Below are 56365 nucleotides of genomic sequence, written 5' to 3'. Positions count from 1 at the left end.
CCAGCGGCAGCATCGGCATGGACGCCGTGGCCAAGGCGGCGCCGGATGGGCACAGCCTGGGCTTTTCGGCGATCAGCCCGCTGGTGCTGAACCCGCACCTGGGCAAGTCGCCGTTCGACCCGGCCAAGGACATCGTGCCGGTGGTCAGCGTGATCGCCTCGCCGGTGCTGCTGCTGGGCACGTCGGCGCTCTCGGCCAAGGATTTCAAGGCGCTGCTGGCGGCGGCCAAGGCCAAGCCGGGCGCGCTGCGCTGGGCGACCTCGGGCCCGGCGTCGCTGGGGCACATCGTGCTGGAGCAGGTCAAGGCCGGCGCTGGCGTGGACATCACCCACATTCCCTACAAAGGCGGCGGCCAGCAGATCAACGACGCGCTGGCCGGCCAGTTCGAGGTGCTGTCCACCAACGCCAGCCCGGCCGTCATCAGCCAGATCAAGGCCGGCAAGCTGACGCCGTTGGCCGTGGGCTCGCCCGCGCGGCTGGAGCAACTCGCGCCAACGCCGACGCTGGCCGAACTGGGCCTGCCCGCGGCCAACCTGGCGTCGGTGTTCGGGCTGTTCGCGCCCGCCGGCACGCCGGCCGCGGTGGTCGAGCGCCTGAACACCGAGGTCAACCAACTGCTCAAGGACAAGGACGTCCTGCAGAAGATCAACGCCGCCGACAACCTGCCCACTGGCGGCAGCGCGGCGGCCTTTGCCAAGCTCATCGCCAACGAGTCGGCCAACAACGCGCGCATCATCAAGGCCGCAGGGATCACCGCCGGATGAACGCGGGCCAACTGTTCATGACGGCGTCGGTCGCGGCGCTCGCCTTCGGCACGGCCGCCCCCGCGGCGGCCCAGCCAGCCGCAGCGGCCAACCCGATGGCCCAGGCCTTCGCCAGTGGCCGATGCAGCTTTGCGCCGCCGTGGGAGCCGGGCCGCTGGCGCCTGACCACGCCCGCCGACTACGCCGGCGAGACCTGGCAGGCGTTCCGCCAGCAGACCGGCGCTACCCACCCGGGCGACGCGCGTGGCGACTTCAACGGCGACGGCCGGCCGGACAACGCCGTGGTGGCCCTGCGCGACGACGGCAAGTGGATGGTCGGCGTGATCGAGGGCGGCGACACCTGCGAAACCGCCAGCATGGCGGAAGCCGGCCCGAGCGGCTTTGGCCACCCACCGGCGCTGATCACCCTGCCCAAGGCGGCGGCCAGCGTGGCCTGCCAGCAGGCGGGCTTGCGCTACGCCGCCACCTGCGCCGTGGCGGCGGGTGCGCCGGCGGAATGGCGCGCCACGCGGCCGTTCGACGCCATCGTCCAGACCGACGAGCACGGCACCGCTTTCAGCGGCTACCTGCGTCAGCACTGGAAGAACACGACGCGGGCCGACGGCAGCCCACTGATGGTGTACGGCTCGCTGCCGATCGCGGCCGATGTGAGGCCGCCAGGCAAGTGATGGGGCCGGATAGCGCCCAAGGCGCGGCCGGCGCGAGCAGGGCCAGGCAGCGCCGGGTCGTCCAGAATGCTATTAAGTTGGTAGCTTTTTGCGCAGGTGGTTGTAGGGCTAGGGCCGAATTTTGTTGAAAAATTGACCATGGAAGCGCCCACCAGCCTGTTCTCCCAACCCGCCCTCCAGGCCGCGCTGCTGGCCGCGGCAGGCGCGCTGGCGTATTGGCTGAAGGATGTGCCCGGCCTGCTGATCGGCTGGGGCAAGCGCTTTTTCATCAGCACCCTCACCGTCGATTCGCGCGACGAATTCCTCTTCCCGGCGCTGATCGAATACATGGACCGCCACCCGGGTCTGCGCGGGGTCAACCAGTTCACCGCGCGCAGCGTGCGGCGCGGCAGCGAATACCAAAGTCTGCAGGACGACTTGCGCAACGGCCAGCCGCCGCGCGCGTTTCTGAGCCCGGGTGAGGGCGTGCACATCCTGCGCGTGGATGGGCGCTGGCTGTGGTTGAAGCGAGAGCTGCAGGTCGGCCAGACCGTGTTTGAGAAAGTCAGCCTGTCCACCTTTGGCCGCGCACCCGACTTCTTGGAGCGCTTTCTGCAAGCCGCCATCGCCGCCCGCGCCGCGCGCGAGACGGATTCGCTGTCGGTCTACATCCCCAACCCGTTTCATGGCGGCGACTGGATGCGCGCGCGCCTGGGTTCACGCCGACCGCTGGCCTCGGTCGTGCTGAAAGCCGGGCAGGGGGAGGCGCTGCTGGGCGACCTGGAGCGCTTTTTTGCCAGCCGCGAACGCTACGCCCAGCTGGGCATTCCCTGGCGGCGCGGCTACCTGCTGTATGGACCACCGGGCACGGGCAAGACGTCGCTGGTCACCGCGCTGGCGAGCGAGCTGCACCTGAACGTCTGCACCCTCAGCCTGGCCAGCCCCATCGTCACCGACGAGAAGATCCACACCTTGCTGGCCGCCGTACCGCAGCGCTCGCTGCTGTTGATCGAGGACGTGGACGCGTTCTTCCGCGAACGCGACGCGGCGCACGCGCAGGTCAAGCTGTCCTTCAGCGGCTTCCTGAACGCGCTGGACGGTGTCGCCACGCAGGAGGGCACGGTGCTGTTCATGACCACCAACCACGCCGAGCGCCTCGACCCGGCGCTGATCCGCGCCGGCCGCATCGATGAGCAGGTGGAGTTGGGCTTTGCCGACGCGGACCAGCTGCGCCGCCTGTACCTCAAGTTCGACCCCAACCCGGCCGCGGCCGACGCCTTTGTCCGCGCCAACGCGGGTCAGGCGCGCTCGCCGGCGGCGGTGCAGGGGGAGTTGATGGCCAGGTTTGGGGCGGCATCGACATCGGCACCGACAGCGGCCCGATAAGTGGTTCGGCAGAGGCGCGGCCAGTCCGGGGCACGGTACCGTTGCCGCGTCCGCGCTGGACCGCCGGAGGCTAGCGCGAGGCCGCCAGGGTGGGCTGGCCGGCTTGCCCTGCGGCACCGCCAGTTCCACCAGTGCCGCCCGCGCCATCAGCAGCACCGGCAGCTCCGGCACCGTCACGGCTGCGCGTATCCGGCCGCGCCGAACGTGCGGGTGGGACGGGAATGGGCTTCAAGCCGCTGGCGGGGCGCACCTGCATGGGTTTGCCGCCGCTGCAGCGTGCCTGCTGGTACACGGTCCGCCCATGCGCGTCCGGGCAGCGGTAAATCTGTGCGTGGGCGCTGCTGGCACACGCGGCGCCCAGCAGCACGGTGACGATGGGGAACCGCATCCAAGTCTCCTCAAGTTGCGGACCAGTGTAGCGGCGCTGATGGGGTGGGCAGATGGGTGCAGGGCGACGGATTGTTCGGCGCAGACCCTGGCGACGCCTGCCGCCGCGTCGTGCTGAACGTCGGTGCAGCGGCGCACCCGCCGCAGGGCTACCATCGGCCATGCGCAAAACTTTTCCCCTGACCGCAGAAGGCAAGCACCCCGACCGCCTGCTGGACGCCACCAAGCACGAAATCCGCAAGTACCTGAAGCGCGAGCGGCGGCGGGAATTGCCGGCGGGCATGGACTACTGGGCGTTCGACTGCCGCTTTGGCCCCACGCAGGACGACGCGCAGCCGGTGCATGTGGCGGCGATCATCGAGCGCATTGACGAAACGGTGGCGGCCGGCGCGCCGCAGTTCTACGTTGAGATCCTGGCGCGGGCAGCGCAGCGCCAACACCGGCCGCAGGGCGAGCACGGCGGGTATGCCGATCCCGCAGGCGCCGAGACCGACGGCCCGGTGCGCCGCCGGCACCACGAGGCCGAGGACTGAGCGACGTGGGCGGAAGCGGCGCCGCCGGGCCACCTTAGGAAAACGCGTTCTTGAACTTGGCCTTCAGGTCGTCCCAGGCGCTTTCCAGCTTTTCCTTGGTTTCGGCGTGGCGCTGCTCGCGCAGCACGCGATTGGCCTCCTTCGACGCGGCTTCCACGGCGTCGGCGGCCGCGGCCACTTCCACCCGCACTTCTTCAGCCGACCGGCGCAGCACGGTGCCGCCGGATTGGGCGGCAAACGCGTCCAGCGCTTCGGTCGTCGGCTCGTCCACCTCCATCACCAATGCGGTGCCGCCGGGCGGGATGGATTTGCTCATCGCCGCCAGGACGGAGGTGCTGTCGACCGCCTTGTCCATGTCGACCAGCGAGCCGAACAGCGCGCCGCCGGCCCAACCCAGCAGCACGCCCAGCGGGCCGCCCAGCACGCCGATGACCATGCCGATCAGGCTGCCGCCCAGCGTGCCCATGCCGACGACGTTCTGGTTGCCGTCTTTGATGACGAAGCCACCGTCCGTCTTGCGCTCCAGCACGTAGGCCTGACGCAGGTTGAAGTTCCAGTTGCCGGTGGTGATGTCGTTCAGTGCCTTATAGGCTTTGCTGGGTTCGTCCCAGGTGATGAGGTCGATGTTGGTGGCCATGTCCGAATCCTTTCAATGCAAAGAAAGTGTGCGCCCGCTGCGTGCGAACCGCCAGTGCAGGGCGCCTTTGGCTCCGGCAGCACCGTGACACAACTGCGACACGGCCTGGCTATCTTGTCGGCCTTCGGGTTGCGGGCGGCGCGGGTCCAGGCCGCGCCGGTGCGTCGGACAAAGCCGGGCTGTCAGGCGAGGCGATGTCGCCGGGGCTTGATCGCGTCAAAGGCCCGGTCACCCGAAAAGGGTTTCAGCGCGGGTCTGACGATGGGCGCCGTCTGCGAACAACGGTGTTCGCAGGCACCTATTGAGGCATAGCAAAAAACCGGGTGCCGAGAGCGTGGCGCGGCGCGCAACCGATGGAGCACGCTTAGCACTCGCCATCAGCCGTGTTGCCTGGCGCTAGGCCGACGAGCCGCCAGGTTTGCTGGCCTGAGCAGCGGCGGCGCGCAGCTTGTCTTTCTTGCTGGGCCGCTTGCCCTTGATGCCGCCGTTGCCCTGCGCCTCGGTGCGGGCGGGGGCTGTGGCGACTTCGACGCCGGTGGGCTCGAATCCGGCGACGCGTTCCAGCGGGAGGTTCAGCCCTTGCCGTTGGGCGATCAGGCGCCAATGCGCCGCGTTGTTCGGGGTGACCAGGCTGATGGCCTCGCCCGACTGGCCCGCGCGGCCCGTGCGGCCAATGCGGTGCACGTAATCGACGGGCGAGCGCGGCAGGTCGTAGTTGACGACCACCGGCAGCTCGGCAATGTCGATGCCGCGCGCGGCCAGGTCGGTGGTGATCAGCATGTCCCACTGGCCATTCTTGAACTCTGCCAGTGTCTGTTGGCGCGCGCCCTGGCTTAAGCCCCCGTGGAAGGAGGTGGCGTACAGCCCGCGCTGGCGCAGTTTGGCCGCCACGTGCTCGGCCGCGTGCTGCGTGGCGACGAAGACCAGCGCCTGCGTCCAGCCTTGGTCGGCAAACAGGTGGCGCAACAACTCGGTGCGGCGCGCGGTGTCGACCGCGATGGCGCGCTGGGCGATGTCGGGGGTGTGTATGGGCGACTCGGCCACGCTGACGCGCACGGGGTCGTGCAGCAGGCTGGCGGCCAGCGCTTCGACCGCGGGCGGAAAGGTGGCCGAGAAGAACAGGTTCTGCCGCCGCGCGGGCAAGAGCGCCAGCACGCGCGCCAGCTCGTCGGCAAAACCCAGGTCGAGCAGGCGGTCGGCCTCGTCCAGCACCAGCGTCTGCACGGCGTCCAGCTTCACGGCGTTGTGATCTGCCAGGTCGAGCAGCCGCCCGGGCGTGGCGACCAGCACGTCGGTGCCGCCGCGCAAGGCCTGCATCTGCGGGTTGATGGAGACGCCGCCATAGGCCTCAACCACCCTGAGGCGCGGCGTGAGATGGCGGGCCACTTCGCGCACCACGCCGCCTACCTGCACGGCCAGCTCTCTCGTCGGAACGAGCACGAGGGCGCGGGCGTGGTTGCTCTGGCGCTGAGAAGGGTCATCGATCAGGCGCTGCAGCAGCGGAAGCGCAAACGCCGCGGTCTTGCCAGAGCCGGTCTGGGCCGAAGCCAGCAGGTCGGCACCGCGCAGGACCGCCGGGATGGCCGCGGCCTGCACTGGCGTGGGCGTGCCGAAACCGGCGGCGGTGGCGCCTTGGGCGAGAGGGGCGCTCAGGCCGAGCGCATGGAAGTCAGGGGTCATCAGACAGTCAGGGAGAGCGGCGCAGGCGGGACGGCGAAAGCAAGGCCAGGTTGTCGATGACGGCTTCATCCATGTCGCGCCGGCGGCCGAGGAGCCCCTTGGTCAGCAGGCTGGTTTGCAAGGTCTTGAGGTCCTTGATGGAAGGGGCGATTTTGATCTGGGCGATCACGGCGCGGGTGTTGCCGGTGTGGAGCAAGGCGAGGATCTTGCTGGTCCACGGGGAGGGTTTGACCATGGTGCCATTGTCGCCGCCGGAACGGTTCGCTATCGGAGGGGGCCGTGGCAAAAGGCGCGCGCCGGGTATCGGCTCAGACGCTAAAGGGCAGGAGGCCCCATCGTCGCCGGTCTTCGCTATGATGGTTTGCAGCCATCAAAAATGATAGCTGTCTGCGCAGGTGGGACTACGACTGAAGACCTAAGTGATAAGTATTTCAGTCAGACCCCACCAAAGTCTTAAGGGAGACCGACAAATGATTCGACGGAGCTTTGCCGCGCTGAGCGCGGGCCTGACCTTGATGGCACTGACCGGGTGCGCATCGCTGCACACCATGCCGTTCGCCAACGCGACGGAGAAGCTGGAAGACAAGCAGACGGCGATCTACCTGCTGATGGTGACGATGGAGAACCAGTACCGGTCCTACGATCAGCCGACGTTTTTGGGTGTCATCGTCGATCGCCGCGTTGGCGATCAGTGGGAGCGCGAGAGTCACACGATGGACATGAACGGCGTGGTCGTGGTGCCGGGCGCGCCGGTCAACAGCTACGCGGCCCGGCTGGCGCTGGCGCCAGGCGAATACCGTTTGCGCACGCTGTACGGCAACAGCTATTCGCCCCTGGGCAATACCCATTTCTACGCGCCGCTGTACGCGCCGCTGTCGGTGCGCGAATCGCGGGGGGTGGCTTACCTGGGCAATGTTCGCGCCACCTTGCGGCAGGCCAAGGCGGGCGCCCCGGCGCCCACGCAAGAAGCGGCCAGCTTTGACGTGGTGATCACCGACGGCTGGCGCACGGACGAGGCCGCCTTCCGCAACCAGTTCCCTGTCTTGGCCAAGGCGCCGATTCGCAAGGCGGTGCTACCGCCCTACGATCGCGCGCGGGTGGCGCGGGAAGTGGCCCGCGACCCCGGCAAGTAGACGGTTGCGCCGCCCGGCCGCTCAGGCGTGCTTGTCGTCGCGCGTGTGGGGTGGTTGAACCGACCACTCGGGCGGCTCGTCCGTTCCGGCGTCTTCGTCCCGCTCGGCGTCGTCGAACGTGCCATGGACCTTACCGGCCGCGTGGTGCACCGGCGCGTAGACGGCGTACAGACGCATGGGCTCGCTGCCGGTGTTGATCACGTCGTGCCAGGTGCCGGCGGGCACCATGATGCACCAGCCGTCTTCCACGTCCTGCGTGAAGTTCAGGTTGTCCTTGCTTGGGCCCATGGTGCACCGGCCCTGGCCAGCGTCCAGGCGCAGGAACTGGTCGGTGTCGGGGTGCGCTTCCAGGCCAATGGATTGGCCGGGCTCGATCGACATCAGCGTGACCTGCAGGTACTTGCCGCTCCAGGCGACGGTGCGGTAGTTGGCGTTGTCCTTGGTGGCGTTTTCCAGATCAAACGAGTTCGGCTTGGGGCCGACGTCCTGGACGACGGGTTTTTGGCTCATGTCGGGGCTCCATAGTGAAAGGTCAGGCGCCGCAGCGCAGTGGCGCGGCAATGGAAACAACGGGTCATCGTAGCGACTTGGCAGGGCGGCTGGCGCAGAAGGCGCTCTCGGCAGAGCGCAGACGGGGGCGCATCCTGCCCGCCCCGACGCTCGAGTCGCCGCGCTCAGGCGTCGGCCGTCAGCGCCGCCAGCTCTTCCCGGGTGAAACCGGCCATCTGGCGTGCCAGCGTGTTGAACGGGCCGCGCAGGCGCGGCGCGGCGTAGTGCCGGACCAACTGGCGGTAGTGCGCCACCGGTGCCAGACCCTGGCGCGCGCACAGCCAGCCGTACCAGTGGTTGCCGATGGCGACGTGGCCGATTTCGTCGCGCAGGATGATGTCCAGGATGTCGCACGCGGCAAGGGCGTCGGGCGTCCCCACGGCGCGCAGCTTGGCCTGGATCAGAGGCGTGGCATCCAGGCCGCGCGCTTCCAGCGTGCGCGGCACCAGCGCCATGCGCGCGGTGATGTCGCCGCTGGTGCGCTCGCACATCGCCCACAGGCCATCGTGTGCGGGGAAATCGCCGTAGCGGTGGCCATGGTGGCGCTGCAGGTGGTCGTGCAGCAAGCTGAAGTGGTAGGCCTCCTCGATCGCCACGCGCAGCCAGTCGCGGTAGAAATCCTCGGGCATGTCGGCAAAACGCCAGATGGCGTCCAGCGCCAGGTTGATGGCGTTGAACTCGATGTGGCAGATGGCGTGGATCAGCCTCGCGCGCCCTTCCGGCGTGTGCACGCTGCGCTGCGGCACGAGCTTGGGTTCGATCAGCTGCGGTTGTGCAGGTCGGCCTGGCAGCGGCATGGGCACACTCACGGCGGCCTCGGGAGCTATCAAAACCGTAGCTGCCTGCGCTTTCAGGGCGCCGACCAGCGCCAGTTTTTGTTCCAAATCGGCTTCGCAGAGGGCCTCTAGGGCGAGGGGACGCAACTCCATCCCTAGAATTGTAGGGATCGGGACGCGCGGTTCCGACACCGAACCCTCAAGGAGATCGAGCGATGGCGCAGTATGAAATCGATGGCAAGGCGCCGCAGGTTGACCCGACCGCGTGGATCGCCGAGTCGGCCGAGGTAATGGGCGCGGTAACGCTGGGGCCAGACGCGAGCGTGTGGTTCGGCTGCGTGCTGCGCGGCGACACAGAAACCATGACCATCGGCGAGGGCAGCAACATTCAGGACCTGAGCGTGCTGCACGCTGACGTGGGCCAGCCGCTGACGGTGGGCAGGCACGTGACGGTGGGCCACAAGGTGATGCTGCACGGCTGCACGATTGGTGACGAATCGCTGATCGGCATTGGTGCCGTGGTGCTCAATGGCGCGAAAATCGGCAAGAACTGCTTGGTGGGCGCTGGCTCGCTGGTGACCGAGGGCAAGGAATTTCCCGATGGGAGCATGATCGTGGGCAGCCCGGCGCGCGCGATCCGCCAGCTGACACCCGAGCAGATCGAGGGGCTGCGCCAGAGCGCCCAACACTACATCGACAACGCGCGCATGTTCCGCGCCACGCTCAAGAAGCTCTAACTGCGGCCCGCGCAGGCGCCGCCCCATTGATAAGTTGGCCTCAGCGCCCCATATTGGCCCCATGTCCGAACTGCACAAATTCATCTTCGATGGCCTGCCGGTGCGCGGCCAGCTGGTGCGCCTGACCGATGCCTGGCAGGACGTGCTGCGCCGCCGCGCCGCCAACACCCAGACTGGCGCTCACCCGCCTCCCGTGGCCGAACTGCTGGGCGAGATGACCGCCGCGGCCGTGCTGATGCAGGGCAACATCAAGTTCGATGGCGCGCTGATCATGCAGATCATGGGCGACGGCCCGGTCAAACTGGCGGTGGCCGAGGTGCAGAACGACCTGCGTCTGCGCGCCACGGCCTCGGTGATCGGTGCGGTGCCGCCCGGCACGCGGCTGCCCGCCATGGTGAACGCGCGCGGCAACGGGCGCTGCGCCATCACGCTCGACCCGCGCGATCGCCAGCCTGGCCAGCAGCCCTACCAAGGGGTGGTGCCCCTGAACGACGCCGAGGGCGCGCCCCTGGGCGATCTGGCGGCCGTGGTCGAGCACTACATGCGCCAGTCCGAACAACTGGACACCACCCTGGTGCTGGCTGCCGATGAGCAGGTGGCGGCCGGCATCCTGATCCAACGCCTGCCAGGGCAGGGGCAGGACAACCTGACGCAAAGCAACGTGGCGCGCGAGGAGGCTGACGACGACACCGATGACGATTACCAGCGCATCGCCATCCTGACCAAGAGCCTGAAACGCGAGGAACTCCTGGGCCTGGACGCCGACACGATTTTGCGGCGCCTGTTCTGGGAGGAAAAACTGCTGCGCTTCGAGCCGCACGTGGGCGCTTCCGGGCCACGCTTTGCTTGTTCCTGCAGCCGCGACCGCATGGCCGCGATGCTCAAGGGGCTGGGCGAGGAAGAAACGCAGTCGGCCCTGGCCGAAATGGGCCAGATTGAAGTGGGCTGCGACTTCTGCGGGCACCAGGAGCGGTTCGATGCGGTGGACGTGGCCCGGCTGTTCACGCCAGCGGCGCAGCGCTCGCCGCAGCCGAAGTCGGTGCAGTGAAGCCGCCTTCAAGCTGCCGCGTGCCCATGGGGCGCTGAACTTCGACATGCACGAAGGTAACTGGTGAGCGTTGAGTCGACGACATCTGCCGGACCACGACCCGGTAACGCACCTGTGGCGCGCGCTCTGCGCTTCGACGTCATCACACTGTTTCCTGAGCTGTTCGGTTCTTTCACGCAAGCAGGCGTGATCCGCCGGGCGTTCGACAGCGGGCAAGTCGAGCTGCGCCTGTGGAACCCGCGCGACTACGCCGAGGGCAACTACCGGCGTGTGGACGATCGCCCCTTCGGCGGTGGCCCGGGCATGGTGATGATGGCCGAGCCGCTGCTGCGCTGCCTGGAGGCGATTCGCGCCGAGCGCGCCGACGCCGCGGGCGCGGAAGCCCCGCTGGTGCTGTTTTCTCCCATCGGCACGCCGTTGCGCCACACCGCTGTGGCCGACTGGGCTGCCGGACAGGGCGCCATCCTGCTGTGCGGTCGCTACGAGGGGATTGACCAGCGTTTTGTGGATCGCTACGTGACCCAGCAGATCAGCCTCGGCGATTTCGTGCTGTCGGGCGGTGAGATCGCTGCGCTGGCGTTGATCGACGCCGTGGCGCGGCTGCAGCCGGGGGTGCTGAACGACGAAGGCAGTCACCAGGCCGACAGTTTCAACCCGGCGCTGGACGGTTTGCTGGACTGTCCGCACTACACGCGGCCGGAAGTGTGGGCGGGTGAGCGCGTGCCGGCCGAATTGCTGAGCGGCCACCATGCGCAGATCGAGCGTTGGCGGCGTGAGCAAAGCCTGGCGCTCACGGCACAACGCCGGCCGGATCTGCTGGCCAAAGCGCGTGCGGACGGGCGGCTTTCTCGGGCGGACGAGGCGTATCTGCGTCACTTGGAACGCCCCGTTGCGCCCGATTAGGTGGCGGGTGCAGCTTGGGGCGCTATAATGGCGGGCTTTGTCGATCCTCTGCCAGCCGCGGCACGTACAAAAGCTGACGGGTTTTGCCTGCCAGTTGCCGCCCCTAGCGTAGCGTGTGCACGATCGAGATCGGAAACCCATGAACCTGATTGAGACCCTCGAAAAAGAGGAAATCGAGCGCCTCGGCAAGAACATCCCCGAGTTTGCTCCTGGCGACACCGTGATCGTCAGTGTGAACGTCGTTGAAGGCAGCCGCAAGCGCGTGCAGGCCTACGAAGGCGTGGTGATTGCCAAGCGCAACCGCGGCCTGAACAGCGGCTTCACCGTGCGCAAGATCTCCAGCGGCGAAGGCGTGGAGCGGACGTTCCAGACCTACAGCCCGATCATCGCCAAGATCGAAGTCAAGCGCCGTGGCGACGTGCGCCGCGCCAAGCTCTACTACCTGCGCGAGCGCAGCGGCAAGTCGGCCCGTATCAAGGAAAAGCTGCCCAGCCGCGTGGCCAAACAGGTCAGCGACGCCGCGTAATCGGCCGTTGCGATGTGCCAGACGTCGTCTGGCACAGTCAGAAAAAGCCGCCTGCCGTTTCGGCGTCAGGCGGTTTTTTCATGGGCGCTCGTCTGTCTCCGGTGCCCTCGCCGCGCTCGGGTCGTCTGCGCGCCCTTCGGCTGAAAACCGAAGGCCAACGCCCGGCTCGGTGAAGATGTAGCGCGGTGCCGTCGCGTCGTCACCCAGCTTATGGCGCAGCTTGCCAACCAGAATGCGCAGGTAATGTGTGTCGTCTTCGTGCGTCGGGCCCCACATTTCGCGCAGCAACTGGCTTTGCGTTAGCAGCCGGCCTGGCTGACGCACCAGCATCGCCAGCAGAGCGAACTCCTTGCGTGTAAGCGCGATGGCTTGGCCGGCCAGCACGACCTCCCGGGCCGCCAGATCGATGCGGAGATGGCCATCGTCGTAGTTGCGTGACACGTCTTCAGCGGCGGGTGCTTTGGCGCGCAGAAATGCCCGGATGCGCGCCATCAGCTCGCCGATGCCGAAAGGCTTGGTGACATAGTCGTTGGCGCCGGCGTCCAGCAGCGCGACCTTCTCCGTCTCATCCGAGCGCACGGTGAGCACGATCACCGGCACTTCCGACCACTGGCGCAACTCCTTCAGAACACTGTGGCCGTCCTGGTCTGGCAGGCCGAGATCGAGCACCACGATGTCCGCGCCCTGGCTGGCCAGCAGCGTCAGGCCTTCGTTGCCCGTGGCCGCCAGTAAGGTGGCGTAGCCTTGCGAGCGCAGGCTGATGTCGACAAATTTGCGGATCTGCGGCTCGTCGTCGATGACCAGCACGCGGGTGGGGGTGTCGTGAGGGTTGGGGTCGTTCACGGCCTCAGTCTGCCACGGGCGCGGGCTCCCCCGCTGGCAGCGTGATGCGCACCGTGGTGCCCCGGCTGTCTGGGCCGGGTAGCGCCTGCACTTCGCCCATGTGGGCGCCAACGATGGCTTGGACGATGCTCAGGCCCAGTCCGGTGCCGTGCTTGCCTCGATCGCCGCGCTCCATGCTGTAGAACATGTCAAAAATGCGGTGGCGCTCGTCCTCCGGAATGCCAGGCCCCGCATCGGTCACGTCAATGGCTATGTGGTTCTTGTCGACGCGATGCCCTCGTACCCTGATCGGCACCTTTGGTGGCGAGAACTTGGCCGCGTTCTCCATGACGTTGAAGACCGCCTGTTCGATCAGTGCAGGGTGCACGTGAATCAGGCCGATGTCGGGGGTGATCTCCGTTTCGATCTTCAGGCCGGGTTCGTAGCGCTGCAGACGGTGCGCGGCAGAGCCGATCAGTTCGTCCACACCGATCCAGTCGCGCACCAGCGTCAGGCCTTGCTGGCCCAGTCGCGTCATGTCGAGCAGGTTCTGGATGTAGCGGTCAAGCCGCTCGCCCTCGGTATGGATGGTGGCCAGCAGGCTCGTACGATCGTCCGCGCTCATGTCTTGACCGTAGCGTGACAGGCTGTCGGCCGCGCCGATGATCGACGCGAGCGGCGAACGCAGGTCGTGTGACACGGATGCCAGCAGCGCTGAGCGCAGACGCTCGGTTTCGCCGGAGACTCGGGCTTCTTCGAGATCGGCCACCAAGCGAGTGCGCAACGCGGCCTGGCCGATGTCGTCGGCCATGCTTTCGGCCAAGCGGCGCTGCTCAAACGGCAAGCGCGCCAGATCGGCCGCCAAGCGCAAGGCCACCACACCCAGCGGTTTGCCGTCGGACAGCACCGGCAAAAACCACCAGCGGCTGTGCGTCAGCGTGTCGGTGAATCGCCCTGCGGGCTGTCCGTGCTGTTGGCACCAGTCGGCCGCGGCGCGATCCTTGTCGTCGAGTTGGGGCGCACTGTTGCGCGGCCCTTCTTCGGGGCCCAGCTGCATCCACACCTGCGCACCCAGACTGGCTTCCATCACTGACGCGCCTGCGGTGATCACCTGACCCAGATCGGCGGCGGCTGAAAGCTGCCGGGCGAGGCGTTGCATGGCAGTGGCGTGCGTGTTGGCGGCCCGCAGCGACAGCACCTGCGTGCGCAGCCGAGAGGCCAGGCGCCCTGCGATCAGCGCGGCCGCCATGAACAGAGAAACTGTCGCAATGCCGCGTTCTGCGCCAATGCGCAGGGTGAAGCGCGGTTCGATGAACAGGTAGTCGTAGGCCAGAAAGCACAGCACCGCCGTGACGACCGACGCTGCCATGCGCGTGCGCGAGGCGACCAGGAGCACCGCAACCAGGAAGATGGTCGATAAATCCTCCAGCCCGACCCAACGTTCGGCCAATGCGGCTGCCGCTATGGCGCCCACGGTGGTCAGTGTGACCAGAACCGACTCCCGGCGGGTGAGCCCGTCGCCGAAGTAGCGCGAGCGCTGCATCGCCCGACTGCGCGTGAGAGGTGTCCCGACGATCGTGAGTTCGTAGCGGTCACCGCGTGCCAGCAGTTGCTGTGTGAGCGTGCGGTTGAAGATGCGCGCGATGGGCCGCTCACGCGTTCGGCCGATCACGATGGACTTCGCGCTGCGCGCAGCAGCGGCGTCAAGCAACGCTTGTGCTACGTCGTTGTCGTACAGCACGGCGGTATCGCCACCGAGTGCGCGTGCCAGCGCAAAGGCCCTGTCGACTTCGAGTTGCCGGGTCTGCGCGGTCTGCGTGCCGAGCCGCATGGCACCGGACCGCATGGGCGCGCCAGCGCTGGCCGTGGCTGACTGCCCGGTGTCGACCGTGACCACGGTCCACGGTGCGCCACGCCTTTCCGCGATGCGCGCGCCCGCGCGCACCAGGTATTCGGACTGACCCCGTCCGTCGATGGCGATCAGCACGTGGCGTTGCAGCGCGACTGGCTCCAGGCCGCGTGCGATGCGGGTTTCGCGCAAGTCGTTGTCGACATGCTCAGCCACGGTCTGCATGGCCAGTTCACGCAGGGCGGTGAGGTTGGAAGGCGTGAAAAAGGCCTGCAGCGCCTGTGCCGCATGGTCAGGCAGGTAGACCTTGCCCTGGTTGAGCCGCTCAATCAGCTCGCGTGGCGGCAGATCGACCAGGCGCATGTCGCGCAATCGGTCGAACACCGCGTCCGGCACGGTCTCGCTGACCCGCACGCCGGTGATCTGGTGCACGACGTCGTTCAGGCTCTCCAGGTGCTGGATGTTGACGGTGGTGAAGACGTCGATACCGGCGTCGAGCAGCTCCTCCATGTCCTGCCAACGGCGCTCGTGGCGGCTGCCGGGCGCGTTGCGATGAGCCAGCTCATCCACCAGCACGATGGCGGGCTTGCGCTCAAGCAGGCCATCGAGGTCCATTTCCTCGAGAAAACGGCCGCGGTACTCGACCCGCTGACGGGGCAGGCGCGGCAGGCCTTCGGCCATTGCTTCGGTCTCGCTGCGTCCGTGGGTCTCGACGATTCCGGTCACGACGTCAACGCCCTGACGGTGCAACTCGCGCGCGCGCGCCAGCATTGCGTAGGTCTTTCCGACGCCCGGGGCGGCGCCCAGAAAGACCGTCAGTCGACCGCCTTTCTGTCGCTGCAGTTCACCGATGAGGGCGTCAGCCTGAGAATTGTTCTGAGCGGGCATGCAGGGTGAAGAGCGGCTCGAGGGAAGGGCAGTCTGGCACAGCGTGGTTCGCTGCCGTCGATATCGTCATCAAGCGACTACTGGAACGTCAGCGATCCGGTGTGCCGGAAGGCTGCGATTCGCTGGCTGCGTCGAGTGCCAGATTGAGCAATAGGACATTCACACGCGCCTGACCGAGAACGCCCGTCTGACGCGGCTCGGTATGCTCGGCGACCAGGCGCTCGACGTCGCTGGGCAGCAGTCCGCGCGACCGGGCAACGCGGCCCACCTGCACGGCGGCGCCCTCGGGTGTGATGTGCGGGTCAATGCCGCTGCCCGACGAGGTAACGAGTTCGTTCGGTACGGTGGATGGATCGACTTTCTCGCGCTGGGCCACCGCTGCTCGTGTTTCGGCCAGGCGCTGGCGCATCTCCGGGTTGGTTCGGGCCTGGTTGCTGCCACCCAGCGCCATGGGGTTGAAGTCCGCAGCAGAGGGGCGGGGCTGGAAATACCGCTCGTTCGCGAACGGCTGTGCGACCAGGGCCGAGCCGACGACGCGCCCATCATGCTGAATGACACTGCCGTTGGCCGTCGCCGGAAACAGCGCCTGGCCAACGCCGACCCCTGCGAGAGAGTAGAGGAAGCCGAAGCCGGCCAGGGTGACGACGGCCAGGCCAAGCGCGCCACGCAGAGCGCCGTGGTCGTCCAGCGCCGAGCGTGCAGGCGCCGAGGCCGGAGGCGTGATTTCAGTGTGTGCCATGGTCAAACCTCAAAACGTGAACAGGGTGGCAAGAAGCATGTCAATCAGCTTGATGCCAATGAAGGGCAGAATCACGCCCCCCACGCCGTACACCAGCATATTGGTGCGCAGCAGCTCGGTGGCGCTGGCGGGCTTGAAGCGCACGCCGCGCAGGGCCAGCGGGATCAATACCGGAATGATGATCGCGTTGAAAATCAGCGCAGACAGCACCGCGCTGGTGGGACTGGATAGGCGCATCAGGTTGAGTGCCGCCATCTGCGGCACAGATGCAGCGAACAACGCAGGCAGGATGGCGAAGTATTTCGACACGTCGTTGGCCAGCGAGAAGGTGGTCAGCGCGCCCCGCGTGATCAGCTGTTGTTTGCCGATCTCCACCACGGCCAGGAGCTTGGCAGGGTCATTGTCCAGATCGACCATGTTGCCTGCTTCCTTGGCGGCCTGGGTGCCTGAGTTCATGGCCAGACCCACGTCGGCCTGGGCGAGTGCCGGGGCGTCGTTGGTGCCGTCGCCCACCATGGCGACCAAGCGCCCGGCCTGCTGCTCGGCCCGTATCCTCGCCAGCTTGTCCTCGGGGCGGACTTCGGCGATGTAGTCGTCCACGCCGGCGTCGGCCGCGATGCTGGCGGCGGTGAGTTGGTTGTCGCCGGTGATCATCACCGTGCGCACACCCATCTCGCGCAGACGCGCAAAGCGCTCCTTGATGCCGTGCTTGATCACGTCGGAAAGCTCGATCACGCCCAGCACATGACGTCCGTCGCACACCACGAGCGGGGTTGCACCCTTGCGTGCCACGGTCTGCACGCGCGCTTCCAGCTCGGCCGGCACGGCGCCGCCCAAGCTGCGCACATATTGCGCGATGGCGTCGAGGGCCCCTTTGCGAATCGTGCGGCCGCCTTCGAGATCGATGCCTGACATGCGCGTCTGGGCGGTGAACGCCACGAAGCTCGCGTGCTCGGGCTCGACCAGGGTCTCGCCTTGTTCGCGCGCCAGCGCCACGATGGATTTGCCCTCAGGCGTCGGGTCAGCGAGCGAACTCAGCATCGACGCGTTGCGCAACTGGGCGGCGTCGACCCCTGCCATGGGATGGAAGGCGGTTGCCGCGCGGTCTCCGTGCGTGATGGTGCCCGTCTTGTCCAGCAACAGCACGTCCACATCGCCCGCCACTTCGACCGCCTTGCCCGACTTGGCGAGCACGTTCGCTTTCAGCGCTCGGTTCATGCCAGCGATGCCGATGGCGGGCAGCAGGCCGCCAATCGTGGTCGGTATCAGGCATACGAGCAGCGCCACCAGCAGCACCACATCGAACTCTATCTTCACGAAGCTGCCGATGAAAGGCAGCGTGACGACAACGGTCAGAAAGGTGACGGTCATCACCACCAGCAGGATGCCCAGGGCGATTTCGTTGGGTGTTTTCTGGCGGTTGGAGCCTTCCACCAACGCGATCATGCGGTCCAGGAAGCTGTTGCCCGGCTCGGCCGTGATCTGCACCACGATGTGATCGGACAGCACCTTGGTACCGCCGATCACGCCTGAGCGGTCGGTGCCGGCCTCGCGCAACACGGGGGCCGATTCACCGGTGACGGCAGCTTCGTTGATGGTGGCCACACCTTCGACGATTTCACCATCGGCCGGGACCAGTTCGCCCTCGGCCACTTCGACCAGATCACCTGGCCGCAGCGCCGCTGCCGGCACCGTGGTGGTGGCTCCCGACTTGTCGCGCAGGCGCGCCGTCAGGTCCTTGCGGGCCCGGCGCAGCGACGCTGCCTGGCCGCGTCCGCGCGCTTCGGCCACGGCTTCAGCGAAGTTCGCAAACAGCACGGTAGCCAGAAGAATGAGCGTGACGGCCCAGCCGAAGACCGGCTGTGTCCAGCCCGCGATGGTGGCGACGGCAGTCAATACCGTGCCCAGCCAGACCACCGCCATCACGGGGTTGCGGATCATGTGCTGTGGTGCCAGCTTCAGGAACGCGTCCTTCATGGCCGGGCCCCAGGTCTGCGTGGCCAGCGGACCGCTGGCGCTGTGTTCTGAATGAGAAGAGTTACGCATGGAAATTCCTTCGGGCGAAACGGTTTACCGGGCCAGCAGCGTGTTCAGCGTGAGGTGGTCGGCCACAGGGCCGAGCACGAGCACCGGCATGAACTGCAGCAGCGTCAGGATCAACACGATGCCGATCAGCGTGAGGCCGAAGGTCAAGGTCTCCACGGGCAGGGTGCCTGCCGTTTGCGGTGCGCGGTGCTTGGCCGCCAGCATGGCGGCGATGGCCAGCGGAATCACCAGCGAGGGGAAGCGACCGAGCGCCAGCACGATGGCGCAGCTGACGTTCCACCAGACGGTGCTGTCGCTCAGGCCCTCGAAGCCCGAACCGTTGTTGGCGAAAGCCGAGACGTATTCATAGAACACCTGACTGATGGCGTGGAAGCCCGGATTGGTGTTTCCGGTGATGGCGGGAATCGCCAGCGTGACGGCCGTGAAGCCCAGGATCACCAGAGGTTGAAGCAGCACCAGCACTGCCAGCAGACGCACCTCGGGCCCTTCGATCTTGCGACCCAGCAGTTCCGGCGTTCGGCCGGTCATCAGGCCGGCCAGGAACACGCTCAGCATCAGGTAGACGATGAACTGCTGCAGCCCGCAGCCGACGCCGCCCCAGATGGCATTGATGAGCATGTTGACCATCGAGACCATGCCGGTGAGGGGTGCCGACGAGTCCAGCATCAAGTCCACCGAGCCGTTGTTCACCTGGGTGGTCATTGATGCCCAGATGCCCGACGCATCGGGGCCGATCCGCACCTCCTTGCCCTCCATCAGCGCGGGATCGAGCGAAGTGGCTGAGTAGCCTTCCGACCACAGCGCCGCACCCAAGGACGCGATGGACAGCGTCAGCATCACGCCCAGCACCAGTGCACCGAAGCGGCGACGCCCGGTGAACGGCCCGACCATGAACACGATGGCGACCGGCACCAGGCCGATGGCCAGCACCTCCAGCAAGTTCGACAGCGGTGTCGGGTTTTCCAGCGGCACCGTGCTGTTGGGCCCGTACCATCCGCCCCCATTGCTGCCCAGCTGCTTGATGGCGACCATGGGCGCGACCGGGCCCAGCGGGATCTTCTGCTCTTTCATGCCCGTCGATGCGTCAATGGGCGTGGCCACCGGGCCGGCAGCCAGTGTGGCGGGCACGCCCTGCCAGGTCAGCAGGGCCGACCACACGAGGCACAGCGGCAGCATGAAGCGCAGCGTGGCGCGTGTCACGTCCACCCAGTAGTTGCCCACATCGATGCTGGCAGCATCCCGTTCGCCTTGGGCTTCGGTCGTGTGGCGCCCGCCAAACAGGCCGCGCAGGGTCGCCACGGCCATCGCCAGCCCCATCACGGGGGTGATCACCTGCAGGCCGACGATGCCGGTCATCTGCGACAGATAAGACAACTGGGCCTGACCGGAGTAGTGCTGCTGGTTGGTGTTGGTCAGAAAGGACACCATGGTGTGCAGCGCGAGGTCCCACGACATGTTGGGGATGCCGTCGGGGTTGAGCGGCAGCCACGCCTGCGTCATGAAGATCACCCAGACGATGATCGCCAGCACCAGGTTGCTCAGCAGGAAAGCGCCGGCGTACCCGCGCCAGCTCATGCCGGTGTCGGCGCGCGCGCCCAGCAGCCGGTAGATCGGCCGCTCAACCCAGGCGAAGACGCCGTCGCCGGGCAGGCGGTCGCCGCGCATCACCGCTGCCAGGTAGCGCCCCAGCGGCCAGCCCAGCAACAGCAGCAGCGCGAGCAGCAAGACAAGTTCAATCATGGTCAATCACTCCAGGGGGAAAGCGCGGGTCATCAGAAAGCTCCCTGCAGGGCCAGTTCGGCGCGCGTGCCGGCCATGCCGGGAAAAAGGCGCCGCGCGGCCGCATCGGTGGCGTGCACGGTCAGCCGAGCCTCGAAAGGCGCCTTGAAAGCCCACACCACGCCGACCGAGCCGTGCGTGTAGCTGGGCGCATGGGCGCGATCGAGCAGGTAGCGCGCGAGCGTGACTTCTGCGCGCCACTGCTCGTTGAGCGGATGGCGTGCCCCCAGCAGCACGTAGGTGCCGTGGCCACCGCTGGCCATGGCGTTGCTCGAGTGGCCGACGGACAGCCAGGCACGGTCGCGCCAGGACAGCGCCAGATTCACCTCGTTCCAGTTCAGTGCGGCGTTGGCGCGCGGGTATTGATAGCGCAGGCCATACAGGTCCAGCGCCCAGTCGTCGGACAGCTTGCCCGCCCATCCCAGCGCCAGATCGAATTCACTGGCGGCGCCGTTATCGGGCCGGAACTTGACGTTGGAGCCCCACACCGAGGCGTACAGCCCTGACGGAAGCGCGTATTTCACGCCCACCTGCGCAGCGGGTGACTGACGGGTCTGGGACGAGCCGCGCCAGACATAGTCGGTGGTCAAGGTGACGGTGCCCGAAAACTGGGCGGCTGCACTGGTGGGGCAGCTCAGGAAGATCATGCCGCCCGTCGCTGCGGCAAGCGCAGACAGGGGCCGAATCGGTGCGGATCGCATAGCCAATGGAAACAGTCGGATGGCGAAATTGCCGATTCAAAGTATTCGTCCGAGGCCCGTAAACTTTCCATTCGTGAACGGCCGGTGGCCATAAGTTCTGCGTAAATTTTTGGGGCGCGCGGGCGGACTTTTGGGCTGCTGGCGGACGCCAGCAGCGCGCCCTGCAGGGCCAGGCGGGATTGGTCACAATCGTCGGTTCCCTCATGCGCCCATGACCTCGTTCACTCCCCTGTCCAAGCTGCCCAACTTCGATCCCCGCCGCGTGCCCATCACTGGCGTGGATACCCAGCTGCCGGCCATCCCGGCCGAGCGCCTGACACCCGACGCGTTGCGTGCGCGGTTTCAGCAGCCGCCCGCCTGGCAGCCCGAGTTGCGGCAGGAGCCGCGCTTCGCCGACCGGGCGCCAGCGGCAGCCGCCGTGCTGGTCCCACTGGTCGAGCGCGCCGGTGGCCTGTCGGTCTTGCTGACCGAGCGCACGCAGAATCTGTCGACCCATTCCGGCCAAGTTGCCTTTCCCGGCGGCAAGGTCGATCCGGAAGACGTGGACGTGGACGATGCGGCGCTGCGCGAAGCGCAGGAAGAGGTCGATCTGCCGCGCAGTCACGTCGACGTGATCGGCCGACTGCCCGTCTACATCACCGGCACGCAGTTCATCGTCACGCCCGTGGTGGCGTTGGTGCGGCCCGGTTTCGTGCTGCATCCCAACCCCGACGAGGTGGCACACGCCTTTGAGGTGCCGCTGGCGTTCCTGATGAACCCTGCGCACCACCGCCGTCACCGGCTGGAATGGGAGGGCAACGCGCGCGAGTGGTTCTCGATGCCTTACATTGAGCGCGTGCAGGTCGAGCCGCGCGCCGGTGAGTCGCCGCCGACACCCGACACCGAGGTCGAGCGCTTCATTTGGGGCGCCACGGCCGGCATGTTGCGCAACTTCTACAGGTTCCTGGCCGCATAGCGTTCGGTGCGCAGGCCCGCCGCGGGGCTGACTATCATTCCGCCATGGCCTTGTTCGCGATCGTGATGGCACTCCTGCTGGAGCAGGTGCGCCCGCTCGCGCCGGGCAATCCGGCCGCGGCACAGCTGCGGCGCTGGGTGCGCGGCGTCGGCCACGCGGTGGACGCCGGCGGCCGCCAGCACGCTTGGCTGGCCTGGACGCTGGCCGTTATCGTGCCGGCGCTGGCCGTGATGGGTGTGCACTGGCTGTGCCTGTGGCTGGCCGGCTGGCCGCTGGCGCTAGCGTGGAACGTGGCGGTGCTGTACCTGACGCTGGGTTTTCGCCAGTTCAGCCACCATTTCACCGGCATCCGCGACGCGCTGGACGCGGGCGACGAGGAGCGCGCACGCCAGTTGCTCGCGCGCTGGCAGCAGGTCGACGCCAGCGCGCTGCCGCGCAGCGAGATCGTGCGCCATGTCATCGAATATTCCGTGCTGTCGGCGCACCGCCACGTCTTTGGCGTGCTCGCCTGGTATTCGGTGCTGTCGATGCTGGGCCTGGGGCCGGCGGGCGCGGTGTTCTACCGCAACGCCGACTTTGCGGCCGGCTACTGGCGGCGCAAGCTGCAGTCGGCCGACCAGCCGATCAGCGCGGCCCTCGGCACGCTGGCGGCTGCGGCGTGGCGCGCCATCGACTGGCTGCCTGCGCGCATGACGGCGCTGGCCTTCGCCATCGTCGGCAGTTTCGAGGACGCGATCGACGCCTGGCGCCAGTACGCCACGCGCGAAGGCAACGTCAACGACGGCGTGATCCTGGCGGCGACTTCCGGTGCCATCGGCGTGCGGCTGGGCGGCGCTGCCCTGCGGCCGGTGCCGCAGGCGGTGGGCATCGGCCCGCTGCCGTTGCCTGCCGACCTGAACGACGAACTGCCGGGCGAGCCCGCCATCCCTGCGCATTTCACGCAGGTGGTGGGCCTGGTGTGGCGCACCGTGGCGCTGTGGCTGCTGCTGCTGGTGCTGCTGACGCTGGCGCACGTATTGGGTTGAGTGGCAAATCGGCCTGTCGCGCTACAGCCACCTACGCAGCCAGCTATTGAATAGGTAGCGAATGTGACGTGGCGCCACGGCATCCGGACAGGCGGGCGCCAAAACGCCGTGTCCCGGTGAATTCATAGCCAAATTGGCCAGAAGCCGTACAACCACCTGCGCAGCCAGCTCCGAGTTTCATAGCGCTTCTGCCGATGACGCCAGGTGCTCCAGCAACAGGCGCGCGGCCGGCGGCAGCAGCGCTTCGTCGCGGCAGAAGAGGGCAAAGCGCCGCTCGGCCCAGGCGTCGGTCAGCGGCGTGATGGTCAGACCGAACGCGTTGGCGAAAGGCGTCGCCAGTTCGGCCGGCAGCACGGCGATGGCCAGACCGGCGCGCACCACGCGCAGCGCCGCGTCAAACGTGGCGGTCACGCCGCGGTAGCGGATCGGCTGGCCCGCCAGCGCGGCGGCGCGCTGCAGCATCACCTGCACCGCGCTCTCGGGCGGCAGGCTGACGTGCTCGTACGCCAGGGTCTGCGTCAACGCCAGCTGCGGCTCGCCTGCCAGCGGGTGGCCGGCCGGCAGCACCACGGCCAGCCGGTCGCCGCGCCAGGGCCGGGTGTGCAGTCCGCGCAGGTCGGCCGCGTCCCAGCAGACACCGATCGAGGCGCTGCCTTCGCGCACGGCGCGCAGCACTTGCGTGCTGACGCCTTCCTCAATGTCGACGCGAATGGCGTGGTGCCCGGGCGCGGCCAGAAACGCCGCGACGTCGTCGGCCAGCGATTCCGCAATGGCCGACTGCGTGGCCAGCACCCGCACATGGCCGCGCACGCCCGCCGCGTAGCCGGCCATGTCGCGCTCGATCTGCGCGGTGCGGGCGAGCAGGGCGCGCGCGTGTTCCAGCAGCGTGTCGCCGGCGGGTGTGGGCTCCACGCCGCGGCGCCGACGCAGCAGCAGCGGCGTGCCCACGGTGTCCTCCAGTGCTGCCAGCCGCTTGCTGATCGCCGAGCCGACGATGGCCTGCTGCTCGGCCACGCGGGCGATGCTGCGCTGCTCGCAGACGGCAACGAAGAGGCGCAAAGAGGTCAGGTCGAGGTCGCGCATGGTCTTGATGTTCCTGATCGGAACTTTAACGATTCCAAAAGAGATTTGGTGAATCAATTGGGAATACCTAGACTGCCACGCCAGACACATCATCAGGAGACAGCCTTCATGACCCTCGCCACGCCCCCGCGCGCCGTGGTTCGCGAAGTCGGGCTGCGCGACGGCCTGCAGGCCATCGCCCGCACCTTGCCGACCGCGCACAAGCGCCAGTGGCTGCGCGGCGCGCACGCCGCCGGGCTGCGCGAAATCGAGGTTGGCTCCTTCGTGCCCGCCAAGTACCTGCCGCAGCTGGCCGACACGGCCGAACTGGTGGCGTTCGCGAAGACGCTGCCCGGCCTGTTCGTGTCGGTGCTGGTGCCCAACCTGCGGGGGGGCGAGGCGGCGATGGCCAGCGGCGCCGATCTGATGGTGCTGCCGCTGTCGGCCAGCCACGCGCACAGCCTGGCCAACCTGCGCAAGACCCCGGACGAGGTGGTGGCCGAGGCCGCGCGCATCCGCGCCGCGCGCGACGCCGCGGGGGCACACACGCTGCTGGAAGGTGGCGTGGGCACCGCCTTCGGCTGCACGATCCAGGGCGAGGTCTCACCGGCTGAGGTGCTGCGGCTGCTGCAGGCGCTGCTGGACGCAGGCTGCGACCGCGTCAGCCTGGCGGACACCGTGGGTTACGCCGATCCGGCGGCGGTGAGCCGCCTGTTCGAAGCGGCGCGCCGGATCGCCGGCGACCGCCTGTGGTGCGGGCATTTCCACGACACGCGCGGGCTGGGCCTGGCCAACGTGGTGGCCGCGCTGCAGACCGGCGTCACGCGTTTCGACGCCTGCCTGGGCGGCATCGGCGGCTGCCCGCACGCGCCCGGCGCCAGCGGCAACGTCAGCACCGAAGACCTGGCCTTCATGCTGCAAAGCATGGGCATCGACACCGGGCTCGATCTACCGGCGCTGCTGGCGCTGCGGCGCGACCTGGCCGGCTGGCTGGACGGCGAAGCGCTGTACGGCACACTGTGGCGCGCTGGCCTGCCCAAGACCTTGCAGGGCCGCGCCGCCGCTACCGTCTGACCGCCAGGAGCCTCTTGCCATGACCGAATCCGCCCCGCCCAACCGCCGCCTGCCGCTCGCCGGCCTGCGCGTCGTCGAGTTCACGCACATGGTGATGGGCCCGACCTGCGGCATGGTGCTGGCCGACCTGGGGGCCGAGGTGATCAAGGTCGAGCCGATCCAGGGCGACCGCACGCGCCACCTGCTGGGTTCGGGCGCGGGCTTCTTCCCGATGTTCAACCGTGGCAAGAAAAGCATCGCGATCGACCTGCACCGGCCGGAAGGCGCCGCCGTGGCGCGAAGGCTGGCGCTGAGTGCCGACGTGGTGGCCGAGAACTTCAAGCCCGGCACCATGCGCAAGTACGGGCTGGACTACGCCAGCCTGTCGGCGCAGGACCCGCGCATCATCTACGTCAGCTGCAAGGGCTTTCTGCCCGGCCCGTACGAGCACCGCACCGCGCTGGACGAGGTGGTGCAGATGATGGGCGGGCTGGCCTACATGACCGGCCGCCCTGGCGACCCGCTGCGCGCCGGCACCAGCGTGAACGACATCATGGGCGGCATGTTTGGCGCCATCGGCGCGCTGGGCGCACTGATCCAGCGCGGCATCACCGGCCGCGGGCAGGAGGTGCAGAGCGCCCTGTTCGAGAACAACGTGTTCCTGGTCGGCCAGCACATGCTGCAGTACGCCATCACCGGCGAGCCGGCGGCGCCGATGCCCGACCGCATCTCGGCCTGGGCGGTGTACGACGTGTTCACGGTCAAGGATGGCGAGCAGATCTTCCTGTGCGCCGTGAGCGACGCGCAGTGGGCGGTGTTCTGCGACCTGCTGGGCTTTGACGACCTGAAGGCCGACCCGCGGTACCACGACAACAACGCCCGCGTGCGCCTGCGCGCCGAGCTGCTGCCGATCCTGCGCGAGCGCCTGGCCACGCGCAGCGCGGACGAGCTGGCCACGGCGTTCGAGCGGGCCGGCCTGCCGTACGCGCCGATCCGCAAACCCGAAGAGCTGTACGACGACCCGCACCTGCGCGCCACCGGCGGCCTGGCCGACGTCACCCTGACCGACGGCGAGCGCACCGGCCAGACCGCCCAGACCACGCTGCTGCCGATCACCCTGGACGGCCAGCGCCTGGGCGCGGGCGCGCAGCCGCCGCGCATGGGGCAGGACACGACGGACCTGCTCAACGGTCTGGGCTACAGCGCTACGGAAATAGAAGCGCTCTGCGCAGATCGGGCGGTCGCCTGAGGCCGAAAACATTCCCAACCAAGCATTCCACGGAGACACCACCATGCCACTTCATTCCACGCGGGTTTCACGCCGCCATGCCCTCGCGGGTCTGGGCGCGGGCGCCCTCGGCGCCTGGTGGCCGTCGCTGGTCTGGGCGCAGGGCGACAAGGCGGTGAAGTTCATCCTGCCGGTCAGCGCAGGCTCGGGCGTGGACGCCATCGTCCGGGGCGCCGGGCCCGCGCTGGGCAAGGCGCTGAACGTAGCCGTGGTGGTGGAAAACCAGCCGGGCGCGGGCGGCGTCGTGGGCACCCAGGCCATCGTCAAGGCGGCGCCGGACGGCAGCACGCTGGGCGTGGTGTCGAACAACCACGTGATCTACCCGAGCGTGCTGCGCTCGGTGCCGTTCGACCCGGTGGCGGACATCACGCCGATCACCATCATCGCCAACTCGCCCATGGTGCTGGTGGTCAACCCCAAACTGCCGGCCAAGGACATGAAGGAACTGGTGGCGCTGCTCAAGGCCAACCCCGGCAAGTACAACTACGCATCGTCCGGCAACGGCACGATCCTGCACCTGGCGGCCGAGATGTTCAAAGGCGTGACGGGCACCCACGTCACCCACATTCCGTACCGCGGCACCGGTCCGATGATGGCCGACATCATCAGCGGCCAGATCGAGATGGGCGTGATCGCCATGCCGGCGGTGCATTCGCACATCAAGAGCGGCGCCTTGCGTGCGATCTGCGTGGCGTCGCCCAAGCGTTCCAGCGGCGCGCCCGACGTGCCCACGGCCGCCGAACAGGGCTTTCCGGCGTACGTGGTCGAAGGCTGGTCGGCCGCGGTGGGCCTCAAGGGCCTGTCGCCCGACCTGGTGAAACGCCTGCACCAGGGTTTTGCCACCGCTTTCGCCAGCCCCGAGGTGCGCGAAGCCATGGACAAGCAGGGCAACACCATCGTGCTGAGCACGCCCGAGCAGGCCCAGGCGCATTTCAAGAGCGAGCTGGCCAAGTACGCCGCCATCGTCAAGCGTGCAGGCATCACGCCCCAGTGAAACGGGCCTTGGCGCGACCGGCGGCAGGTCAGACGACCACAGAAAAACTAGGGTAATTCCCGATCGGTTCGGGGCGGTCAGGATCGACTGCGCCCCGTAGAATCATTAACCGACCGAGCGGTCAGGTTTTGATTCGATCACCTGTCCGAACCCTTGCTCTTGAACCCATTCCGGGGAGACTTTCCATGCAATTGAAGAAGATGGCACTGGCCTGCGTGGCCGTGTTGGGCATGTCTACGGCCGCCTGGGCCGACATCAACATTGGTGTGACGTTGTCGGCCACCGGGCCCGCCGCCTCGCTGGGCATCCCCGAGAAGAACACGATCTCGCTGCTGCCCACGTCCATCGGCGGCCAGAAGGTGAACTACATCGTGCTGGACGATGCGTCCGACACCACCGCCGCGGTGACCAACACGCGCAAGCTGATCTCCGAGCGCAACGTCGACGTGATCATCGGCTCGTCCACCACGCCGGCTTCGCTGGCCATGATCGACGCCGTGGCCGAAGCCAAGACGCCCATGATCACGCTGGGCGCCTCGGCCGCCATCATCGAGCCGCAGGACGCCAAGAAGAAGTGGGTCTTCAAGACGCCGCAGAACGACATCATGATGGCGCTGGCCATCGCCGAGCACATGGCGGCCAACGGCGTGAAGACGGCGGCGTACATCGGCTTCTCCGACGCCTACGGCGAAGGCTGGGCCAAGGAATTTGCCAAGGCGCTTGAACTGAAGAAGATCAAGCTGGTCGCCAACGAGCGCTTCTCGCGCACCGACACGGCGGTCACCGGCCAGGTGTTGAAGATCATGGCCACCAAGCCCGATGCGGTGCTGGTCGGCGGCTCCGGCACACCTGCGGCCCTGCCCCAGAAGACGCTGAAAGAGCGCGGCTACGCCGGCCAGTACTACCAGACCCACGGTGTGGCCAACGCCGACTTCCTGCGCGTGGGCGGCAAGGACGTGGAAGGTACGCTGCTGCCCGCCGGCCCGGTGCTGGTGGCCGACCAGTTGCCTGCCACCAACCCGGTGCGCAAGGCTGCGCTGGAATACATCAAGGCCTACGAAGGCGCCTACGGCAAGGGCAGCGTCAGCACCTTTGGCGGCCACGCCTGGGACGCCGGCCAGGTTTTGAAGGCCGCCATTCCGGTGGCGCTGAAAGCCGGTCAGCCGGGCACGCCGCAGTTTCGCTCGGCGCTGCGCGATGCCATGGAAGGCGTGAAGGAAGTGGCCGGCGCCCATGGCATCTTCACCATGTCGCCCAGCGACCACCTGGGCCTGGACCAGCGCGCCCGTGTGATGGTGACGATTCAAAACGGCCAGTGGAAATACATCGGCACCAAGTGATTTGGGCATCCGTGGCGGCCCGATCCCCGTGAAATGCGGGCGCTGGGGCCTCCTCTGGTGCAAAAAACACCTTGTCACACCGGCTTCAGGCCGGTGTTGATGTTTTATAGTGCAATTTATGATTTATAGTGCACGTCGTTACTGACGACGCCGCCCGACCGGTGTAGCTCACATGGACTTACAAATCGCCCTGATGCTGGTGCAGGATGGCATCGTCAACGGTGCCATCTACGCGCTGATGGCGCTGGCGCTGGTGCTGGTGTTCTCCGTCACCCGCGTCATCTTCATTCCGCAGGGCGAATTTGTCGCCTACGCCGCACTGGCCATGGCAGCGCTGCAGACGGGCAAATCGCCCGCGCTGCTGTGGATGTTGCTGGTCATGGCTGCGCTGTGCATCGTCGTCGAGGCGGTGCGGCAGGCGCGCGGCGTCGAGGTGGACTGGAAAAGCACCTTGTTCTGGGCGGTGCTGCTGCCCGCGCTGGCGGCGCTGATGCTGCTGGTGGTCAAGCCGCAATCGATGTTGCTGCAGGTGCTGGCCGTGCTGCTGCTGGTTACGCCGATGGGGCCGCTGGTCTACCGTCTGGCCTACCGGCCGCTGGCGGATGCGACGGTGCTGATCCTGCTGATCGTCTCCGTGGCGCTGCACCTGGCGCTGGTGGGTGTGGGCCTCTTCCTGTTCGGCGCCGAAGGCTCGCGCACCGCGCCCTTTTCGGAGGCGCGCTGGGACGTGGCGGGCTTGTCGATCTCTGGCCAGTCCGTGGTGATCGTGGCGACCACGATCGTGCTGGTGCTGGCGATGTTCTTCTTCTTCGAGCGCACCATCATCGGCAAGGCACTGCGCGCTACCGCCATCAACCGCGTGGGCGCGCGCTTGATGGGCATCCCCACGGCGCTGTCGGGTGACCTCAGCTTCGCGCTGGCGGCGCTCATCGGCGCCATCTCCGGCCTGCTGATCGCGCCCGTGACCACGATCTACTACGACACCGGCTTCCTGATCGGCCTGAAGGGCTTCGTCGCGGCCATCGTGGGCGGTCTGTCCAGCTACCCGCTGGCGCTGGCAGGGGCGCTGCTGGTGGGCCAGCTGGAGTCGTTCGCTTCTTTCTGGGCCAGCGCATTCAAGGAAGTGCTGGTCTTTACCCTGATCATTCCGGTGCTCTGGTGGCGCTCGATGAATACGCACCACGTGGAGGACGAGGAATGAAAAAACAGTACCTTGTCCTGGGCTTCATCGCCCTGCTGGCGATCGCGTGGCCCTTCCTGCCGCCGTTCACCGTCACGCTGTTCTCGTACATCGGCCTCTACGCGATGGTGGCGCTCGGGCTGGTCATGCTGACCGGCGTCGGAGGCATGACCTCGTTCGGCCAGGCCGCCTTCGTCGGTCTGGGTGCCTACGCCACGGCCTGGATCTGCACCTCGCCGACCGCGGCGCAATGGCTGTCCTTCCTGCCGGCCGGCGTGTACCCGTGGGTGGGCCTGGTGCTGGGGCTGATCGTCACCGCGCTGGTCGCCTGGGGCCTGGGTGCGGTCACGCTGCGCCTGTCGGGCCACTACCTGCCGCTGGGCACCATCGCCTGGGGCCTGAGCCTGTACTACGTGTTCGGCAACCTCGACTGGCTGGGCGGTTTCACCGGCATCAGCAGCATTCCGCCGATCACGATCTTCGGCTTCTCGCTGGCTTCGCCGCGCCTGTTGGGCATCGTGATCTGGGCCGTGCTGCTGCTGGCGATCTGGGCGCTCGACAATCTGCTGGATTCGCGTGAAGGCCGCGCCATCCGCGCGCTCAAGAGCGGCCGCCTGATGGCCGAATCCATGGGCATCGACACCGCGCAGCAGCGCATCAAGGTGTTCGTGCTGGCGGCGCTGCTGGCGGCCGTGTCCGGCTGGCTGTACGCGCACATGCAGCGCTTCGTCAACCCGACGCCCTTCAACCTGAACATCGGCATCGAATACCTGTTCATGGCCGTGGTCGGTGGCTCGGGCTACCTGTGGGGCGCCGTGCTGGGCGCCACGCTGATCACGCTGCTGAAGGAGCAGTTGCAGGACTGGCTGCCGCGCCTGCTGGGCAGCAGCGGCAACTTCGAGATCGTGGTGTTCGGCCTGCTGATGCTGCTGGTGCTGCAGCGCGCTTCCGATGGTTTGTGGCCGATCCTCGCCGGCTGGGTCAACCGTGTGCTGAAGATCGCCCCGCCCAAGCGCGAAATCGCGACCAGCAGTGCGGCCACCCTGGACCAGCGCCAGCTGCCGCCGGCGGGCGAAGAGGTGCTGAAGGCCCAGAACGTGACCAAGCGCTTCGCTGGTCTGGTCGCCAACAACGCCGTCAACATGGATGTGCGCGCGGGCGAGGTGCACGCGCTCATCGGCCCCAACGGCGCCGGCAAGAGCACGTTCTTCAACATGATCTCCGGCGTGGACGACCCGACCGAAGGCCAGGTCAGCCTGATGGGCCAGACCATGCAGGGCAAGCCCTCGCGCGCCTTTGCCGCGCTGGGCCTGGGCCGCACCTTCCAGCACGTGCGCCTGCTGGGCGACCGCAGCGTGCTCGACAACGTGGCCCTGGGCGCGCACCGCCGCGGCCACAAGGGCTGGGTCGCTTCCATGCTGCGCGCCGACCGCGCCGAAGAAGCCGCCGTGCTGTCCGAAGCCATGCGCCAGATCGAGCGCTGCGGCCTCGGCGCCGTGGCGCACACGCCCGCCGCCTCGTTGCCGCTGGGCCAGCAACGCATCGTCGAGATCGCCCGCGCCTTGGCGGGCCAACCGGCGGTGCTGCTGCTGGACGAGCCGGCCGCCGGTCTGCGCCACCTGGAAAAGCAGGGCCTGGCCAAGCTGCTGACGCAGTTGCGCGCTGAAGGCCTGGCCATTCTGGTGGTCGAGCACGACATGGAATTCGTGATGAACCTGGCCGACCGCATCACCGTGCTGGAGTTCGGCACCGTGATCGCCCACGGCACGCCTGCGCAGGTGCAGGCCGACCCGCGCGTCATCGCGGCCTACCTGGGGGGAGACCTGGCATGAGCGCGCCACTGTTGAAGCTGCCGAACTTCTCGGTCTACTACGGTCCGGTTCAGGCCATCCATGGCATTGAGCTGCACGTCAATGAAGGCGAGATCGTCACCGTGATCGGCCCGAACGGCGCTGGCAAGACCACGCTGCTGAACGCCATCATGGGCCTGCTGCCCTCGCGCGGCGGGCTGGAGCTGGCCGGCAACGCCATCCCCCGTCCCACAGTCGAAGCCATGGTGCGCCACGGCGTGGCCCTGGTGCCTGAAAAGCGCGAGCTGTTCGGCGAAATGTCGGTCGAGGACAACCTGCTGCTGGGCGGCTTTGCCCGCTGGCGGCGCGGCCAGCGCGACCAGGTCGCGCGCATGAAGGAAATTTTCGCGATCTTCCCGCGCATGGAAGAGCGCCGCGCGCAGATGGCGTCGACGCTGTCGGGGGGCGAGCGCCAGATGCTCGCCATCGGCCGCGCGCTGATGAGTCGCCCGCGCCTGTTGATGCTGGACGAGCCCTCGCTCGGCCTGGCGCCGCTGATCGTGCGCGAGGTGCTGAACACCGTGTCGGCGCTGCGTAGCACGGGCGTGTCGGTGCTGCTGGTCGAACAGAACGCGCGCGCCGCGCTGAACGTGGCCGACCGCGGCTATGTGCTGGAGATGGGCGAAGTGGCGGTGCAGGGCGCGGCCAACGACCTGATCCACGACCAGCGCGTGATCGACACCTACCTGGGCGTCGGCGGCGCCCGCGCCGCGGCGACCACCTGAGCCCGACATCGTCGGTGTAGGGTGCTATCAAAAAACTAGCTGTTTGCGCAGATGGTTGTAGGGCTGAAGCCTGTTTTCATTCTAAATCGGCTGCCGTTATCCTAGGGGTGCTGGCTTGACGGCCGTTTTCGTTCCACCCTGTTTTACCGAGGTAAGCACGTGACCCAACTTCAAAGCTACATCGCCGGCCGCTGGATCGGCCAGCAACCTGCACAAACCCTGCGCAGCGCCATCGACGGCACGGTCGTCGCCCACACACACGCCGAAACGCCCGACTTCGCCGAGGCGCTGCACTACGCGCGCACCGTCGGTGTGCCGGCGATGCTGAAGACCGACTTCCAGCAGCGCGCCGGCATGCTCAAGGCGCTGGCCAAGTACCTGGGCGAACACAAGGAGGCGATGTACGAGCTGTCCTTCCACACCGGCGCCACCCGCACCGATGGCTGGGTCGACATCGAAGGCGGCACCGGCACGCTGTTCGCCTACGCCAGCATGGCCAAGGAACTGCCCAAGTCCGGCAACCTGTGGCACGAAGGCCCGCAGATGCCGCTGGGCAAGACCGGCGCCTTCGCCGGCACGCACGTGCTGGTGCCGCGCGGTGGCGTGGCGGTGCACATCAACGCCTTCAACTTCCCGGTCTGGGGGCTGCTGGAGAAATTCGCGCCCACCTTCCTGGCGGGGATGCCGACCATCGGCAAGCCGGCCAGCGCCACCAGTTTCCTGACCGAGAAGATGGTGCGCCTGGTCAACGAGTCGGGCATCCTGCCCGAGGGCGCACTGCAGCTCATCATCGGCGGCACGGGCGACCTGCTCGACCGCGTCGAAGAGCAGGACGTCGTCACCTTCACCGGCTCGGCGGACACCGCGGCCAAGCTGCGCGCCACCGCCAACATCGTCAACCGGAGCATTCCGTTCAACGCCGAGGCCGATTCGCTCAACTGCGCCGTGCTGGCGCCCGACGTCACCCCGGACGACGAGGAATTCGACCTCTACGTCAAGGAAATCGCGCGCGAGATGACGCAGAAGGCCGGCCAGAAGTGCACCGCCATCCGCCGTGCGCTGGTGCCCGCCGACCGCATTGACGCCGTCGCCGCCAAGCTGAAGGAACGCCTGGCCAAGACCACCGTGGGCGACCCGCGCCTGGAGAACGTGCGCATGGGCGCGCTGGCCAGCAAGTCGCAGCAGGCCGACGTGGCCGACCGCGTGGCCACGCTCAGCCAGGGCGCTGAAGTGGTGTTCGGCGGCGGCGAAGGCTTTGCCGCGGTGGGCGAGGGCGTGGGCGAAGGCGCCTTCTTCCAGCCCACGCTGCTGCTGGCCAAAAACGCTGCCAATCACGCCGCGCACGACGTCGAGGCCTTCGGCCCCGTCAGCACGCTGATGGCCTACGGCGATCTGGACGAGGCGCTGGCCCTGGCCGCGCGCGGCAAGGGCAGCCTGGCCGGCACGCTGGTCACCAAGGACGCAGCCACCGCCGTCAAAGCCATCACCGCCATGGCCGCCACGCACGGCCGCCTGCAGGTGCTGGACCGCGCCGCCGCGCCGGAATCGACCGGCCACGGCTCGGCCCTGCCGTACCTCAAGCACGGCGGCCCCGGCCGCGCCGGTGGCGGCGAAGAGCTGGGCGGCCTGCGCGCCGTCAAGCACCTGATGCAGCGTGCCGCCGTGCAGGGCTCGCCCGCCATGCTGGCCGCGGTGACCGGTGAGAGCGCCGCCGGTTGAGCGGCGAGATGCTCTGTTTTTAATAGCTGGCTGCGCAGATGGGGCGCGCGCCAGCGGTCGATTTGGCCTGAAGCTTCCGCGAGCGGGCCGCAGCCGAGGATACCGATTCAGCGCTTGCGCCTCGCCGTGCGCGCGGGGACGGTAGACCGTCGATCTGCCGCCACGCCGTTGCGCCAGGTTTTGGCCGTGCTGGCACCGCCCTTCCGGTCGGTGCACTGAATCTGGCGCAGCACTGTCGCGCTGTGGCGCGAACAGCTGAACCTGCGGACCGACGCCCGACTGCGCGCGGCGCACAAGCGGTACTCAGGTTAGGACAATGGTGCCGTGACCCGCAGTTTGCTCTGATAACCATAGCTTCCTGCGCAAGAGCAGCTGGGCTATAGAACGCGTTGGATACCCCAATTTTCCAAGGGTCAGGGGGCCCAGAAGCCAGCTCGCCGGACTGCGCGTACTAGTACCTGATATCCACACCGAATTTGATCTTCGTCAAGTTTTGTGATGTCCGACCGGGGCAGTCGGACATCCTTGACTTGGTTCAAAGACGGCGAAATGCGATTTTTCTACGCTTCCCGTGTTCTTTTTCACACGAGCGAGGAATCGGCCCATGAGCACGCAACCGTCGGGCGGCTTCACCAAGGAGATGGCACGCAACATCTTCTACGGTGGGTCGCTGTTTTTCATTCTGGTCTTTGTCGGCCTGGTGTTTCACACCGAGACCACGCTGCCCGAGCGCAGCAACGAGGCGGCGATGACCGACGCGGTCGTGCGCGGCAAGAAGGTGTGGGAGACCAACCAGTGCATCGGTTGCCACTCGCTGCTGGGTGAAGGCGCCTACTTCGCGCCCGAGCTGGGCAATGTCTACAAGCGCCGTGGCGGCGATGCCTCGGGCGGCGCGTTCATCAAGGCCTGGATGAAAGCCCAGCCGACCGGTGCGCCTGGTCGCCGCCAGATGCCCCAGTTCCACCTGAGCGAGCAGCAGCTTGACGATTTGGTGGAGTTCCTGAAGTGGTCGGGCGGCATCAACACCGAAAACTGGCCTCCCAACATCGAGGGCTGAGCGCCGAGGAAAGAGCCATCATGTCTACCAACCCTGTTCTCAAATTCAAGTCGCAGGCGGTCGCCAAGCCGTATTTCATTGCGGCCATCGGCCTGTTCGTCGGCCAGATCCTGTTCGGCCTGATCATGGGCCTGCAGTACATCTGGGGCGACTTCCTGTTCCCGGCGATCCCCTTCAACGTGGCGCGGATGGTGCACACCAACCTGCTGATCGTGTGGCTGCTGTTCGGCTTCATGGGCGCGGCCTACTACATGGTGCCCGAGGAGGCCGAGACCGAGCTGTATTCGCCCAAGCTGGCGCTGATCATGTTCTGGATCTTCCTGGTGGCTGGCGCCGCGACCGTGCTGGGCTACCTGATGGTGCCCTACGCCACGCTGGCGGAGATGACGGGCAACGACCTGCTGGCCACCATGGGACGCGAGTTCCTGGAACAGCCCCTGCCGACCAAGGTGGGCATCGTCATCGTGGCGCTGGCCATGCTGTTCAACGTCAGCATGACCTACCTGAAAGGCCGCAAGACGACCATCACCACGGTGCTGCTGATCGGTCTGTGGGGCCTGGCGCTGCTGTTCCTGTTCGCCTTCGTCAACCCGCATAACCTGGTGCGCGACAAGATGTACTGGTGGTGGGTGGTGCACCTGTGGGTGGAAGGCGTGTGGGAGTTGATCCTCGCCGCGCTGCTGGCCTACGTGCTGATCAAGACGACCGGCGTGGACCGCGAGGTGGTCGACAAGTGGGTCTACGTGATCATCGCCTTCGCCCTGTTCACCGGCATCCTGGGCACGGCACACCACTACTACTTTATCGGGCTGCCGGGCTACTGGCATCTGGTGGGCAACATCTTCTCGTCGCTGGAGCCGATTCCGTTCTTTCTGATGACGATGTTCGCATTCCGCATGGTTCAAAAGCGCCGGCGCGACCATGCCAACCAGGCGGCGGTGCTGTGGGCCGTGGGCTGCGCGGTGATGGGCTTTCTGGGCGCCGGTGTCTGGGGCTTCATGCACACCCTGAGCTTCGTCAACTACTACACGCACGGCACGCAGCTGACGGCGTCGCATGGGCATCTGGCCTTTTACGGCGCTTACGTGCTGGTCGTGATCGCGCTGATCAGCTACGCCATGCCCACGCTGCGCGGCCGCATCGCCAACTCCACCCGCGCGCAGTCGGTCGAGATGTGGTCCTTCTGGGTCATGAGCATCGGCATGGGCGTGATGGTGCTGGCCATGACTGGCGCCGGCATCCTGCAGGTCTGGCTGCAACGCATGCCGACGTCGGGTGCGCTGCCCTTCATGGCGGCGCAGGAGCAGATGATGTTCTTCTACTGGCTGCGCCTGTGGGGCGGTGTGGTTTTCTTCCTCGGCTTGGTCATGTACGTCTGGAGCTTCTTCATCGGCGGTGCGCCGGCCGAAGAAGTGCTGGGCAGCCGCCGCGGCGGCCTGATGCCCAGCCCTGCCCAGCGCCGACTGAAGCACGACTGAGGTGGGGCAGGCCATGTACCACGACGACGGCCTGAGCTCCGGCGCGCCCGCGGCGGCGCCCGAAGTGCCGTTCTATGCCGAGCAGGCCGGCGAATGCCGCCTGTTCGAGCACGCTTTCCAGCAGCGCCTGCCCTTGTTGCTGAAGGGCCCTACCGGTTGCGGCAAGACGCGCTTTGTCGAGCACATGGCCGCGCGCCTGGGCCGTCCGCTGATCACCGTCAGCTGCCACGACGACCTGACCGCCGCCGACCTGGTGGGCCGCTACCTCATCGGCGACGGCAACACGGTCTGGAACGATGGGCCGCTGGCGCGCGCGGTGCGCAGCGGCGCCATCTGCTACCTCGACGAGGTGGTTGAAGCGCGCAAGGACACCACGGTCGTGCTGCACCCGCTGGCCGACGACCGGCGCGTGCTCCCGATAGAGCGCACGGGCGAGTTGCTGCAGGCGCCGCCCGGCTTCATGCTGGTGGTCTCCTACAACCCTGGCTACCAGAACCTGCTGAAAAACTTGAAACCCAGCACGCGCCAGCGCTTCGTGGCGCTGGCTTTCGACTACCCGGTGGCCGAGGTGGAGCGGCGCATCGTGATGGCCGAATCGGGCGCGGACGAACGTCTGGCCATGCGCCTGGTCAAGCTGGCGAGCGCGCTGCGCCACCTGACCGACCAGGATCTGGAAGAAACCGTCAGCACGCGCCTGCTGGTGGTGGCCGCGCGCCTGGTGGTGTCCGGCCTGCCGGAAACCGTGGCCTGCCGCACCGCCATCGTCGACGCGCTGACCGACGACACCGACACCGCCGAGGCCTTGAACGACGTCGTGCTGGCCGTGCTGGGCGACGACTGAAGGGCGGGACGCAGCGATGGAAGAGTGGGTTGGCGAACGCTGGCACCGGCTGATCACCCGTGCGGCCGACGCCAGCCATACCGACGCCGCCGTCACGCTGGAGCAGGTCACGCGCAGCGTGCAGCTGCTGTTTCGCGCCGGTGGGGGCGATGCGCTGGTGCGGGTCGTGCCGGCCACCGCGCGCCGCATCGGCGGCCCGCGCGGCTGGCTGCAGCGGTTGGCAGGCTCGGGCGTGCGGGGCACGGTCAGCGCGCTGGACGCCGAAACGCTCGCCCTGCCGCCCGTGCTGGCCACCTTCACCGAGCGAGCGCTGAACCGCGACCTCTATCTGTGGCTCGCGGCGCTTGGCGCTTGCCACACCAACACCTCGGCCGGCTGGATCGCCGACAACCTGGCGGCGACGGAGCGCGCATTGCAGACCTTTCCTGGCCTGCGCACGCGCCACGCGCGGCTGCTGGCCGCCCACCTGGCGCAGCGCCCGCCATTGGCGCGGCTGCGCGGCCCGGCGCGCGCGGCCGAGCAGGCGGTGCAGGCTGCGCTGCAAGGCCAAGTCCCGGCCGGCGATGCGGCAGGTCGCCTGCAACCGACCGACGCCGCCCACGTATGGCTGTGGCTGCAGGCGCACGAGGCCAGCCCCTCCGGCGAAGCCATCACCCCAGACATGCTGGCGGCCCCGCCGGTCGACCGGCCGCGCGACCCGAACGCCAAGACGCAGGAGGACACCAAGCGCCGCCGCGCCGAGCGCACGGAAGACACCAGCAACAAGAACGGCTTGGTGATGTTCTTTCGGGCCGAGTCGATCCTCAGCTGGAGCGAGTTCGTGCGCGTCAACCGCACCGATGACGACGAGGACCAGCAGAACGCCAGCCAGGTTGCCGACGACATGGAGCAGCTGTCCATCGCACAGCGCGGCGAAACGCTGGCCGCGCGCGTCAAGTTCGACCTGGACCTGCCCAGCGCCAGCGCCGACGACCTGCCTGTGGGCGAGGGCGAGCCGCTGCCGGAATGGGACTTCAAGCAGCAGCGCCTGGTACCGGACCGCTGCCGTGCGCAGCGCATGCGGCACCGGCCACCAGAGCAGAGTGCTATCGAACAAGGAGCCGTCAGCGCCCTGCCAGAGGCCATGACAAGGCTGAAGAGCACTTCACGCCAAGTGCGGCGCCGGTTTGAAGCCCTGCGCGCCGCGCCGCGCTGGCAGCACGGGCTGACCCAGGGCGATGAGCTGGATCTGGACGCCTGGGTGCGCCACCAGGTTCAGCGCCGCGACACGCGCCAGCCGCACGGTGAATCGCCCGCGGTGTATTCACGCCGGGTCAAGTCCGAGCGCAGCCTGTCCACGTTGATGCTGGCCGACCTGTCGCTGTCAACCGACGCCTACGCCACGCAGGAAGCGCGCGTGATCGACCTGGTGCGCGACAGCCTGCTGGTGTTCGGCGACGCGCTCGATGCGGCGGGCGACCCTTTCGAGATGCTGGGCTTCTCGTCGGTGCGGCGGGCGATCCGGATGCTGGAGCTCAAGCGCTTTGGCGAAGCCTGGAACGACGCCACGCGCGAACGCGTGCTGGGCATTCGCCCGGGCTTCTACACCCGCATGGGCGCGGCCATCCGCTACGGCACGCAGCGCCTGGCCGAGCGGGGCGAGCGCCAGCGCCTGCTGCTGATCCTGTCCGATGGCAAACCCAACGACCTCGACCACTACGAAGGCCGCCACGGCCTGGAAGACACGCGCCACGCCGTACACGCCGCGCGCCAGGCGGGGTTGACACCGTTCTGTGTGACGATCGACCGCGAGGCCAACGCCTACCTGCCGCGCCTGTTCGGCGCGCAGGGCTACGCGCTGGTGCACCGGGCCGACCAGTTGCCCGGCGCGCTGACGCAGGTTTACCTGCGGCTCACGATAGCGGCGCGCTGACCGACGTGCCAGAGGGCAGGGTTACACTTTCAGGTTACCTGGCGCGCATCCCGCGTGGCGGGGCGAACCTTCAGCGCCAGCGCTGTGCCCACTGTGGATCTCGATAAGTTCAACATTCCGCGCTACCTCGGCACCTTGCCGCTGTTCTCGCACATGAGCGAGCAGGAGCGTGCTCGTCTGGCCGCCGGTTCGCAGTTGCGGCGTCTGGAGCGCGGCAAGCTCATCTTCCGCGCGGGCGATCCGTGCGAGGAATTCCACGTCACCGTGGTGGGGCAGGTCAAGCTGTTCGCCCTGTCGCCCACGGGCGTGGAGAAGGTGATCGAGTTGTGCGGCCCTGGCCACAGTTTTGCCGAGGCCGTGATGTTCATGGGCGTGCCGTACGTGGTGTCCGCCCAGACCCTGGCCGATACGCTGCTGCTGACCATCACCAAGAGCACGGTGCTGCAGGAAATCGCGGCCAACCCCGACTTCTCGCTGCGCATGCTGGCCGGGCTGTCGCGGCGCCTGCATGGGCTGATCAAGGACGTGCAGGGATACGCGCTGCACAGCGGCGTGCAGCGCGTCATTGGCTACCTGCTGGGCGACCGCCTGAACGAGACCGAGGTGGCCTCCGAGGCCATCACCGTCACCCTGCCGGTCAGCAAGGCGGCGATCGCCTCGCGCCTGTCGCTCACGCCGGAATATTTTTCGCGCGTGCTGCACGAGCTGGAATCGGCCGGGCTGATTCATGTGGACAAGCGCGATATCCACATTGCCGATACGGGCAGACTGGCCGAATACCAGCCGCGCTGAGGCCGCATGGCGGGCCGCCATGCCTGGTCGGGTATTTGGATGAAAAGCTGCTGAAGCCGGCCATGGGATTGCGCAAGAAGCTATTTTTATGGTAGCAACCTGTGTTAGCCTGACTGCACCCGACATGTCGCCTCGCGGTTCTTGACCTTGGTCAAGGTAGGGCCCCGCTCGCCAGGGGTACAAAGGCGCATGACCGAGCCTTCGCCACCACCTTCTTCGCCCGCCCGCCGCGCCATTCCGGTGCAGGTGGCGCCGCCCGCCGCGCCGGCCCGGCGCCCGCAGGTGCATGGGCCGTGGCGGCCATCAACCCTGCTCGCGTCACCGCACCGGTTGGGCTTCTTTCTGGCCGCCTTGGTGCTGGTGGTCGCCAGCCTGTGGTGGCTGGCAGTGCAGGTCGACCGCGCCACCGGCGCGCTGGGCATCGTCAGTGCCGTGCCGTCCACGTTGACGCACGCCACGGTGATGGTGTTCGGCTTCATGCCGCTCTACTTTTCGGGTTTTCTGTTCACGGCCGGGCCCAAGTGGCTGAATGTGCAGCCCTACGAAACCATCCAGTTGCGCGTGCCGCTGCTGTTGCAGGCGGTGGGCTGGGTGCTGTGGCTGTGCGGCGCCCATGCCCATGCGGTGCTGGCCCTGGCCGGACTGGCGATGGCGGTAGCGGGCCTGGCGTGGATGGTCGGCATGTTCTGGCGCCTGATCCGTGCCAGCCGGGCGCCCGACCAGGTCCACGGGCGCACCGTGGGCGTGGCTGGCGTGGTGGGCGCGCTCAGCCTGGCGGCGGTGGCGATCTGCGTGTGGCTGGGCCGCGTCGATCTGGCGCTGGTGTGGGTGCGCACCGGTCTGTGGGGCTTCATCGTCGTCACTTACGTCGCAGTGGCGCACCGCATGATCCCGTTCTTCACGTCGAGCGTGCTGCCCATGATCGAGGTCTGGCGGCCACTGTGGGTGCTGCGCCTGATGCTTGGCGTGGCCGCGTTCGAGGTGACTGCCGTGTGGGTCGACACGCTGGCGCCCGCGCCGCACGCGTGGCCGCTGTGGACGGGGGTGGTGATCGTGTTCGAGCTGGTCACCGGCGCCGTGCTGCTGTGGCTGGCGGTGGTGTGGGGCCTGGTGCAGAGCCTCAAGATCCGCCTGCTGGCCATGCTGCACGTCGGCTTTGTCTGGTTCGGGCTCGCGCTGGTGTACAGCGCGCTGTCGCAATTGGTTTGGCTGCTCACCGGCGAAGCGCTGTTGGGCCTGGGCGCGGTGCACGCGCTCAGCATGGGGTTTCTGGGCTCGCTGATGCTGGCGATGGTCACCCGCGTGTCCTGCGGCCACGGCGGGCGGGCGCTGACGGCAGACGACCTGGTCTGGGTGCTGTTCTGGGCGCTGCAGGTCACCGTGCTGCTGCGGCTGGCCGCGGCGGTCCAGGGTGCGCCAACGTGGCTGACGCCGCTGGCGGCGCTGGCGTGGGCAGGCGTGGTCACGGCGTGGGCGCTGCGGTACGCTAACTGGTATGGCAGACCCCGAACCGATGGCAGACCCGGCTGAGGCCAGCGTCGTTGCCGAACCCCGCGCCCTGGGTGACCCGCGCCCACCCGAAGTGGTGGAACTGACCCACGCGTTGATCCACAGCCGGCAGACCATCCTGCCCAAGCGCCTGGGCGAGCCGGGCCCCGATGCGGCTCAGACGCAGCAGATCCTGGCTGCCGCCGCGCAAGCGCCTGACCACCACGCGCTGACGCCCTGGCGCTTTGTCCTGGTGCCGGCTGCTGCACGCCCTGCGCTGGCCGAGGCCTTTGCGGACGCGCTGACCGAGCGCGATGCGGAGGCCACCCCCGAGCAATTGGCCCAGGCACGCGAGAAGGCCTTTCGCGCGCCGCTGGTGCTGCTGGCCGTGGCGCGCCTGCGCGATGCCGACGCCGAGATCGAACCGCACGAGCGCATCGTCTCGGCGGGTTGCGCGGTGCAGAACATGCTGCTGATGGCGCATGCGCAGGGTTTTGGAGGTGCGCTCACCAGCGGCAAGGCGCTGGCGTCTGCACCCTTGCGGCGGCTCTTTGCGCTCACCGAGGACGAGCAGGCGCTGTGTTTCGTCAACATCGGCACCGTGCTCAAGGGCAAGCGCGCCCGTGTTCGACCGCACGTGGCGGACTACGTCAGCGCATTGTCGGGGCGCTGACGTGCTACTAAATGAGAAGCTGCTTGCGCAGTATGGACAAGCGCTGAGGGCCAATTTCACTTGAAGTCTGAGACAACCACATCCACCGTGCATGACAGTGCCCTGGTCCTGTTTTCGGGCGGCCAGGACTCCACCACCTGCCTGGCCGATGCGCTCAGCCGCTTCCGGCGCGTCGAGACCGTGGGCTTCGACTACGGCCAGCGCCACAACGCCGAGTTGGCGCAGCGCGCCGTGGTGCGCCACGAACTGCAGGCGCGCTTTCCGGCCTGGCGCGAGCGGCTGGGCGACGACCATGTCATCGACCTCCAGGTGCTGGGTCAGATCAGCGACACCGCGCTCACGCGCGACACGGCCATCGCCATGGCCGACTCGGGCCTGCCCAACACCTTCGTGCCCGGGCGCAACCTGGTCTTCCTGACTTTCGCCGGCGCGCTGGCCTACCGGCGCGGCCTGCAGGTGATCGTCACCGGCGTGTGCGAGGCCGACTATTCCGGCTACCCCGACTGCCGCGACGACACCATGAAGGCCATGCAACTCGCGCTGTCGCTCGGCATGGACCGGCGCGTGGTGATCGACACGCCGCTGATGTGGATCGACAAGGCGGCCACCTGGCAACTTGCGCACGCGCTGGGCCAGCAGGCCGATCCGGCGGGCGGGGGCGAGGCGCTGGTCGACGTCATCGTCGAGCATTCGCACACCTGCTACGCCGGAGACCGCAGCCAGCGCCATGCCTGGGGCTACGGCTGCGGCGTGTGCCCGGCGTGTGAACTGCGTGCGGCGGGCTGGCAGCGCTGGCGCGCGGGCCCCGCGCCGTCTGCCGTCTGAGGTGCGGGCGCGACACCGCGCAGCCTTTGAGAGCTTGTCTGACAGACGCTGCGTGACACGGCGTGATGATTTGTGAACGATGTAGGCAAGGTGATCGAAGCCCGCATCGGGCTCGCTACCTGTTCACTGTTCTGACCATCGCCATGTCCTCACAACCGCCTTCACGCCCTCGCCCTCTTGCTCACGCGCTGACGCGCCACATGCTTCGAGCGGGTCTGGCGGCTGCCCTGGGGCTCGGCGCGATGAGCAGCCAGGCCGCCGGGCCGGACTGGACGCTGGTCGGCGGCGCTTCGGACGAGTCGTCGGTCAAGCAGGTCGGCGTGATCGCCGGGTGGACGAGGCCGGAGCCGCTGTGGCAAGGCGACACCTGGCGCCTCAGGCTGCGCCACGAAGCCGTGGCGATCGGCTGGCACGTGCCCCGCGCGCGCGACCTGATCGAGGTGGGCTATTCGCCGGTGTTCCGGCTGGAACGCCCCCTTTCGGGTGGCGGCGGGCGCAGCTTCTTCTTCGAAGGTGCGATCGGCGTGCGGCTGCTTTCGCACACGCGCGTGTCCCAGGAACACCGCATGAGCACCGCGTTCCAGTTTGCCGACATGCTGGGTCTGGGCATGCAGTGGGGCCGCGAAGGCCAGTCCACGCTGGGTCTGCGGGTTCAGCACCTGTCGAACCTGGGCATCAAGAAGCCCAACCCCGGCATCAACTTCCTGCAGCTCTACTACACCCACCGGTTCTGAGTGCTTGTTGCGCTACTGAATAAATAGCTGATCGCGAAATACCAGTCTGGGCTACAAGCCAATTTCGCCCTCCGTTGCTCACCGACTCGTCGCTCGTGGCCCTGCTGAAAATCTTTGCGCTCTTCGTCGTTACAGCCCTGGCCGAGATCGTGGGGTGCTACCTGCCGTACCTCTGGGTGCGCCAGGGAAAGTCGGTCTGGCTGCTGGTGCCTGCGGCGGCCAGCCTGGCTCTGTTTGCGTGGCTGCTGACGCTGCACCCGCAGGCGGCGGGCCGGGTGTATGCGGCGTACGGCGGGGTCTACGTCACCGTGGCGCTGGCCTGGCTGTGGGCCGTGGATGCCGTGCGGCCCACGACGACCGACTGGTTCGGCGTGGGCCTGTGTCTGCTGGGCATGGTCGTCATCATGGGCGGCGCGCGGACGCCCTGAGGAGCAGCCCGGGCACCGATCACGTGATCGCGCTGGTTTCGACGCGGTAGCGCGCGCTGGTTTCGCCGCCCTCGATCGGCTGCAGCTGCCAGCGGCGCAGGTGGAAGGGCGCCACGGTCGGCCGGTGGGCGATCGAAAGCAGCGCACCGCCCGCGTGCTGGGTCAGGCTGCGCAGCTTCTCGTACAGGTTCTGTTCCGCCGCCATGTCGAGCGCGCTGGTGGCCTCGTCGGCGAGCACCCAGGCCGGTTTCTTGAGCAGCACGCGCGCGATGGCCAGGCGCTGCTGCTCGCCGCCGCTGAGCTTTTGTGTCCAGTTGTCGCGGTCGTCCAGGCGCCCGGTCAGGCCGGGCAGCAGCGCGTCGTTCAGCGCCTGCTTGAGCTGGTCGTCGGTGTAGTCGCTGGCGTTGTCGGGGTAGGCCAAGGCACCGCGCAGGGCGCCGTCCGGGAAATACGGCCGCTGCGGAATGACCATGGTGCGCGGCGGCAGGGCTACGCGCCCGGTGGCCCAGGGCCAGATGCCTGCCAGCGCGCGCAGGAGGGTGGATTTGCCGCTGCCCGACGGCCCTTGAACCAGCGTGTGTTCGCCGGGCGCGGCGTGCAGCGTGGCGCCCTGCAGCAGGGTGACGCCGGCGGGCAGTTGCAAGGTCAGGTCCTGGGCTTCGATGGCTCCTGAATTCATAGCTGCTTGCGCTTGCTGTGCTTGGGTAGAAGCCTGATTTTGCTTGGAAAGTGCGGCCTCGAAGCTGGTCAGACGCTCGGTTGTGGCGCGCCAGCTGGCCAGGCTGTCGTAGTTGTCGACGAACCACGAAAGGGCGCCCTGCACGCGGTCAAACGCGCTGGAGATCTGCATCAGTTCGCCCAGCTGGATCGCTCCGCTGAAAAAGCGCGGCGCCGCGATGATGAACGGGAACACGGTGGCCGCTTGCCCGAACAGGGCGGTAAAGCCGACCAACTGCTTCTGCTTGGCGATCAGCTTCAGGTAGTTCGCCAGCGCGGACGTGAAACGCGTGTCGAGGTTGCGGTTTTCCACCGCTTCGCCCTTGTCCAGCGCGATCGATTCGCTGTATTCGCGCACCCGCACCAGGTGGTGGCGGAAGTCGGCTTCGCGCTTCTGCTGCTCGAAGTTCAGCCCGATCAGGGGGCGGCCGATGTAGTGCGTCAGCACGCTGCCGACGCCGCAGTAAAGCACGGCCATCCAGACCATGAAACCGGGAATGGTGAAATCGTGCCCGCCGATGTTGAAGCTGAAGCTGCCCGACAGCGACCACAGGATGCCGACGAAGCTGACCAGCGTGACCACCGCGTTCAATGCGCCCATCGACAGGCCGACGGTCTGGCTGGTGAACAGGTTCACGTCTTCCTGCAGGCGCTGGTCCGGGTTGTCGGGCACACGCTGGCCAGGCTCGGGCAGGCCGGCGGCGCCGGTGTCTGGCGCCGGAGCACCTGCGTAGCGACCCAACTCCATCCGGTAGAAAGCCTGGCCCGTCAGCCAGCGGCGCATCAGGTCGCGCGTCATCCATGCGCGCCAGCGCACCTGCAGCAGTTGGGTCAGGTAGAAGCGATAGACCGCGATGACGATGAAGATCATCGCCAGGTAGGTGAAGCGCCCCAGTTGGGTCCAGAACACCGCCGAGTCCTTGTTCTGCAGCGCGTCGTAGAACACGCGGTTCCACTCGTTGAGCAGCACCAGCATGTACACGGCCGCCAGATTGAGCGCAATGATCGCCACCAGAAGGGCGCGCGCCTTCCACTTTTCGGTGGAATTGAAGTAGGGCAGCGACAGATGCAGGACCTGGCGGACGAAGCGCATGAAGTGGGCAGACTTGGCAGCAAGGCGCATGAGGCGGATCCACGGCGTGTGAGGGTCGCCCGATCATAGGGGTGCGCCTCGCTTACCTTTGCCGGCCCGCTCCCGTAGCTTCGCCAGAAGACAGACGCGCGCAGACGGCCTACACTGGCCGGTTTTCCGTGGCCGGAATTCACACCTGCGGAGTGCCGGCCAGGCACGTGAAAGGAGTCGGCACGATGCCGGATTTCGGGTTGGCCCTGCCTCAGGCTGAATGGCCTTACGCGCAGATACTGATGCGCATGGCGCTGGGCCTGTCGCTCGGGCTGCTGATCGGCCTCGAGCGTGAGCGCCGCCGCAAGGAAGCGGGGCTGCGCACCTTCGGCTTCATCGGGCTGCTGGGCACGATGGGCGGTGCCCTGGGCGGCGGCTATGGCCTGATGGCGCTGGCGCTCACCGGGCTGCTGACGCTGATCCTCAACCTCTCGTCGCTGCGCGCCGGGCAGGGCACTGAACTGACCACGTCGGCCGCGATGCTGGTCACCGCCATGGCCGGGGTGTTGTGCGGCCAGGGCCACACACTCACGCCGGCCGCCGTGATGGTCATGGCCACCGCGCTGCTGGCCTGGAAGGAGCGGCTGGCCGATTTTTCGATGGGTGTGTCGGAAAGCGAAGTGCGTTCGGCCCTGCTGCTGGCGATTCTGGCCATCGTCATCTACCCCGCGCTGCCTGAAGGCGCGGTCGGACCCTGGAAGCTGATCGAGCCGCGCGCGGCCTGGGTCACGGTGATCCTGATTGCCGGCATCGGCTTCTTCAACTATGTGCTGTGGAAGCTGTACGGCACCCGCGGCACCGAGCTGTCGGGTTTCTTCGGCGGGCTGGTCAACAGCAACTTCACGGTGATCGAGCTGTCCAACCGCGTGCGCGAGATGGGGGCCGTCTTCGCCGGCACCGCTTACCGTGGCGTGCTGCTGGCCACGGCGGCGATGATCGCGCGCAACGGCACGCTGCTGGCGTTGCTGGCGCCCGCCGCGCTGCTGGGCGCCGCGATGCCGCTGGCGCTGATGCTGGCCGCCAGCGCGCTGCTGGTGACGTGGAGCCTGCACCTGCGCCGCCGTCAGGGCGCCGAGGCCGCGCCGGATTTGCACATGGCGATGCCGTTCTCGCTGCCGCAAGCGCTGAAATACGGCGCCATCTTCCTGGCGCTGCACATCCTGGGAGCGCTGACGCAGCGCCAGTTCGGCGACGCGGGTTTTTACGTCGTCAGCGTGGTGGGCGGCCTGCTGTCCAGCGCCAGCGCGGTGGCGGCGGCGGCCACGCTGGCAGAGCAGGGCGGCATCACGCCGACCACCGCGGGCGTCGGCGCCATTCTGGCGTCGTTCACCAGCATGGCGTTCAGTCTGTCGTTCGTGCTGCGCATGCGCGATACGGCGCTGATCCGGCGGCTGTTCCTGTCGATCGGGGCGATCGCAGCCTGCGGCGTGCTGGGCCTGCTGATCGGCCACCTGGCGCAGCCGTGGGTGCAGACGCTGATCAGCGGGCTGGAGCGGGCGCGCTGACGACACCCATCGGTAGCGACATCAGCTATAAAAAAAGAAGCTGCCTGCGTAGGTTCAGCGAGGGCCAATGCCCTGTGGGCTGGTTGAGACGCTCGTCAGCGGGCCTGCGCGGCGCGCTCACGCTCGCGACGTGCCTGCCGTTCCGCGCGCCGGCGGTCTGCCACGCTGCGGATCTCGTCCTGTGTGAGGTAGCCGTCACGGTTGAGGTCGGCTTGCTCGAAATCGTTTTTGAGCGACGGGCGCAGTCGAAAGCCGATTTCTGCTTCCTTGCGCGAGACGCGGCCATCGCCGTTGGCGTCGAGCATGTTGAACCACTGCAGCGCCTGTGCTTCGCCTTTGCTGACCTGCTTGGGCTCGGCCGCCGCGGCCGTCACCGCAGGTGCCGCTTCTGCCTTGGCCTTGTTGCGTGGGGCGCTGGTCTTGGTCGACGCCGGTTTCTTGGGGGTGGCGCCAGGCTTGGGTGCAGGTGCAGGTGCAGGTGCAGGCGCAGGCGCGGTTGTCTGGGCGCCGGCGAGGCCGGCCCAACTGCATGCCAGTCCCAGCACGATCGCGCCGAAGGGTCGAAGAAGTCTCATGCTATTTGGAGCGTTGGCGGCGCCCGGGGGTTTCCGACACCACGCGGGAATTTGTAACGCCACCGGCCACGTGACCGGCCGGGACATGCTGGGCGGCGTGCTCGATGTGGCCGGTCTGGTCGTCGAAGAAGAAATCGGGCTCGAATTCACGCAGAAACTCACCTTTGGCCAGCCCGCCCAGGAACATCGCCTCGTCCACGCCTACGTCCCAGGACATCAACGTCTGAATGGCTCGCTCATTCGCCGGTGCGCTGCGTGCGGTGACCAACGCGGTGCGCAGGCGCATCGTTTGGCTGCCGGCCTGCTGGAGGCGGTGCAAGGCCGCCAACAATGGCTTGAAAGGACCATCTGGTAGCGGCAAATTGGCCTTGCGTTTCTCATGCGCCTGGAACGCTTTTAAGCCCCTTTTTTGGAAGACCTGTTCGGCTTCGTCCGAAAACAGAACGGCGTCGCCGTCGAAGGCGATGCGCACCTCGTGCGGGTGGTTTTCGCCCGCGCGCGCCGAACCGATGGCCACGCGCGCGGCCGGAAAGCCCATCGCCAGCGCCTGCCGCACGTCGGCTTCGTTGGCAGACAGGAACAGGTGGGCGCCCAGCGGTTTCAGGTAGCGGAACGGGTCGCGCCCCTGCGTGAACACGCCGCGTTCGACCCGCATGCCCGCGGCCGACACGCTGCGAAACACGCGCAGGCCGCTGACCGGGTCGTTGCGCGACAGCACCACGACTTCCACGCGTTGGTGGTCGGGCTCGTTGAAGGCCAGCAGCTTCTTGACCAGCGAGAACGCCACCCCCGGCGGCGCCGGCACGTCGATGCGCTGCATCTGCAAATCGACGTAGGCCTGGGGGTCGCCGGTCTCGAACAGGCGGTTCTCCTCCTCGAAGTCGAACAACGCGCGCGAAGAGATCGCGACGACGAGCTGATCCTGGAGCGAAACGGGCATGGGTCAGCGCAAGGCAGGCGTCACTTGACCCACTGATTCATCTGGATGATCGGCAGCATCACGGCCAGCACGATCAGCATCACCACCACGCCCATGGTCAGGATCAGCAGCGGTTCGAGAACGGTGGCCAGTTGCATGGCACGGCGCTGCACCTCGGCCGACAGCTGGTTGGCGGCGCGCTGCAGCATGGTCGGCAACTGGCCCGTCTGCTCGCCCAGGCGCGCGAACATTGACAGCAGGCCCGGAAAGCGCTTCTTTTGCGACAGGGCGGACGCCAGCGGTGCACCCTCGCGCACCATCACCAGCGCGTCTTCGGCGTCGGCCCGCATGGCCTGGTTGTGCAAGGTTTCGGCGGCCGCCTGCAGGCTGCGCAGGATCGGCACCCCTGCGCCCGCCAGCATGGCCAGGGTGCCGGCAAAGCGGGCGGCGTTGTAGCCGCGCGCCAGCCGGCCGATCAGTGGTAGCCGCAGCCAGGCAGCGTCGAAGCGTTGCCGTGCGGCGGGTCGACGCAGCGCCAGACGAAACATCACGGTGATGACGATCAGCGCACCCAATGCCCACCAGCCATAGTGGCGCACCGCGTCAGACAGCGCCAGCATGGCGGACGTCAGCCACGGCAGGCTGTGCTTGGTGCCAGTGAACACCGTGGCCACCTGAGGTACCACGTAGCTCACGAGAAAGCCGACGATCACGATCGCCGCGGCCGTGACGATGGCTGGGTACAGCGCCGCGCCAATCAGCTTGGCGCGCAGCGCCTGCCGTTCTTCCAGGTCATCGGCCAGGCGTTCGAGCACCGTGCCGAGGTGTCCGCCTTGCTCGCCGGCGGCGATGACGGCGGTGTACACGGGCGAGAACGCGCTCGGATGCAGCGCCATGGCCTTGGCCAGTGAGGAGCCGGCGTTGACCTCGGCGCGCAAGGCGGCGATCAGGTGCCGCTGCCGCACATCGTCGGATTCGTCTGCCAGGGCCGAGAGCGAGCGCTCCAGCGGAAGGCCCGAGCCCACCAGTCCGGCCAGTTGGCGCGTCCAGATCGCCAGTTGCGTGCTGTTGAAGGCCCGCTTACCCCAGGCCCGGGTCTGTGGCACGCCGGCCGCGCTTGCCTCGCCCATCGACACCGGTTCTACCTGAATCGGCACCAGTGCCTGCCCGCGCAGCAGCGTGCGCGCGGCCTTGACCGTGTCGGCCTCGACCACGCCCTTGCGGGTCTTGCCATCGGCTTGCAGCGCTTCAAAGGTGTAGGCGGGCACGAAAGATCAGCGTTCGGAAATCGGTCGAGCCGCCAATGGTAGCGGCTGCGATGCGGTACCTGATCGTTGCACGTGGCTTTGGTATCGAAGCGGGTCGCCGGAAGCGGATTTTCCGGCGCGAACCTGGTTCGACGGCCAGGTCAAAGCCGTTCGCCGTCGTCTAGAGTTCGTCGACCAGCCGCGCGAGCTCCTTGGTCTTTTCCTGCCAGACGGTCCAGTCGATTTCAGACTTCTGGCGGGTCAGGGTGACCAGCAGCATGCCCGTGCCGCAGGGCAGCAGGGTGATGCGGCCGTGGGCATGCATCATGACCGAGGCGCGCAGGTCGCCGAGGTCTCGAAATTGGTCCGAAAGGCGCGTGTACAGGCGCCAGTAGTCGCTGGCGGCTTCGGCAAAGGTTTGTACGCCATCGATCTGGCCGGCGTGATTCCACACCATGCCCGCTTCGATTTCGACCAGTGCGCAGCCTTCCAGCCCCGGCATGGCGGCCATGGCCTCGACGGCCTCTTGCAAGCGCTTTTCTTTCATGCTTCGGCCAGCGACTTGGCGAACTGCGCAGTCCGGTACGAGACCTGGCCCAGGATGGCGCTGCCATCGGCGATCACGTTGATGACCAGGTCGGCGTCCGGACGGTGCACGCTGAAGACCACGGCGAACCCAGACTCGGTGTCGATCGTGACGCTCTTGTTGCGGCCCAGGCTCGCTTCTTGCGAGACGACCGAACTGATGGCCGAGATCGAACTCGCCATGGCTGCCACGCGCGCAGGATCGCCCTGCCGCATGGCGGAGGCTACGTCAAAGCCGTCCACCGTGGCCACGACGACGGCGGTGACGCCATTCACCTCGCTCAGGATGTTCTCAGCTTCTCGCGAAGCAATGACCTTGGCCGAGGGTGCCAGATTGATCTTCACTGACATGGATTCATTCTCCAAACATGCCGGCTTCTAGTTGCGCCAGCAAAGTATCGATGAGCAGGATCACGTCGTCGCGCTTGCGCACGTCGACTTCGAGGACGGGCAGCACACGCCGGTGGCGGGCCAGTTCGTCGATGTAGTCGTCGAGTGTCGGCGACGGGTGTTCAGCGAGTCGGCCAATTCCGATGGCACAGGGCATGACGTCCAGGTCGTCGGCAAAACCTTCGAGGTAGACGCGCAGATCGGCCAGGGGGTCGGGTCGGGAGTTGTCGGTCAGGATGATCATGCCCAGCGCGTTCTTGGACAGGATCTTCCAGAGGAAATCGAAGCGCGATTGCCCCGGGGTGCCGAACAGGCGGATGCGGTCGCCGTTGTCCAGAGTGAACTGGCCAAAGTCCAGGCCCACCGTGGTGCGTTCCTTGGTGTGCGACAGGTCGTTGTTCTCGACGTCGGTGACGACCGGGGGGGTTTCGCTCACCGCGCCGATGGCCGTGGTCTTGCCTGCGCCCATCGTGCCGGTGAACAGAATCTTGTACTCGTTCATGGTGTTATTGCAATCGGATCACAGGCCCAGGCGGCGGCGGATGCCGGAGATCAGTCCGCGGGCAAAGGTAGGCTTGGCCGTCGCGGCAGTGAGCGCCGAGCGGCTCGGCGCCTGCGCCTGGACGGAGGGCGGCGGAGCGATGGGTTCCTGCTGCACTTCCACCAGACCGGTCGTTTGCAGAGTCTGGAGGAACGCCTGGCACTCGTTCACAGCCTGACCACTGATGGTCGACAGCTCGGCCGCATTGAGTGCGCGCCGCGAGAGAATGGTCGCCATCCTGATGCGGTTCGGATCGCTGCGCAACAGCGCTGCCGGCGGCCAGCGGCGCAGCTTGAAGCGCAGCGGGCTGACCGGGATTTCGGGCGGTTCGGTCGCGGTGGTGAGCGCGGGTTCGCTGAGGGCGCCCGCCAGCTGCGTCACCGGGCGCGTGTCCTGAAAGCCGTACTCGATCGAATTCAGCCACGCCTGCAGCTTGTCGGCGCGGATGGGGCGCGACAGCGTATCCGGTCCGCCTTCGTCGTTCATGCGCGTGAGTCGCAGCACGGATTTCGCCATGTGGGCCGCTTCAACGCTCACGTCGCCACTGGTGCCATCGACGAGCAGCGCGTCGTACGGCGGTGCGGAGACGAACGTCCAGTTGAAATCGCCGCCATGTGCGTACAGGCGGAACAAGGTCTGGACCAGCACGACTTCGGCAGCGGGCAGCTTGTAGGCACCGAGTCTCAGGTTGGACATGATCACTAGGTCGTAGGGTGTTCTGGAGTGGCGCAGGCCTAAGGCTTGAAAGCTGCCGCACGCCACGGAAAGACCGGACACCAGGCCCGCATCGCCCGCAGGGATGCTCAAGCCTGTCGCAGTCGGACGATCAGAGTATATTTTTGACATCCGTCGCCACCGACGGCAGATGCTGCCGATCTGAGCAGTAATGCGCACAACCCGCGCCAGACCACGTCGTCCGTCGCTTTTTGGCGCCGACGCTACGCTCCTCCCTGTTCCGATTTCGCTGATTCGTCCCCCCATGTTTGTTCATCTTCGACTCCACACTGAGTTTTCCGTTGTCGACGGCATTGCCCGGGTGGACGATGTCATTGCCAGCGCAGCGGCCGACCGGCAGCCTGCGCTGGCCATCACCGACCTCAACAACCTGTTCGGCGCCATCAAGTTCTACAAGACGGCGCGGGGCAAGGGCGTCAAGCCAATCGTCGGGGCGGAAGTCTTCCTGGAGCCAGCAGATCAGGAGTCCGATGCACCCTCGCGCGTGTTGTTGCTGGTGCAGAACCGACAGGGTTACCTGAACCTGTCGGAGTTGCTGGCGCGTGCCTGGACACAAGGCGTGGTCAAGAACATCGCGGTGGTGCGCTGGTCCTGGCTGCAGGAGCTGTCCGGCGGGTTGATCCTGCTGTCGGGCGCGCAGGCCGGCCCGGTCGGCCAGGCATTGATGCAGGGCAATACGGCGCTGGCGAGCGATCTGGCGCTGCGCTTGGCCGAAATCTTCCCGCATCGGCTGTACCTTGAGCTCCAGCGCGCAGGCCGCGCCGAGGACGAACGCCACATCGCCGCCGCGGTGGCGCTGGCCGCCCGACTCAAGCTGCCCGTGGTGGCCACGCACCCGGTGCAGTTCATCCGCGCCGACGACTACGAGGCCCACGAAGCGCGCGTGTGCATTTCCGACGGCGAAATTCTGGGCAACCCGCGCCGCGTGCGCCGTTTCACCCAGGACCAGTACTTCAAGACCGCGGGCGAGATGACGGCGCTGTTTGCCGATCTGCCCTCGGCCCTTGCCAACAGCGTGGAAATCGCCAAGCGCTGCAACCTGACGCTGGAGCTGGACAAACCGCAACTGCCCGACTTCGCGGTGCCCGAAGGTCACACGATCGACACCTATTTCCGCCAAGCCTCGTTCGATGGGCTGGAAGAACGGCTGGCGCAGTTGTATCCCGACCAGGCGCAGCGCGACGCACAGCGCGCTGCCTACGTCGAGCGCCTGGAGTTCGAGATTGCGACCATCCTCAAGATGGGCTTTCCGGGCTACTTCCTGATCGTGGGCGACTTCATCAACTGGGCCAAGGAAAACGGCTGCCCGGTGGGGCCGGGACGAGGCTCCGGCGCGGGCTCGTTGGTGGCTTACGCGCTGAAGATCACCGACCTGGATCCGCTGCAGTACAAGCTGCTGTTCGAACGCTTCCTGAACCCCGAGCGCGTGTCGATGCCCGACTTCGACATCGACTTCTGCCAGGCCAACCGCGACCGCGTCATCGACTACGTCAAGGCCAAGTACGGCAAGGACGCGGTCAGCCAGATCGCCACCTTCGGCACCATGGCCGCGCGCGCCGCGATCCGCGACGTCGGCCGCGTGATGGACATGGGCTACGGCTTTTGCGACGGCATCAGCAAGCTGATTCCCAACAAGCCGGGCATGGCCGTCACGCTGCAGTACCCGCCCAAGCCCAAGAAGGACGGCGACAAGAACAACTACGCGATCGAGATGGAGCCGATCCTGGCCGAGCGCATCGAACGCGAGGAAGAGGTCAAGACCCTGGTCGAGATGGCGCAAAAGCTCGAAGGCATGACGCGCAACATCGGCATGCACGCGGGCGGCGTGCTGATCGCGCCGGGCAAGCTGACCGACTTCTGCCCGCTCTACCAGCAGCCGGGCAGCGAATCGGCCGTCAGCCAGTACGACAAGGACGACGTCGAGGCGATCGGCCTGGTCAAGTTCGACTTCTTGGGCTTGGCCACGCTGACCATTCTGGAAATCGCACGCGAGCTGATCGTGCGGCGCCACCCGGGCCAGAAGGACTTCGCCTTCGAGACGATTCCGCTGAAAGATGCTGCCACCTACAAGCTGTTCCAGGACGGCCGCACCGAAGCCGTGTTCCAGTTTGAAAGCCGCGGCATGCAAGGCATGCTGCGCGACGCCAAACCGACGCGGCTGGAAGACCTGATCGCGCTGAACGCGCTATACCGCCCGGGCCCGATGGACCTGATCCCCAGCTTTGTCGCGCGCAAGCATGGGCGCGAGGAAGTCGAGTACCCGCACCCGCTGGTGGCCGACATGCTGAGCGAAACCTACGGCATCATGGTCTACCAGGAGCAGGTGATGCAGACCGCGCAGATCCTGGGCGGCTACAGCCTGGGCGGCGCCGACCTGCTGCGCCGCGCCATGGGCAAGAAAAAGCCCGAGGAGATGGCCAAGCACCGCATCATCTTCCGTGAAGGTGCGGCCAAGAACGGCATCAGCGAAAGCAAGGCCGACGAAGTCTTCGACCTGATGGAGAAGTTCGCGGGCTACGGCTTCAACAAGTCGCACGCCGCCGCGTACTCGCTGCTGGCCTACCACACGGCCTGGCTCAAGGTGCATTACACGGCGGAGTTCTACTGCGCCAACATGACCGTGGAAATGGACAACACCGACAAGCTCAAGGTGTTGTACGAAGACGCGCTGCGCTCGGGCATCGCCTTTGAGCCGCCCGACGTCAACCGCGGCCTGTACCGGTTTGAGCCCGTCAGCGACACCCAGATCCGCTACGGCCTGGGCGCCATCAAGGGCACGGGCCAGCAGGCGATCGAGGCCATCATCGCGGCGCGCGAAGGGCGCGGCGGCGGCTCGTCCGGCAGCGAAGTCGGGCCCTTCACCTCGCTGTTCGACTTCTGCCGGCGCGTGGACCGCAGCCGCGTCAACAAGCGCACGGTGGAAGCGCTGGTGCGCGGCGGCGCGTTCGATGCGCTGCACATGGACCGCGCCGCGCTGGCCGCGGCCATCGACCTGGCGTTTGAATACGCCGCCAACAACGAGGCCAACGCCAACCAGGGCGGCCTGTTCGACCTGCTGGGCGACGGCCACGGTTCGGTGTCGCAAGAGCCGGCGCTGCCCACCGTCAAGCCCTGGGGCGTGAAGGAGCGCCTCAGCTTCGAGAAGACCGCCATCGGTTTTTACCTGTCCGGCCACCTGTTCGACGAGGTCGAGCGCGAGGTGCGCCAGTTCGTGCGCCGCCCGCTGGCCGAATTGACCGACAGCCGCGAGCCGCAGCTGCTGGCCGGCATCGTCGGCGATTTCCGCGTCATCAACGGGCAGCGCGGCAAGCTCGGCCTGTTCAAGCTGGACGACAAGTCGGGCGCGCTGGACGCGCGGGTAGACGAAGCGCTGATCAACCAGCACAGGAACCTGCTGAAGGACGACGAATTCATCGTCGTGCTGGCCAAGGTCATGCAGGACCGCTTCTCCGGCGGCCTGCAGCTGAACATCACCCAGGTGTGGGACCTGCCCGCGGCGCGCTGCCGCTTTGGCAAGTTCCTGCGCGTGGCCGTCAACGGCAAGGCGCCCGACGTGCGGCGCCTGCTGGCCGAGTACCCGCCGCAGGTCGAGCCGACCGAGCACGGCGACGTGCTGCGCGGCCTGGCCGTGCGCCTGCTGATGGAACGCCACTCGCCCAAGGGTGGCGCCATGGCCCAGCTGCAGCTGGGCGAGCAGGCACGCTTCTACCCCAGCGACGCCGCGCTCGCCAGCTGGATCGCCCAGGCGGATGAGGGCCGCGCGGCGGTGGTGTACGAGTAAGTGGCCCGCATGGCACGGGCATAGAGCCAATTTGCTATTTAAAAAGTAGCTGTCTGCGAAGGTGGTTGTAGGGCGGATTCAATTCCAAGTGCAACGTTGATTCAATGCGCGGAGTCATCACGCTGGGTCAATTGGTGCAGGTGCTGGGTATAGACCTCAAAGGGCGAGCGGTAGCCCAGAGTCATTCTGGGGCGGCCATTGAGCTCATCGGCCACGGCGTCGAGTTGCTGCTGGGTATAGCCGCTTAGGTCGCTGCCCTTGGGGAAGTACTGGCGCAGCAGTCCGTTGGTGTTCTCGT

The 56365-nt window shown here is 67.3% G+C and carries 53 protein-coding genes (1 of these 53 cut by a window edge); 31 read left to right on the top strand and 22 right to left on the bottom strand.

The annotated features are described in order from the left end of the window. From FVQ98_RS07515 to FVQ98_RS07505, 3 genes are all read left to right on the top strand, one after another. A protein-coding gene (locus tag FVQ98_RS07515) for a Bug family tripartite tricarboxylate transporter substrate binding protein (RefSeq protein WP_147912823.1) crosses the window boundary here: on the top strand, window positions 1-764 show its 3' portion. The gene continues 226 nt to the left of window position 1, outside the view; 764 of the gene's 990 nt are visible here — the last part of the coding sequence; its start codon lies beyond the left edge, outside the window; its stop codon occupies window positions 762-764. Beyond that, on the top strand, window positions 761-1432 hold the full coding sequence (locus tag FVQ98_RS07510) for a hypothetical protein (protein WP_147912822.1): 672 nt from the start codon (window positions 761-763) through the stop codon (window positions 1430-1432). Before FVQ98_RS07515 ends, FVQ98_RS07510 begins: the two co-directional genes overlap by 4 nt. Before the next feature lie 138 nt (window positions 1433-1570). Continuing rightward, on the top strand, window positions 1571-2797 hold the full coding sequence (locus FVQ98_RS07505; RefSeq protein ID WP_147912821.1) for an AAA family ATPase: 1227 nt from the start codon (window positions 1571-1573) through the stop codon (window positions 2795-2797). A 70-nt stretch (window positions 2798-2867) separates the two neighbouring features. On the opposite strand, the gene FVQ98_RS07500 is transcribed toward FVQ98_RS07505, so the two are convergent. After that, entirely contained in the window at window positions 2868-3185 is a 318-nt protein-coding gene (locus FVQ98_RS07500; protein ID WP_187265667.1) for a DUF4124 domain-containing protein, read from the bottom strand. A gap of 160 nt (window positions 3186-3345) precedes the next feature. Here FVQ98_RS07500 and FVQ98_RS07495 point away from each other — a divergent pair, with 160 nt between their 5' ends. Beyond that, entirely contained in the window at window positions 3346-3717 is a 372-nt protein-coding gene (locus FVQ98_RS07495; RefSeq protein WP_222707581.1) for a DUF6172 family protein, read from the top strand. A gap of 34 nt (window positions 3718-3751) precedes the next feature. Here the strand turns inward: FVQ98_RS07495 and FVQ98_RS07490 are convergent, their stop codons facing one another. The 3 genes from FVQ98_RS07490 to FVQ98_RS07480 form a co-directional block, all read right to left on the bottom strand. Then, complete coding sequence (locus FVQ98_RS07490; RefSeq protein ID WP_147912819.1) at window positions 3752-4354, bottom strand: DUF1269 domain-containing protein; 603 nt, start codon at window positions 4352-4354, stop codon at window positions 3752-3754. A 396-nt stretch (window positions 4355-4750) separates the two neighbouring features. Next, window positions 4751-6034 carry a DEAD/DEAH box helicase gene (locus FVQ98_RS07485; RefSeq protein WP_147912818.1) on the bottom strand — a complete coding sequence of 428 codons (1284 nt, stop codon included), beginning with the start codon at window positions 6032-6034 and terminating at the stop codon, window positions 4751-4753. Window positions 6035-6041: 7 nt separating this feature from the next. Further along, the gene (locus FVQ98_RS07480) at window positions 6042-6269 is read right to left on the bottom strand and encodes a hypothetical protein (protein ID WP_147912817.1); all 228 of its coding nucleotides are present in this window, start codon (window positions 6267-6269) and stop codon (window positions 6042-6044) included. 235 nt (window positions 6270-6504) lie between these two features. Here FVQ98_RS07480 and FVQ98_RS07475 point away from each other — a divergent pair, with 235 nt between their 5' ends. Next, the gene (locus tag FVQ98_RS07475) at window positions 6505-7167 is read left to right on the top strand and encodes a hypothetical protein (RefSeq protein ID WP_147912816.1); all 663 of its coding nucleotides are present in this window, start codon (window positions 6505-6507) and stop codon (window positions 7165-7167) included. Window positions 7168-7188: 21 nt separating this feature from the next. Here FVQ98_RS07475 and FVQ98_RS07470 read toward each other — a convergent pair whose 3' ends face one another. Together FVQ98_RS07470 and FVQ98_RS07465 are read right to left on the bottom strand one after the other, a co-directional pair. Then, on the bottom strand, window positions 7189-7677 hold the full coding sequence (locus FVQ98_RS07470; protein ID WP_147912815.1) for a cupin domain-containing protein: 489 nt from the start codon (window positions 7675-7677) through the stop codon (window positions 7189-7191). Between the two features lie 164 nt (window positions 7678-7841). Further along, window positions 7842-8645, bottom strand: coding sequence for a ferritin-like domain-containing protein (locus FVQ98_RS07465; protein WP_147912814.1), 804 nt, complete (start codon window positions 8643-8645; stop codon window positions 7842-7844). A gap of 62 nt (window positions 8646-8707) precedes the next feature. On the opposite strand from FVQ98_RS07465, the gene FVQ98_RS07460 reads away from it, so the two are divergent. The 4 genes from FVQ98_RS07460 (at window position 8708) to rplS (ending at window position 11706) form a co-directional block, all read left to right on the top strand. After that, entirely contained in the window at window positions 8708-9229 is a 522-nt protein-coding gene (locus FVQ98_RS07460; RefSeq protein ID WP_147912813.1) for a gamma carbonic anhydrase family protein, read from the top strand. A 61-nt stretch (window positions 9230-9290) separates the two neighbouring features. Then, entirely contained in the window at window positions 9291-10277 is a 987-nt protein-coding gene (hslO, locus tag FVQ98_RS07455; RefSeq protein WP_147912812.1) for an Hsp33 family molecular chaperone HslO, read from the top strand. Between the two features lie 126 nt (window positions 10278-10403). Beyond that, the gene (gene trmD, locus FVQ98_RS07450; RefSeq protein ID WP_147912927.1) at window positions 10404-11180 is read left to right on the top strand and encodes a tRNA (guanosine(37)-N1)-methyltransferase TrmD; all 777 of its coding nucleotides are present in this window, start codon (window positions 10404-10406) and stop codon (window positions 11178-11180) included. A gap of 139 nt (window positions 11181-11319) precedes the next feature. Beyond that, complete coding sequence (gene rplS, locus FVQ98_RS07445; RefSeq protein WP_147912811.1) at window positions 11320-11706, top strand: 50S ribosomal protein L19; 387 nt, start codon at window positions 11320-11322, stop codon at window positions 11704-11706. Window positions 11707-11784: 78 nt separating this feature from the next. Here rplS and FVQ98_RS07440 read toward each other — a convergent pair whose 3' ends face one another. From FVQ98_RS07440 to FVQ98_RS07415, 6 genes are all read right to left on the bottom strand, one after another. Next, window positions 11785-12549 (bottom strand): response regulator, encoded by a 765-nt coding sequence (locus tag FVQ98_RS07440; protein WP_147912810.1) that lies wholly within the window; start codon window positions 12547-12549, stop codon window positions 11785-11787. 4 nt (window positions 12550-12553) lie between these two features. Further along, a complete protein-coding gene (locus FVQ98_RS07435) occupies window positions 12554-15265 on the bottom strand; it encodes a sensor histidine kinase (RefSeq protein WP_147912809.1) in 2712 nt (903 codons plus the stop codon). Between the two features lie 88 nt (window positions 15266-15353). Continuing rightward, complete coding sequence (gene kdpC, locus FVQ98_RS07430) at window positions 15354-16004, bottom strand: potassium-transporting ATPase subunit KdpC (RefSeq protein WP_147912808.1); 651 nt, start codon at window positions 16002-16004, stop codon at window positions 15354-15356. A 9-nt stretch (window positions 16005-16013) separates the two neighbouring features. Beyond that, on the bottom strand, window positions 16014-17981 hold the full coding sequence (gene kdpB / locus FVQ98_RS07425; protein WP_255507690.1) for a potassium-transporting ATPase subunit KdpB: 1968 nt from the start codon (window positions 17979-17981) through the stop codon (window positions 16014-16016). A 93-nt stretch (window positions 17982-18074) separates the two neighbouring features. Then, window positions 18075-19790, bottom strand: a complete 1716-nt coding sequence (gene kdpA / locus FVQ98_RS07420) for a potassium-transporting ATPase subunit KdpA (protein ID WP_147912806.1) — start codon at window positions 19788-19790, stop codon at window positions 18075-18077. Between the two features lie 32 nt (window positions 19791-19822). Next, on the bottom strand, window positions 19823-20476 hold the full coding sequence (locus tag FVQ98_RS07415) for a TorF family putative porin (RefSeq protein WP_222707580.1): 654 nt from the start codon (window positions 20474-20476) through the stop codon (window positions 19823-19825). A 265-nt stretch (window positions 20477-20741) separates the two neighbouring features. On the opposite strand from FVQ98_RS07415, the gene FVQ98_RS07410 reads away from it, so the two are divergent. Both FVQ98_RS07410 and FVQ98_RS07405 read left to right on the top strand, forming a co-directional pair. After that, window positions 20742-21485, top strand: coding sequence for an NUDIX hydrolase (locus FVQ98_RS07410; RefSeq protein ID WP_147912804.1), 744 nt, complete (start codon window positions 20742-20744; stop codon window positions 21483-21485). Window positions 21486-21529: 44 nt separating this feature from the next. Beyond that, window positions 21530-22510, top strand: a complete 981-nt coding sequence (locus FVQ98_RS07405; protein ID WP_147912803.1) for a CobD/CbiB family protein — start codon at window positions 21530-21532, stop codon at window positions 22508-22510. Between the two features lie 177 nt (window positions 22511-22687). On the opposite strand, the gene FVQ98_RS07400 is transcribed toward FVQ98_RS07405, so the two are convergent. Further along, on the bottom strand, window positions 22688-23593 hold the full coding sequence (locus FVQ98_RS07400) for a LysR family transcriptional regulator (protein WP_147912802.1): 906 nt from the start codon (window positions 23591-23593) through the stop codon (window positions 22688-22690). Window positions 23594-23701: 108 nt separating this feature from the next. Here FVQ98_RS07400 and FVQ98_RS07395 point away from each other — a divergent pair, with 108 nt between their 5' ends. The 18 genes from FVQ98_RS07395 (at window position 23702) to FVQ98_RS07310 (ending at window position 43949) form a co-directional block, all read left to right on the top strand. Continuing rightward, a complete protein-coding gene (locus FVQ98_RS07395; RefSeq protein ID WP_147912801.1) occupies window positions 23702-24646 on the top strand; it encodes a hydroxymethylglutaryl-CoA lyase in 945 nt (314 codons plus the stop codon). Window positions 24647-24665: 19 nt separating this feature from the next. Further along, on the top strand, window positions 24666-25874 hold the full coding sequence (locus FVQ98_RS07390; RefSeq protein WP_147912800.1) for a CaiB/BaiF CoA transferase family protein: 1209 nt from the start codon (window positions 24666-24668) through the stop codon (window positions 25872-25874). A gap of 43 nt (window positions 25875-25917) precedes the next feature. Continuing rightward, window positions 25918-26907, top strand: coding sequence for a Bug family tripartite tricarboxylate transporter substrate binding protein (locus tag FVQ98_RS07385; protein WP_147912799.1), 990 nt, complete (start codon window positions 25918-25920; stop codon window positions 26905-26907). 185 nt (window positions 26908-27092) lie between these two features. Beyond that, entirely contained in the window at window positions 27093-28247 is a 1155-nt protein-coding gene (locus FVQ98_RS07380; protein WP_147912798.1) for an ABC transporter substrate-binding protein, read from the top strand. Window positions 28248-28419: 172 nt separating this feature from the next. Continuing rightward, complete coding sequence (locus tag FVQ98_RS07375; protein WP_147912797.1) at window positions 28420-29448, top strand: branched-chain amino acid ABC transporter permease; 1029 nt, start codon at window positions 28420-28422, stop codon at window positions 29446-29448. After that, window positions 29445-31259, top strand: coding sequence for a branched-chain amino acid ABC transporter ATP-binding protein/permease (locus FVQ98_RS07370; RefSeq protein WP_147912796.1), 1815 nt, complete (start codon window positions 29445-29447; stop codon window positions 31257-31259). Before FVQ98_RS07375 ends, FVQ98_RS07370 begins: the two co-directional genes overlap by 4 nt. Then, window positions 31256-32002 carry an ABC transporter ATP-binding protein gene (locus FVQ98_RS07365; protein ID WP_147912795.1) on the top strand — a complete coding sequence of 249 codons (747 nt, stop codon included), beginning with the start codon at window positions 31256-31258 and terminating at the stop codon, window positions 32000-32002. Before FVQ98_RS07370 ends, FVQ98_RS07365 begins: the two co-directional genes overlap by 4 nt. A gap of 159 nt (window positions 32003-32161) precedes the next feature. Next, entirely contained in the window at window positions 32162-33721 is a 1560-nt protein-coding gene (gene paaZ, locus FVQ98_RS07360; RefSeq protein WP_147912794.1) for a phenylacetic acid degradation bifunctional protein PaaZ, read from the top strand. A gap of 604 nt (window positions 33722-34325) precedes the next feature. Beyond that, window positions 34326-34778, top strand: a complete 453-nt coding sequence (locus FVQ98_RS07355) for a c-type cytochrome (protein WP_147912793.1) — start codon at window positions 34326-34328, stop codon at window positions 34776-34778. 20 nt (window positions 34779-34798) lie between these two features. Then, window positions 34799-36256 (top strand): cbb3-type cytochrome c oxidase subunit I, encoded by a 1458-nt coding sequence (locus tag FVQ98_RS07350; protein WP_147912792.1) that lies wholly within the window; start codon window positions 34799-34801, stop codon window positions 36254-36256. 13 nt (window positions 36257-36269) lie between these two features. Next, a complete protein-coding gene (locus FVQ98_RS07345) occupies window positions 36270-37097 on the top strand; it encodes a CbbQ/NirQ/NorQ/GpvN family protein (protein ID WP_147912791.1) in 828 nt (275 codons plus the stop codon). Between the two features lie 16 nt (window positions 37098-37113). Then, entirely contained in the window at window positions 37114-39009 is a 1896-nt protein-coding gene (locus FVQ98_RS07340; RefSeq protein WP_147912790.1) for a nitric oxide reductase activation protein NorD, read from the top strand. A 93-nt stretch (window positions 39010-39102) separates the two neighbouring features. Continuing rightward, complete coding sequence (locus FVQ98_RS07335; RefSeq protein WP_147912789.1) at window positions 39103-39801, top strand: Crp/Fnr family transcriptional regulator; 699 nt, start codon at window positions 39103-39105, stop codon at window positions 39799-39801. 189 nt (window positions 39802-39990) lie between these two features. Continuing rightward, window positions 39991-41331 (top strand): NnrS family protein, encoded by a 1341-nt coding sequence (locus FVQ98_RS07330; RefSeq protein WP_147912788.1) that lies wholly within the window; start codon window positions 39991-39993, stop codon window positions 41329-41331. Continuing rightward, window positions 41297-41962 carry a nitroreductase family protein gene (locus FVQ98_RS07325; protein ID WP_147912787.1) on the top strand — a complete coding sequence of 222 codons (666 nt, stop codon included), beginning with the start codon at window positions 41297-41299 and terminating at the stop codon, window positions 41960-41962. The genes FVQ98_RS07330 and FVQ98_RS07325 overlap by 35 nt, the downstream gene beginning before the upstream one ends. Window positions 41963-42049: 87 nt before the next feature. Continuing rightward, complete coding sequence (queC, locus tag FVQ98_RS07320; RefSeq protein ID WP_147912926.1) at window positions 42050-42787, top strand: 7-cyano-7-deazaguanine synthase QueC; 738 nt, start codon at window positions 42050-42052, stop codon at window positions 42785-42787. Between the two features lie 200 nt (window positions 42788-42987). Next, window positions 42988-43521, top strand: coding sequence for an acyloxyacyl hydrolase (locus FVQ98_RS07315; RefSeq protein ID WP_147912786.1), 534 nt, complete (start codon window positions 42988-42990; stop codon window positions 43519-43521). A gap of 95 nt (window positions 43522-43616) precedes the next feature. Further along, on the top strand, window positions 43617-43949 hold the full coding sequence (locus FVQ98_RS07310) for a YnfA family protein (RefSeq protein ID WP_147912785.1): 333 nt from the start codon (window positions 43617-43619) through the stop codon (window positions 43947-43949). Window positions 43950-43968: 19 nt separating this feature from the next. Here the strand turns inward: FVQ98_RS07310 and FVQ98_RS07305 are convergent, their stop codons facing one another. Then, window positions 43969-45789, bottom strand: coding sequence for an ABC transporter ATP-binding protein/permease (locus FVQ98_RS07305; RefSeq protein WP_147912784.1), 1821 nt, complete (start codon window positions 45787-45789; stop codon window positions 43969-43971). A 185-nt stretch (window positions 45790-45974) separates the two neighbouring features. Here FVQ98_RS07305 and FVQ98_RS07300 point away from each other — a divergent pair, with 185 nt between their 5' ends. Beyond that, the gene (locus tag FVQ98_RS07300) at window positions 45975-47294 is read left to right on the top strand and encodes an MgtC/SapB family protein (RefSeq protein WP_147912783.1); all 1320 of its coding nucleotides are present in this window, start codon (window positions 45975-45977) and stop codon (window positions 47292-47294) included. 95 nt (window positions 47295-47389) lie between these two features. On the opposite strand, the gene FVQ98_RS20055 is transcribed toward FVQ98_RS07300, so the two are convergent. From FVQ98_RS20055 to FVQ98_RS07265, 7 genes are all read right to left on the bottom strand, one after another. Beyond that, window positions 47390-47869, bottom strand: a complete 480-nt coding sequence (locus tag FVQ98_RS20055) for an EF-hand domain-containing protein (RefSeq protein ID WP_255507676.1) — start codon at window positions 47867-47869, stop codon at window positions 47390-47392. Window position 47870: 1 nt separating this feature from the next. Then, a complete protein-coding gene (locus FVQ98_RS07290) occupies window positions 47871-48809 on the bottom strand; it encodes a 5'-nucleotidase (protein WP_147912782.1) in 939 nt (312 codons plus the stop codon). Between the two features lie 20 nt (window positions 48810-48829). Next, a complete protein-coding gene (gene gspF, locus FVQ98_RS07285) occupies window positions 48830-50056 on the bottom strand; it encodes a type II secretion system inner membrane protein GspF (protein WP_147912781.1) in 1227 nt (408 codons plus the stop codon). A gap of 160 nt (window positions 50057-50216) precedes the next feature. Then, window positions 50217-50582 (bottom strand): hypothetical protein, encoded by a 366-nt coding sequence (locus FVQ98_RS07280; protein ID WP_147912780.1) that lies wholly within the window; start codon window positions 50580-50582, stop codon window positions 50217-50219. Beyond that, entirely contained in the window at window positions 50579-50971 is a 393-nt protein-coding gene (locus FVQ98_RS07275; protein ID WP_147912779.1) for a roadblock/LC7 domain-containing protein, read from the bottom strand. The genes FVQ98_RS07280 and FVQ98_RS07275 overlap by 4 nt, the downstream gene beginning before the upstream one ends. Window positions 50972-50975: 4 nt before the next feature. Beyond that, a complete protein-coding gene (locus tag FVQ98_RS07270; RefSeq protein ID WP_147912778.1) occupies window positions 50976-51512 on the bottom strand; it encodes a GTP-binding protein in 537 nt (178 codons plus the stop codon). 18 nt (window positions 51513-51530) lie between these two features. Next, on the bottom strand, window positions 51531-52247 hold the full coding sequence (locus FVQ98_RS07265) for a hypothetical protein (protein ID WP_147912777.1): 717 nt from the start codon (window positions 52245-52247) through the stop codon (window positions 51531-51533). A gap of 283 nt (window positions 52248-52530) precedes the next feature. Here FVQ98_RS07265 and dnaE point away from each other — a divergent pair, with 283 nt between their 5' ends. Continuing rightward, entirely contained in the window at window positions 52531-56067 is a 3537-nt protein-coding gene (gene dnaE, locus FVQ98_RS07260) for a DNA polymerase III subunit alpha (RefSeq protein WP_147912776.1), read from the top strand. Window positions 56068-56168: 101 nt separating this feature from the next. Here the strand turns inward: dnaE and FVQ98_RS07255 are convergent. Then, window positions 56169-56365, bottom strand: a 197-nt coding sequence (locus tag FVQ98_RS07255) for an IS30 family transposase (protein ID WP_147912775.1), incomplete at its 5' end; no start/stop codon positions are given.

Origin of the sequence: Ottowia flava, assembly GCF_008017535.1 — a bacterium.
In the GTDB taxonomy this organism is placed as follows: domain Bacteria; phylum Pseudomonadota; class Gammaproteobacteria; order Burkholderiales; family Burkholderiaceae_C; genus Ottowia; species Ottowia flava.
Note: the sequence above shows the minus strand (reverse complement) of the source record. Positions and strands in the feature narration are given on the sequence as shown.

Bases quoted from the DNA above. Each gene is read 5' to 3' on its own strand.
- FVQ98_RS07265 (WP_147912777.1), bottom strand. From the start codon at position 52,247: ATGTCCAACCTGAGACTCGGTGCCTACAAGCTGCCCGCTGCCGAAGTC.
- FVQ98_RS07510 (WP_147912822.1), top strand. From the start codon at position 761: ATGAACGCGGGCCAACTGTTCATGACGGCGTCGGTCGCGGCGCTCGCC.
- FVQ98_RS07460 (WP_147912813.1), top strand. From the start codon at position 8,708: ATGGCGCAGTATGAAATCGATGGCAAGGCGCCGCAGGTTGACCCGACC.
- FVQ98_RS07375 (WP_147912797.1), top strand. From the start codon at position 28,420: ATGGACTTACAAATCGCCCTGATGCTGGTGCAGGATGGCATCGTCAAC.
- FVQ98_RS07485 (WP_147912818.1), bottom strand. From the start codon at position 6,034: ATGACCCCTGACTTCCATGCGCTCGGCCTGAGCGCCCCTCTCGCCCAA.
- FVQ98_RS07495 (WP_222707581.1), top strand. From the start codon at position 3,346: ATGCGCAAAACTTTTCCCCTGACCGCAGAAGGCAAGCACCCCGACCGC.
- FVQ98_RS07340 (WP_147912790.1), top strand. From the start codon at position 37,114: ATGGAAGAGTGGGTTGGCGAACGCTGGCACCGGCTGATCACCCGTGCG.
- FVQ98_RS07410 (WP_147912804.1), top strand. From the start codon at position 20,742: ATGACCTCGTTCACTCCCCTGTCCAAGCTGCCCAACTTCGATCCCCGC.
- kdpC (WP_147912808.1), bottom strand. From the start codon at position 16,004: ATGGCACACACTGAAATCACGCCTCCGGCCTCGGCGCCTGCACGCTCG.
- FVQ98_RS07505 (WP_147912821.1), top strand. From the start codon at position 1,571: ATGGAAGCGCCCACCAGCCTGTTCTCCCAACCCGCCCTCCAGGCCGCG.
- kdpA (WP_147912806.1), bottom strand. From the start codon at position 19,790: ATGATTGAACTTGTCTTGCTGCTCGCGCTGCTGCTGTTGCTGGGCTGG.
- FVQ98_RS07300 (WP_147912783.1), top strand. From the start codon at position 45,975: ATGCCGGATTTCGGGTTGGCCCTGCCTCAGGCTGAATGGCCTTACGCG.
- FVQ98_RS07275 (WP_147912779.1), bottom strand. From the start codon at position 50,971: ATGTCAGTGAAGATCAATCTGGCACCCTCGGCCAAGGTCATTGCTTCG.
- FVQ98_RS07400 (WP_147912802.1), bottom strand. From the start codon at position 23,593: ATGCGCGACCTCGACCTGACCTCTTTGCGCCTCTTCGTTGCCGTCTGC.
- FVQ98_RS07350 (WP_147912792.1), top strand. From the start codon at position 34,799: ATGTCTACCAACCCTGTTCTCAAATTCAAGTCGCAGGCGGTCGCCAAG.
- FVQ98_RS07380 (WP_147912798.1), top strand. From the start codon at position 27,093: ATGCAATTGAAGAAGATGGCACTGGCCTGCGTGGCCGTGTTGGGCATG.
- dnaE (WP_147912776.1), top strand. From the start codon at position 52,531: ATGTTTGTTCATCTTCGACTCCACACTGAGTTTTCCGTTGTCGACGGC.
- FVQ98_RS07305 (WP_147912784.1), bottom strand. From the start codon at position 45,789: ATGCGCCTTGCTGCCAAGTCTGCCCACTTCATGCGCTTCGTCCGCCAG.
- FVQ98_RS07280 (WP_147912780.1), bottom strand. From the start codon at position 50,582: ATGAAAGAAAAGCGCTTGCAAGAGGCCGTCGAGGCCATGGCCGCCATG.
- FVQ98_RS07355 (WP_147912793.1), top strand. From the start codon at position 34,326: ATGAGCACGCAACCGTCGGGCGGCTTCACCAAGGAGATGGCACGCAAC.
- FVQ98_RS07325 (WP_147912787.1), top strand. From the start codon at position 41,297: ATGGCAGACCCCGAACCGATGGCAGACCCGGCTGAGGCCAGCGTCGTT.
- FVQ98_RS07415 (WP_222707580.1), bottom strand. From the start codon at position 20,476: ATGATCTTCCTGAGCTGCCCCACCAGTGCAGCCGCCCAGTTTTCGGGC.
- FVQ98_RS07500 (WP_187265667.1), bottom strand. From the start codon at position 3,185: ATGCGGTTCCCCATCGTCACCGTGCTGCTGGGCGCCGCGTGTGCCAGC.
- FVQ98_RS20055 (WP_255507676.1), bottom strand. From the start codon at position 47,869: ATGAGACTTCTTCGACCCTTCGGCGCGATCGTGCTGGGACTGGCATGC.
- hslO (WP_147912812.1), top strand. From the start codon at position 9,291: ATGTCCGAACTGCACAAATTCATCTTCGATGGCCTGCCGGTGCGCGGC.
- FVQ98_RS07470 (WP_147912815.1), bottom strand. From the start codon at position 7,677: ATGAGCCAAAAACCCGTCGTCCAGGACGTCGGCCCCAAGCCGAACTCG.
- FVQ98_RS07395 (WP_147912801.1), top strand. From the start codon at position 23,702: ATGACCCTCGCCACGCCCCCGCGCGCCGTGGTTCGCGAAGTCGGGCTG.
- FVQ98_RS07315 (WP_147912786.1), top strand. From the start codon at position 42,988: ATGCTTCGAGCGGGTCTGGCGGCTGCCCTGGGGCTCGGCGCGATGAGC.
- kdpB (WP_255507690.1), bottom strand. From the start codon at position 17,981: ATGAAGGACGCGTTCCTGAAGCTGGCACCACAGCACATGATCCGCAAC.
- FVQ98_RS07370 (WP_147912796.1), top strand. From the start codon at position 29,445: ATGAAAAAACAGTACCTTGTCCTGGGCTTCATCGCCCTGCTGGCGATC.
- FVQ98_RS07465 (WP_147912814.1), bottom strand. From the start codon at position 8,645: ATGGAGTTGCGTCCCCTCGCCCTAGAGGCCCTCTGCGAAGCCGATTTG.
- FVQ98_RS07435 (WP_147912809.1), bottom strand. From the start codon at position 15,265: ATGCCCGCTCAGAACAATTCTCAGGCTGACGCCCTCATCGGTGAACTG.
- FVQ98_RS07290 (WP_147912782.1), bottom strand. From the start codon at position 48,809: ATGCCCGTTTCGCTCCAGGATCAGCTCGTCGTCGCGATCTCTTCGCGC.
- FVQ98_RS07480 (WP_147912817.1), bottom strand. From the start codon at position 6,269: ATGGTCAAACCCTCCCCGTGGACCAGCAAGATCCTCGCCTTGCTCCAC.
- FVQ98_RS07390 (WP_147912800.1), top strand. From the start codon at position 24,666: ATGACCGAATCCGCCCCGCCCAACCGCCGCCTGCCGCTCGCCGGCCTG.
- FVQ98_RS07475 (WP_147912816.1), top strand. From the start codon at position 6,505: ATGATTCGACGGAGCTTTGCCGCGCTGAGCGCGGGCCTGACCTTGATG.
- rplS (WP_147912811.1), top strand. From the start codon at position 11,320: ATGAACCTGATTGAGACCCTCGAAAAAGAGGAAATCGAGCGCCTCGGC.
- FVQ98_RS07330 (WP_147912788.1), top strand. From the start codon at position 39,991: ATGACCGAGCCTTCGCCACCACCTTCTTCGCCCGCCCGCCGCGCCATT.
- FVQ98_RS07490 (WP_147912819.1), bottom strand. From the start codon at position 4,354: ATGGCCACCAACATCGACCTCATCACCTGGGACGAACCCAGCAAAGCC.
- FVQ98_RS07365 (WP_147912795.1), top strand. From the start codon at position 31,256: ATGAGCGCGCCACTGTTGAAGCTGCCGAACTTCTCGGTCTACTACGGT.
- FVQ98_RS07345 (WP_147912791.1), top strand. From the start codon at position 36,270: ATGTACCACGACGACGGCCTGAGCTCCGGCGCGCCCGCGGCGGCGCCC.
- FVQ98_RS07270 (WP_147912778.1), bottom strand. From the start codon at position 51,512: ATGAACGAGTACAAGATTCTGTTCACCGGCACGATGGGCGCAGGCAAG.
- FVQ98_RS07385 (WP_147912799.1), top strand. From the start codon at position 25,918: ATGCCACTTCATTCCACGCGGGTTTCACGCCGCCATGCCCTCGCGGGT.
- FVQ98_RS07405 (WP_147912803.1), top strand. From the start codon at position 21,530: ATGGCCTTGTTCGCGATCGTGATGGCACTCCTGCTGGAGCAGGTGCGC.